63 protein-coding genes and 1 pseudogene (1 of these 64 running past the window's edge) are annotated in these 55,676 nt (G+C 44.5%); 41 read left to right on the top strand and 23 right to left on the bottom strand.

The genetic code is table 11. The annotated features are described in order from the left end of the window. On the top strand, positions 1-1,884 hold the 3' portion of the coding sequence (locus QUB35_RS17945) for a PAS domain S-box protein (RefSeq protein WP_333143140.1). 9 nt of this gene lie to the left of the window's left edge; 1,884 of the gene's 1,893 nt are visible here — the last part of the coding sequence; the start codon falls outside the window, past its left edge; its stop codon occupies positions 1,882-1,884. A 204-nt stretch (positions 1,885-2,088) separates the two neighbouring features. On the opposite strand, the gene glcD is transcribed toward QUB35_RS17945, so the two are convergent. The 3 genes from glcD to QUB35_RS17930 all read right to left on the bottom strand — a co-directional run bounded on the left by glcD (position 2,089) and on the right by QUB35_RS17930 (position 5,111). Continuing rightward, the gene (glcD, locus tag QUB35_RS17940) at positions 2,089-3,564 is read right to left on the bottom strand and encodes a glycolate oxidase subunit GlcD (protein ID WP_333143139.1); all 1,476 of its coding nucleotides are present in this window, start codon (positions 3,562-3,564) and stop codon (positions 2,089-2,091) included. 69 nt (positions 3,565-3,633) lie between these two features. Then, positions 3,634-4,518: a DUF6671 family protein gene (locus QUB35_RS17935; RefSeq protein WP_333143138.1), complete on the bottom strand. Its 885-nt coding sequence runs from the start codon at positions 4,516-4,518 to the stop codon at positions 3,634-3,636. Positions 4,519-4,718: 200 nt separating this feature from the next. Beyond that, complete coding sequence (locus QUB35_RS17930) at positions 4,719-5,111, bottom strand: transporter (RefSeq protein WP_333143137.1); 393 nt, start codon at positions 5,109-5,111, stop codon at positions 4,719-4,721. A gap of 122 nt (positions 5,112-5,233) precedes the next feature. Between QUB35_RS17930 and QUB35_RS17925 the strand changes: the two are divergent. The 3 genes and pseudogenes from QUB35_RS17925 to QUB35_RS17915 all read left to right on the top strand — a co-directional run bounded on the left by QUB35_RS17925 (position 5,234) and on the right by QUB35_RS17915 (position 7,271). After that, positions 5,234-6,445 (top strand): annotated as a pseudogene (locus QUB35_RS17925) (glycosyltransferase). 188 nt (positions 6,446-6,633) lie between these two features. Next, positions 6,634-6,864: a hypothetical protein gene (locus tag QUB35_RS17920; protein WP_333143136.1), complete on the top strand. Its 231-nt coding sequence runs from the start codon at positions 6,634-6,636 to the stop codon at positions 6,862-6,864. 239 nt (positions 6,865-7,103) lie between these two features. After that, positions 7,104-7,271, top strand: coding sequence for a type II toxin-antitoxin system RelE/ParE family toxin (locus QUB35_RS17915; RefSeq protein WP_333143135.1), 168 nt, complete (start codon positions 7,104-7,106; stop codon positions 7,269-7,271). 38 nt (positions 7,272-7,309) lie between these two features. Here QUB35_RS17915 and QUB35_RS17910 read toward each other — a convergent pair whose 3' ends face one another. Together QUB35_RS17910 and QUB35_RS17905 are read right to left on the bottom strand one after the other, a co-directional pair. Beyond that, the gene (locus QUB35_RS17910; RefSeq protein WP_333109585.1) at positions 7,310-7,567 is read right to left on the bottom strand and encodes a BrnA antitoxin family protein; all 258 of its coding nucleotides are present in this window, start codon (positions 7,565-7,567) and stop codon (positions 7,310-7,312) included. A 71-nt stretch (positions 7,568-7,638) separates the two neighbouring features. Continuing rightward, entirely contained in the window at positions 7,639-7,890 is a 252-nt protein-coding gene (locus QUB35_RS17905; RefSeq protein WP_333143134.1) for a helix-turn-helix transcriptional regulator, read from the bottom strand. Between the two features lie 148 nt (positions 7,891-8,038). Between QUB35_RS17905 and QUB35_RS17900 the strand changes: the two genes are divergently transcribed. From QUB35_RS17900 to QUB35_RS17825, 16 genes are all read left to right on the top strand, one after another. Then, on the top strand, positions 8,039-8,176 hold the full coding sequence (locus tag QUB35_RS17900) for a hypothetical protein (protein WP_333143133.1): 138 nt from the start codon (positions 8,039-8,041) through the stop codon (positions 8,174-8,176). Positions 8,177-8,339: 163 nt separating this feature from the next. Beyond that, complete coding sequence (locus QUB35_RS17895) at positions 8,340-8,582, top strand: hypothetical protein (RefSeq protein ID WP_333143132.1); 243 nt, start codon at positions 8,340-8,342, stop codon at positions 8,580-8,582. Next, entirely contained in the window at positions 8,579-8,830 is a 252-nt protein-coding gene (locus QUB35_RS17890) for a type II toxin-antitoxin system RelE/ParE family toxin (RefSeq protein ID WP_333143131.1), read from the top strand. The genes QUB35_RS17895 and QUB35_RS17890 overlap by 4 nt, the downstream gene beginning before the upstream one ends. Positions 8,831-8,931: 101 nt before the next feature. Then, positions 8,932-9,186, top strand: a complete 255-nt coding sequence (locus QUB35_RS17885) for a hypothetical protein (RefSeq protein ID WP_333143130.1) — start codon at positions 8,932-8,934, stop codon at positions 9,184-9,186. After that, positions 9,183-9,314 (top strand): hypothetical protein, encoded by a 132-nt coding sequence (locus QUB35_RS17880; RefSeq protein ID WP_333143129.1) that lies wholly within the window; start codon positions 9,183-9,185, stop codon positions 9,312-9,314. The genes QUB35_RS17885 and QUB35_RS17880 overlap by 4 nt, the downstream gene beginning before the upstream one ends. A 73-nt stretch (positions 9,315-9,387) precedes the next feature. Further along, positions 9,388-9,600 (top strand): hypothetical protein, encoded by a 213-nt coding sequence (locus tag QUB35_RS17875; protein WP_333143128.1) that lies wholly within the window; start codon positions 9,388-9,390, stop codon positions 9,598-9,600. Positions 9,601-9,602: 2 nt separating this feature from the next. Further along, positions 9,603-9,863, top strand: coding sequence for a type II toxin-antitoxin system RelE family toxin (locus QUB35_RS17870; protein WP_333054057.1), 261 nt, complete (start codon positions 9,603-9,605; stop codon positions 9,861-9,863). A 151-nt stretch (positions 9,864-10,014) separates the two neighbouring features. Beyond that, entirely contained in the window at positions 10,015-10,245 is a 231-nt protein-coding gene (locus tag QUB35_RS17865) for a hypothetical protein (protein WP_333109591.1), read from the top strand. Further along, positions 10,238-10,624: a type II toxin-antitoxin system VapC family toxin gene (locus tag QUB35_RS17860; RefSeq protein ID WP_333143127.1), complete on the top strand. Its 387-nt coding sequence runs from the start codon at positions 10,238-10,240 to the stop codon at positions 10,622-10,624. The genes QUB35_RS17865 and QUB35_RS17860 overlap by 8 nt, the downstream gene beginning before the upstream one ends. A gap of 126 nt (positions 10,625-10,750) precedes the next feature. Next, the gene (locus QUB35_RS17855; RefSeq protein WP_333143126.1) at positions 10,751-10,951 is read left to right on the top strand and encodes a hypothetical protein; all 201 of its coding nucleotides are present in this window, start codon (positions 10,751-10,753) and stop codon (positions 10,949-10,951) included. 42 nt (positions 10,952-10,993) lie between these two features. After that, entirely contained in the window at positions 10,994-11,206 is a 213-nt protein-coding gene (locus QUB35_RS17850; RefSeq protein WP_333143125.1) for a ParE family toxin-like protein, read from the top strand. A gap of 80 nt (positions 11,207-11,286) precedes the next feature. Further along, positions 11,287-11,511, top strand: coding sequence for a DUF433 domain-containing protein (locus QUB35_RS17845; RefSeq protein WP_333031785.1), 225 nt, complete (start codon positions 11,287-11,289; stop codon positions 11,509-11,511). A 3-nt stretch (positions 11,512-11,514) separates the two neighbouring features. Further along, on the top strand, positions 11,515-11,874 hold the full coding sequence (locus QUB35_RS17840) for a DUF5615 family PIN-like protein (protein WP_333102749.1): 360 nt from the start codon (positions 11,515-11,517) through the stop codon (positions 11,872-11,874). Beyond that, positions 11,843-11,980: a hypothetical protein gene (locus QUB35_RS17835; RefSeq protein ID WP_333143124.1), complete on the top strand. Its 138-nt coding sequence runs from the start codon at positions 11,843-11,845 to the stop codon at positions 11,978-11,980. The genes QUB35_RS17840 and QUB35_RS17835 overlap by 32 nt, the downstream gene beginning before the upstream one ends. 144 nt (positions 11,981-12,124) lie before the next feature. Continuing rightward, the gene (locus QUB35_RS17830) at positions 12,125-12,340 is read left to right on the top strand and encodes a hypothetical protein (protein ID WP_333102747.1); all 216 of its coding nucleotides are present in this window, start codon (positions 12,125-12,127) and stop codon (positions 12,338-12,340) included. Next, positions 12,328-12,771: a PIN domain-containing protein gene (locus tag QUB35_RS17825; protein ID WP_333102745.1), complete on the top strand. Its 444-nt coding sequence runs from the start codon at positions 12,328-12,330 to the stop codon at positions 12,769-12,771. The genes QUB35_RS17830 and QUB35_RS17825 overlap by 13 nt, the downstream gene beginning before the upstream one ends. Before the next feature lie 100 nt (positions 12,772-12,871). Here the strand turns inward: QUB35_RS17825 and QUB35_RS17820 are convergent, their stop codons facing one another. The 5 genes from QUB35_RS17820 to QUB35_RS17800 form a co-directional block, all read right to left on the bottom strand. Next, positions 12,872-13,780, bottom strand: a complete 909-nt coding sequence (locus tag QUB35_RS17820; protein WP_333143123.1) for a YqaE/Pmp3 family membrane protein — start codon at positions 13,778-13,780, stop codon at positions 12,872-12,874. 26 nt (positions 13,781-13,806) lie between these two features. After that, a complete protein-coding gene (locus tag QUB35_RS17815; protein WP_333143122.1) occupies positions 13,807-14,136 on the bottom strand; it encodes a CFI-box-CTERM domain-containing protein in 330 nt (109 codons plus the stop codon). A 252-nt stretch (positions 14,137-14,388) separates the two neighbouring features. Next, entirely contained in the window at positions 14,389-14,640 is a 252-nt protein-coding gene (locus tag QUB35_RS17810) for a hypothetical protein (protein ID WP_333143121.1), read from the bottom strand. A gap of 133 nt (positions 14,641-14,773) precedes the next feature. Beyond that, positions 14,774-15,088 carry a hypothetical protein gene (locus QUB35_RS17805; RefSeq protein WP_333143120.1) on the bottom strand — a complete coding sequence of 105 codons (315 nt, stop codon included), beginning with the start codon at positions 15,086-15,088 and terminating at the stop codon, positions 14,774-14,776. Positions 15,089-15,160: 72 nt separating this feature from the next. Continuing rightward, positions 15,161-15,340: a hypothetical protein gene (locus tag QUB35_RS17800; RefSeq protein ID WP_333143119.1), complete on the bottom strand. Its 180-nt coding sequence runs from the start codon at positions 15,338-15,340 to the stop codon at positions 15,161-15,163. Between the two features lie 306 nt (positions 15,341-15,646). On the opposite strand from QUB35_RS17800, the gene QUB35_RS17795 reads away from it, so the two are divergent. Next, positions 15,647-17,026 (top strand): ATP-binding protein, encoded by a 1,380-nt coding sequence (locus tag QUB35_RS17795; protein ID WP_333143118.1) that lies wholly within the window; start codon positions 15,647-15,649, stop codon positions 17,024-17,026. Between the two features lie 184 nt (positions 17,027-17,210). Here the strand turns inward: QUB35_RS17795 and QUB35_RS17790 are convergent, their stop codons facing one another. The 7 genes from QUB35_RS17790 to QUB35_RS17765 form a co-directional block, all read right to left on the bottom strand. Then, positions 17,211-17,858, bottom strand: coding sequence for a Uma2 family endonuclease (locus QUB35_RS17790; protein ID WP_333143117.1), 648 nt, complete (start codon positions 17,856-17,858; stop codon positions 17,211-17,213). Between the two features lie 93 nt (positions 17,859-17,951). Beyond that, positions 17,952-18,527 carry a Uma2 family endonuclease gene (locus QUB35_RS17785; RefSeq protein WP_333143116.1) on the bottom strand — a complete coding sequence of 192 codons (576 nt, stop codon included), beginning with the start codon at positions 18,525-18,527 and terminating at the stop codon, positions 17,952-17,954. 110 nt (positions 18,528-18,637) lie between these two features. Continuing rightward, a complete protein-coding gene (locus tag QUB35_RS17780) occupies positions 18,638-18,841 on the bottom strand; it encodes a DUF6887 family protein (protein ID WP_333143115.1) in 204 nt (67 codons plus the stop codon). After that, positions 18,838-19,023, bottom strand: coding sequence for a DUF6888 family protein (locus tag QUB35_RS39190; RefSeq protein ID WP_445252003.1), 186 nt, complete (start codon positions 19,021-19,023; stop codon positions 18,838-18,840). The genes QUB35_RS17780 and QUB35_RS39190 overlap by 4 nt, the downstream gene beginning before the upstream one ends. Positions 19,024-19,329: 306 nt before the next feature. Continuing rightward, positions 19,330-19,533 (bottom strand): type II toxin-antitoxin system HicB family antitoxin, encoded by a 204-nt coding sequence (locus tag QUB35_RS17775; protein ID WP_333143114.1) that lies wholly within the window; start codon positions 19,531-19,533, stop codon positions 19,330-19,332. 44 nt (positions 19,534-19,577) lie between these two features. Beyond that, positions 19,578-21,671 (bottom strand): DUF262 domain-containing HNH endonuclease family protein, encoded by a 2,094-nt coding sequence (locus QUB35_RS17770; protein ID WP_333143113.1) that lies wholly within the window; start codon positions 21,669-21,671, stop codon positions 19,578-19,580. A 122-nt stretch (positions 21,672-21,793) separates the two neighbouring features. Beyond that, positions 21,794-25,807 (bottom strand): magnesium chelatase subunit H, encoded by a 4,014-nt coding sequence (locus tag QUB35_RS17765; RefSeq protein ID WP_333143112.1) that lies wholly within the window; start codon positions 25,805-25,807, stop codon positions 21,794-21,796. A 534-nt stretch (positions 25,808-26,341) separates the two neighbouring features. On the opposite strand from QUB35_RS17765, the gene QUB35_RS17760 reads away from it, so the two are divergent. The 6 genes from QUB35_RS17760 (at position 26,342) to QUB35_RS17735 (ending at position 33,987) form a co-directional block, all read left to right on the top strand. Then, complete coding sequence (locus QUB35_RS17760; RefSeq protein ID WP_333143111.1) at positions 26,342-27,331, top strand: calcium-binding protein; 990 nt, start codon at positions 26,342-26,344, stop codon at positions 27,329-27,331. Positions 27,332-27,465: 134 nt separating this feature from the next. Next, positions 27,466-28,500 carry a calcium-binding protein gene (locus QUB35_RS17755; protein ID WP_333143110.1) on the top strand — a complete coding sequence of 345 codons (1,035 nt, stop codon included), beginning with the start codon at positions 27,466-27,468 and terminating at the stop codon, positions 28,498-28,500. A gap of 315 nt (positions 28,501-28,815) precedes the next feature. Further along, complete coding sequence (locus QUB35_RS17750; RefSeq protein ID WP_333143109.1) at positions 28,816-29,862, top strand: calcium-binding protein; 1,047 nt, start codon at positions 28,816-28,818, stop codon at positions 29,860-29,862. Between the two features lie 315 nt (positions 29,863-30,177). Next, positions 30,178-31,251, top strand: a complete 1,074-nt coding sequence (locus tag QUB35_RS17745) for a calcium-binding protein (RefSeq protein ID WP_333143108.1) — start codon at positions 30,178-30,180, stop codon at positions 31,249-31,251. A 210-nt stretch (positions 31,252-31,461) separates the two neighbouring features. Continuing rightward, positions 31,462-32,448, top strand: a complete 987-nt coding sequence (locus tag QUB35_RS17740; RefSeq protein WP_333143107.1) for a calcium-binding protein — start codon at positions 31,462-31,464, stop codon at positions 32,446-32,448. A gap of 507 nt (positions 32,449-32,955) precedes the next feature. Next, on the top strand, positions 32,956-33,987 hold the full coding sequence (locus QUB35_RS17735; protein WP_333143106.1) for a calcium-binding protein: 1,032 nt from the start codon (positions 32,956-32,958) through the stop codon (positions 33,985-33,987). 106 nt (positions 33,988-34,093) lie between these two features. On the opposite strand, the gene QUB35_RS17730 is transcribed toward QUB35_RS17735, so the two are convergent. After that, positions 34,094-34,570: an ankyrin repeat domain-containing protein gene (locus QUB35_RS17730; protein WP_333143105.1), complete on the bottom strand. Its 477-nt coding sequence runs from the start codon at positions 34,568-34,570 to the stop codon at positions 34,094-34,096. A gap of 36 nt (positions 34,571-34,606) precedes the next feature. Here QUB35_RS17730 and QUB35_RS17725 point away from each other — a divergent pair, with 36 nt between their 5' ends. Continuing rightward, the gene (locus QUB35_RS17725; RefSeq protein ID WP_333143104.1) at positions 34,607-35,869 is read left to right on the top strand and encodes a lipid-A-disaccharide synthase; all 1,263 of its coding nucleotides are present in this window, start codon (positions 34,607-34,609) and stop codon (positions 35,867-35,869) included. Positions 35,870-36,230: 361 nt separating this feature from the next. On the opposite strand, the gene QUB35_RS17720 is transcribed toward QUB35_RS17725, so the two are convergent. Both QUB35_RS17720 and QUB35_RS17715 read right to left on the bottom strand, forming a co-directional pair. Further along, positions 36,231-37,175 (bottom strand): fused MFS/spermidine synthase, encoded by a 945-nt coding sequence (locus QUB35_RS17720; protein WP_333143103.1) that lies wholly within the window; start codon positions 37,173-37,175, stop codon positions 36,231-36,233. After that, positions 37,165-37,398 carry a hypothetical protein gene (locus tag QUB35_RS17715; protein WP_333143102.1) on the bottom strand — a complete coding sequence of 78 codons (234 nt, stop codon included), beginning with the start codon at positions 37,396-37,398 and terminating at the stop codon, positions 37,165-37,167. Before QUB35_RS17715 ends, QUB35_RS17720 begins: the two co-directional genes overlap by 11 nt. 390 nt (positions 37,399-37,788) lie before the next feature. On the opposite strand from QUB35_RS17715, the gene QUB35_RS17710 reads away from it, so the two are divergent. The 3 genes from QUB35_RS17710 to QUB35_RS17700 all read left to right on the top strand — a co-directional run bounded on the left by QUB35_RS17710 (position 37,789) and on the right by QUB35_RS17700 (position 42,430). Then, the gene (locus QUB35_RS17710; protein WP_333143101.1) at positions 37,789-38,859 is read left to right on the top strand and encodes an ATP-binding protein; all 1,071 of its coding nucleotides are present in this window, start codon (positions 37,789-37,791) and stop codon (positions 38,857-38,859) included. Between the two features lie 79 nt (positions 38,860-38,938). Beyond that, entirely contained in the window at positions 38,939-41,500 is a 2,562-nt protein-coding gene (gene priA / locus QUB35_RS17705) for a primosomal protein N' (RefSeq protein WP_333143100.1), read from the top strand. A 321-nt stretch (positions 41,501-41,821) separates the two neighbouring features. Further along, positions 41,822-42,430, top strand: a complete 609-nt coding sequence (locus QUB35_RS17700) for a transposase (RefSeq protein ID WP_333143099.1) — start codon at positions 41,822-41,824, stop codon at positions 42,428-42,430. 734 nt (positions 42,431-43,164) lie between these two features. Here QUB35_RS17700 and gltD read toward each other — a convergent pair. Continuing rightward, positions 43,165-44,649, bottom strand: a complete 1,485-nt coding sequence (gene gltD, locus QUB35_RS17695; RefSeq protein WP_333143098.1) for a glutamate synthase small subunit — start codon at positions 44,647-44,649, stop codon at positions 43,165-43,167. A gap of 123 nt (positions 44,650-44,772) precedes the next feature. Here gltD and QUB35_RS17690 point away from each other — a divergent pair, with 123 nt between their 5' ends. The 7 genes from QUB35_RS17690 to QUB35_RS17660 all read left to right on the top strand — a co-directional run bounded on the left by QUB35_RS17690 (position 44,773) and on the right by QUB35_RS17660 (position 52,775). Next, complete coding sequence (locus QUB35_RS17690; protein ID WP_333143097.1) at positions 44,773-45,045, top strand: hypothetical protein; 273 nt, start codon at positions 44,773-44,775, stop codon at positions 45,043-45,045. 279 nt (positions 45,046-45,324) lie between these two features. Continuing rightward, positions 45,325-46,356 carry a sulfate ABC transporter ATP-binding protein gene (locus QUB35_RS17685; RefSeq protein WP_333143096.1) on the top strand — a complete coding sequence of 344 codons (1,032 nt, stop codon included), beginning with the start codon at positions 45,325-45,327 and terminating at the stop codon, positions 46,354-46,356. 215 nt (positions 46,357-46,571) lie between these two features. Next, complete coding sequence (locus QUB35_RS17680; RefSeq protein ID WP_333143095.1) at positions 46,572-48,515, top strand: ATP-binding protein; 1,944 nt, start codon at positions 46,572-46,574, stop codon at positions 48,513-48,515. A gap of 157 nt (positions 48,516-48,672) precedes the next feature. Next, on the top strand, positions 48,673-49,404 hold the full coding sequence (gene cysE, locus QUB35_RS17675; protein ID WP_445252004.1) for a serine O-acetyltransferase: 732 nt from the start codon (positions 48,673-48,675) through the stop codon (positions 49,402-49,404). Between the two features lie 87 nt (positions 49,405-49,491). Continuing rightward, the gene (locus QUB35_RS17670) at positions 49,492-50,076 is read left to right on the top strand and encodes a Crp/Fnr family transcriptional regulator (protein ID WP_333143093.1); all 585 of its coding nucleotides are present in this window, start codon (positions 49,492-49,494) and stop codon (positions 50,074-50,076) included. 249 nt (positions 50,077-50,325) lie between these two features. After that, positions 50,326-51,282 carry a sulfurtransferase gene (locus tag QUB35_RS17665; protein ID WP_333143092.1) on the top strand — a complete coding sequence of 319 codons (957 nt, stop codon included), beginning with the start codon at positions 50,326-50,328 and terminating at the stop codon, positions 51,280-51,282. 224 nt (positions 51,283-51,506) lie between these two features. Further along, the gene (locus QUB35_RS17660; RefSeq protein WP_333143091.1) at positions 51,507-52,775 is read left to right on the top strand and encodes a YeeE/YedE family protein; all 1,269 of its coding nucleotides are present in this window, start codon (positions 51,507-51,509) and stop codon (positions 52,773-52,775) included. On the opposite strand, the gene QUB35_RS17655 is transcribed toward QUB35_RS17660, so the two are convergent. Then, complete coding sequence (locus tag QUB35_RS17655) at positions 52,772-52,960, bottom strand: hypothetical protein (RefSeq protein WP_333143090.1); 189 nt, start codon at positions 52,958-52,960, stop codon at positions 52,772-52,774. The two genes, QUB35_RS17660 and QUB35_RS17655, sit on opposite strands and share 4 nt — an antisense overlap. A gap of 662 nt (positions 52,961-53,622) precedes the next feature. Between QUB35_RS17655 and QUB35_RS17650 the strand changes: the two genes are divergently transcribed. Beyond that, complete coding sequence (locus QUB35_RS17650) at positions 53,623-53,790, top strand: hypothetical protein (RefSeq protein ID WP_333143089.1); 168 nt, start codon at positions 53,623-53,625, stop codon at positions 53,788-53,790. Between the two features lie 8 nt (positions 53,791-53,798). Here the strand turns inward: QUB35_RS17650 and QUB35_RS17645 are convergent, their stop codons facing one another. Beyond that, entirely contained in the window at positions 53,799-54,032 is a 234-nt protein-coding gene (locus QUB35_RS17645; protein ID WP_333143088.1) for a hypothetical protein, read from the bottom strand. Between the two features lie 110 nt (positions 54,033-54,142). On the opposite strand from QUB35_RS17645, the gene QUB35_RS17640 reads away from it, so the two are divergent. Then, complete coding sequence (locus tag QUB35_RS17640) at positions 54,143-54,580, top strand: Rrf2 family transcriptional regulator (protein ID WP_333143087.1); 438 nt, start codon at positions 54,143-54,145, stop codon at positions 54,578-54,580. An 18-nt stretch (positions 54,581-54,598) separates the two neighbouring features. Then, positions 54,599-55,579 (top strand): cysteine synthase A, encoded by a 981-nt coding sequence (cysK, locus tag QUB35_RS17635; RefSeq protein ID WP_333143086.1) that lies wholly within the window; start codon positions 54,599-54,601, stop codon positions 55,577-55,579. Positions 55,580-55,676: the final 97 nt, after the last annotated feature.

The following is a 55,676-nucleotide window of genomic DNA, read 5'->3' as shown; positions in this document are numbered from 1 at the left end:
CAAGAAGCCGAGCCCGAAAATAAACTCAGTAATATTAGCAGGAATCATAAAAAAACTGCTGCCAATCTGGCCAATAGAACAGGCTACCAACAGATTTCCAAAAAAAGAGTCCAGAATTCGACCGAGGCCAACATTTCCGAAGCTTATAGTGTTAGTTTGTGCGAATTGCAGCAGATGGAGCGAGCAATGGAACAGCTAAAGCAGGATTTGAAAGCTAGCGAATCTCGGTTTCGGAATGTGATAGAAAAAAATGCCGACGGCATCGCAATCGTTAACAAGCGAGGACTTGTCTGTTTTGCCAACCCGTCAGCAGAAGCGCTGTTTAACTGCAAAGCAGAGGAACTTTTAGGTCAAGCATTTTTTGGCAATTTAGTAGTAGAAGTTTCAGCTTGCGACATTGAGATGGCGACGGATATTATTCCCCAAGTTGGAAAAACAGAAGCACCAGGAACTCGCGTCGTGCAAACAGAAGTTGAAGCTATTCGCAAGCAAAAAGCAAATGCTGTAGTAGAAATGCGGGTGGTGGAAACGGAATGGGATGGAGAAATGGCTTATTTAGCTACGCTGCGGGACATTACCGATCGCAAGCGCGCAGAAGAAATGCTTTGGTTGTACGATCGAGCTATAGCAGCTACTAGCACCGGAGTTACGATTTCTGACGCCACTGACCCCGAACATCCAATTATTTATTGCAATCCCGCATTTGAAAGCATGACAGGTTATCGGCGGCAGGAAATTATCGGAAAAAACGGCCGATTTTTGCACGGAAGCGATACAGATCCGGCGGCAGTAGAAATAATTCGCCAAGCCTTGCAAACAGAAAGCGAATGCAAGGTAATATTAAAGAATTACCGCAAAGACGGAACCGCTTTCTGGAATTGTTTCTCAATATCTCCCGTGCGCGATAGAATGGGAAAATTAACTCATTTTATAGGCGTACAGAGAGACATCACTGAGCGCAAACAAGCCGAAGAAGCCTTGCATAATTCCGAAGCACAAAGCAGAGAACAAGCCGCTCAACTAGCCGCCACACTTGAGCAACTCAAAGCCACTAATTCCCAATTAGTTCAAAGCGAAAAAATGTCTAGTTTGGGATTGCTACTTGCCGGGGTCGCTCACGAAATTAACAACCCAGTCAGCTTCATTTACGGCAATCTCGCTCATCTCACAAATTATACTCAAGACTTGTTTCACCACCTCGAACTTTATCAACAGCACTATCCTAATCCCGTCGCCGAAATTCAGCAGGCAAGAGAAAAAAATGATCTCGATTTTTTAGCTGAAGATTTACCTAAAATACTGTCTTCAATGAGCGTTGGTGTCGAGCGGATTTGCCAGATTGTGCAGTCGCTGCGGAACTTTTCGCGGCATGACGATTCACAGATGAAACCCGTTAACCTCCACGAAGGTATTGACAGCACGCTGTTAATTCTCAATCACCGTTTGAAAGGGAGCGGAGAAAAGCCGCCAATTCAAATTGTCAAACAATACGGAGAATTGCCAACTGTTGAGTGTTTTGCTGGGCCGATAAATCAAGTTTTTATGAATATTCTCAGCAATGCGATCGATGCTTTAGAAGATGCCAACAGTAGGCAAAATTGTCAAGAAATGCTAGAAACTCCCAGCCAGATTAGGATTGGTACGGAAGTTGTCGGCAATTTTGTAGAAATTAAAATTGCCGACAACGGGCCGGGAATACCTGAGCAAGTCAAACAGCAGATATTCGATACATTTTTTACTACCAAACCCATTGGCAAAGGCACGGGAATGGGTTTGTCAATTAGCTATCAAATTATTGTAGAAAGACACAAAGGCGAATTAAATTGTACTTCGGAATTGGGCAAGGGCACGGAATTTACTATCAGAATTCCGATCGCACCTTAGTGCAGAATGTGCAATCCGCGCCTTACCAACGTGATATATAGGCAAGCAAGCGAGCGGGACGCTCGCACTCCTAAAAAACGAGAAAAATCGTTTTTTCTCGTTCCCAGACTCTGGCTGGGAACGCATACTTAGAGGCTCTGCATCCCCATTCTAGAAACAATTTCAGGGTGTTTTTCGGCTCACATTACCCGCATAAAAAGCGAATTAAAAAACCTCTGCACCCTCCAACTTCTTAAAAGTTTCAACCTTAGCCCTCGCCGCTTCCCCGCAAGTCTTCGGCGTCGGAAACATCTTCCCAGGATTCGCCAAACCTTTCGGATTAAACACCTGGCGCACCCACTGCATCGTCTCCAAATCTACCTCCGAAAACATATCCGGCATAAAACACTTCTTGTCAGCGCCGATGCCGTGTTCCCCCGAAAGACTTCCCCCAACTTTCACGCAAAGCCTGAGAATTTCCCCGCCCAATTCTTCCACCTTTTCCAGCGCACCTTTTACCGAGTTATCGTACAGAATCAGCGGGTGCAAATTCCCGTCTCCCGCATGAAATACATTAGCAATTCGATAACCGTATTTCTCGCTCAAGCCCTCAATTTCTTTCAAAACATAAGCCATTTGCGTTCGTGGAATCACCCCGTCTTGCACGTAATAATCCGGGCTGAGATGACCCGCCGCCGCAAAAGCAGCTTTCCGCCCTTTCCAAATTTTTAGGCGCGTTTCCGGGTCGGTTGCCGTGGTGATATTTCGTGCTCCGTTATGCTTGCAAATATCAGCAATCCGCTGTTTGTTTGTGGCAACTTCCACTTCTAAACCGTCGATTTCTACGAGGAGAATTGCCGCCGCATCGCGGGGATAACATCCAGTTGCTACCACATCTTCCACAGCATTGATGCTGATGTTATCCATAATTTCCATGCCGCCGGGAATAATACCAGCGCTGATAATATCGGAAACTGATTCGCCCGCTGCTTCTATACTGGAAAAATCCGCTAGGAGAACGCAAATCGATTCCGGCGCTTTGAGAATTCGTAAAGTAACTTCTGTGGCGATTCCTAATGTGCCTTCGGAACCGACAAATACACCAGTTAAATCGTAACCGGGCATTTCGGAAATTTCGCCACCGACATCGACAATTGAACCGTCGGGAAGTACCAATTTTAATCCTAAAACGTGATTTGTTGTGACTCCGTATTTGAGGCAGTGAACGCCGCCAGAATTTTCGGCAACGTTGCCGCCAATCGAACAAATAATTTGACTGGAAGGATCGGGGGCGTAGTAGAAACCGGCGCCGCTAACTGCTTGCGTTACCCAGTTATTAATTACTCCCGGTTGCACGACTACTTGCTGATTTTCTAAGTCTACTTTCAGGATTTTTCGCATCAGGGCAGTAACAATCAGCACGCAGTTTTCTACAGGCAAAGCGCCGCCGGAAAGGCCGGTGCCTGCGCCTCTAGCCACCCAGGGAATTGAGTTGCGATCGCATATTTTGACCACTTGCGCCACTTCCTCGGTAGTTCGAGGCAATACCACCAGGGCGGGGCGCTGGCGGTAGCTGGCGAGTCCGTCGCACTCGTAGACAATCAATTCTTCGCGGCGCTGCACGACGCCATTTTTGCCAACTACAGCCTCGAATTCTTTAATAACGGGTTTCCAGTTGCGTTCTGTTTCTACGGCTATCATTAGTGATTTTTATTAGGGAACTATCAATAATATTGTTGCAAATTTTACTAAGTTTAGCCAATTATTTTTCTAAGGGTTGCAATATTGACACAGGGAAGGATCGGCAGTGTCTCGACCGTCGGGAAATAGTTTTTCTTTAGTATAACCGCAGTTTTTGCATTTATAGATTGCCGATCGCACTAGCTGAGTCGGAAAATAGCAAAGTCCGCAGGGCAATCCGATTTTCGTCTCAGCAATATCGAACCCCGGCCAACCGCACTCCGGGCAGAATTGCTTAAATTTTTTAACTAAATCGAGAGTTGCATTTTCGATGTTTTTCATCCGAGTTGGATTGTACATCGCCCGCATATCTGTTTCGATGTGAACTCGGCCGGTTGACGATTTTTTTAAGCCTGCTGTAACAGCGTCAAAAAGTTTTTTTTCTGTCCTAATTCCCTTGACAATTTCGCCGTTACCGAGGGCAGCGTCGCCAACTACAACCACCAGTCCATGTTCGGGAAATCCCGCTTTTTTCGCAAAATCATCTGCTTCTTGTATACTGGAAACTAACTGGTGACTGTAGTTAGTTTCCACGGAGAAAGAGTCACCGATTAGTTCTAGATTGTTGGTTCGATCTAATAAAATTACGATTTCTCTGTTAGCTGGCAGATACGGCATCATTGGGTGAGGGCCGAAAAAACCTTCGCTGGCAAAGGCAAGAGTTTCGCCCGCAATTTCTAGGGCTTTTTGTGCTTTATGGCGAGCCGCTTCTATTTGTGTTCCTAAGCGTTTAACTTCTCTGGTGAAGGTGCCGAATGCGTCAGTGTCAAGCGCCGCAGGTACTAGGATATTTACGCCCAATTCTCGTTCCAAAATGGGAGCCATTACCCGTTCTTTTTGGTGCATGGTAGCAATAACTGCGGTGCGATAGCTCAATAATTGATTGGGATTCACAGGCTCATAAATATTAGACATACAGCAGCATCATTTTAGGAAAAAAAACTCACATACACCCTTTCCACCGCCCCACAACCGATAGAAACCCTGACTTAACTTGCGAGTAAAAATTTTAGACCTCAGTTAAATATTCATGATATTCACCTGTGGACTTAATTTAAAATTCTTCAATCTAAAATCTAAAATCTAAAATCTAAAATCTAAAATCTAAAATCGTATTAGTTCCCTCCAGTCACTCCCCCAGCTTGACCTCTGAGTACAAAAATTACTCCTGTCATAATTAGCCCCACGCCTACCAACCGCAGCGGCGGCAAAGGCTCGTGAAATATCAGTTTGCCACCTAAAACAGTAAACAAGTAACTAATTGACAGTAAAGGTGAGACTATGCTAAGGTGTGCCCGCGACAAAACTACAATAAAGCCGATCGAAGAAATTGCATACAAAGAAAGACCACTTACTATCAAAGGCTCAGTAGCCATTGCTATAATTTTTTCTATTAAATTAGCAGCGCCAATGGGCCCTAATATTTTAGCTCCTGCCTTCAGACTGAATTGACCGGCGACGCCGCACAATATTGCAGCCAGCAATAACAAAAACACGCTTCTATTCATAAGTTTATTAACCTATAGTACAATCAAAAATTGCCGTTCCCAAAACCGGAAAAACTTTAATTAAGTTTTGCTAGGTTTTATTCACCACTAATATTTTTAGCAGAGATACAGGAAAATCAAGTATGGTCGATCGCGATCGAGAGTGGAACCCATATATGGCAGAGCCGACCAACCCAACCGGAGAATATACTCTAGAACTATCGATACTCATGCCTTGTCTGAACGAAGCAGAAACTTTAGAAATCTGCATCGAGAAGGCACAGAAGTTCCTGCGCGAACTTGATATGGCCGGCGAGATCATCATAGCAGACAACGGCAGCACTGACGGTTCTCAAGATATCGCTACCAGAATGGGAGCGAGAGTTCTGCCCGTAGCAGCTAAAGGCTAAGGCAGCGCTCTGATGGGAGGAATCATCGCAGCCCGCGGAGTTTATATTATCATGGGCGATGCTGACGACAGCTACAATTTTTCCAACCTCGGCGCTTTTGTCAACAAATTGCGAGAAGGTTTCGACTTAGTGATGGGAAACCGCTTTCAAGGGGGCATCAAACCGGGTGCAATGCCGCCGCTGCACAAATATTTAGGAAATCCGGTGCTGACATGGGTTGGGCGGCTATTTTTTGCAAGTCCCGTCGGCGATTTTCACTGCGGACTCAGGGGTTTTAGGAGAGACTCAATTTTGAAACTCGACTTGCAAACAACGGGGATGGAATTTGCTAGCGAAATGGTAGTCAAGGCCTCTGTATACAAGCTGCGGATAACTGAAATCTCAACCGTACTTTCTCCCGACGGGCGCAGCCGTCCGCCGCACTTGCGAACTTGGCGAGATGGCTGGCGGCACCTGCGATTTTTGCTGCTTTACAGTCCTCGGTGGCTGTTTTTGTATCCGGGTACTGCGCTGATGATTGGGGGCATAATTATCGTGGTTTGGCTGTTACCCGGTACTCAAAAGATTGGGAGTATCAGCTTTGATGTACACACGTTGCTTTATGGTGCGATCGCAATTATCATCGGTTTTCAAGCAGTAACTTTCGCTTTTTTCACCAAAATTTTCGCCATCAGCGAGAAATTCCTGCCGGAAGACCCCAAAGTCAACAAAATATTTCGCTATGTCACCCTAGAGACAGGATTGATTGTCGGAGTCACGCTGATATTAATCGGAATAGTTGGCTCGTTCTTGTCATTAACTATCTGGAGCGAAACGGCTTTTGGTACTCTCGACCCTTCTAAAACTCTGCGTTTGGTTATTCCCTCGCTCACTTGCCTGACTGTCGGTTTGCAGATGGTTTTGTCGAGCTTTTTTCTCAGCGTGCTGAGCTTGAAGCGTAGGTGATCACATTAAAGTTACTGGCAACCGTCCTCAAAACTAAATTTCCATGCAGAGGAAGTTCAGGGCGATCGCCATGCAGGCAACATCGGGGCGATCGCAATGCAGGCAAAATCAGGGCCGCAGGAGCCAAATTTCAGACTATCTGGTATAATAAAATAGCCAGCTCTAATAATTTTCAATAGCTATGAACTATGAAAACTCAAGAACTTCGCCAGAATCTTAAGCAATCCATAGATCGCTTATCTCCTGAACGGCTGATCGTTGTGGCTGATTTCTTAGCTTATTTAGCAGAACGTGAAAGCAATGAAGCTACGGTGGAATTATTAAAAATTCCCGGTTTTCTTGAAGTATTTAATAAAGCCCAAAAAGATGTAGCAGCAGGTAAGGTGACGACCGTTGAGCAACTCAAACGAAAATACTGATGAAAGTCTAAAGTTTTATTCAGTCGTTCTTAGCTTTGATGCTCAGGAGTTTTTTGAAGAAGCATCAGCTTCTTTACAACGCAAGCTAGATATAGCAACCCTAAATCATTCGCCTAATTATTGTAGGGGCAATCCCCCTGTGGTTGCCCCGATAGATAGGGGGTAGGCACGGGGAGTAGGGGTAGCACTACCCCTACAAATTTACATGAATGATTTAGGATTGCTATAGATGTTTTGAGATGTTGAAAACTGACCCTCGCAGTCATCCAAATATTAAGCAACTCAAAGGCGAATTAGCTGGATACTATCGCTATCGCGTTGGAGATTATCGGGTAGTTTATGAAATTGATGATGAGCAAAAGCGTGTGGTTGTGACTGTTATTGCTCATCGTCGTGAAGTGTATTAGGGCGCACTTTGGGAAGAAAAGGGCGATCGCACATTTATTTATTCACTGCTTTTTACGTGATGTTCAACATACGAGCGCAGCACAGCGTTCATTAAAGATTGATAGCCTTTTCCTTGGCTTTTAAACCAATCTAATACATCGCTATCAACTCTTAAAGAAATAGCTTGTTTTGTCAGTGGTGTTACGAGTTTTGCTTTTGCCCAAAAATTCGCATCTAATTCAGGAATATCAGAGGTATCGATCGCAGATTCTGGAATATTTTCTAATTTTTCAAGTCGTTTGCGCGAGATAGTCATATTCAAAGTACCTAAAAATGTATATACAAAGCGTATATACTTAGAGTATAGCATAAAGGGCGATCGGATACTCACTCAGGCGGGCCAAAGCGATCGGGCAAGTCATCAAGAGTTAACCGGCGCGATCGCAAAAAATTTGCCAAAGCTTTCATCTGGGCAATTGTGAATGTCGGCACGTTATCTCCGGCTTCCCAGCGACTCACAGTGCGTACCGATGTCCCAATTTGCCGAGCAAATTCTTCTTGGGACATTCCTAACTCATCTCTGAGTTTTTTCAGCGGTGATTCGCCAGCTTCTTCTTGAGGTTGTCTTCGCTTAATCATTACAAAATGTGACATAGTGTCTAGACTACTTGACAAAACAACTTTGTCCAGACACTATGTCTATATAGACAGCAAAAGGGCAGAGTACGGGAAATCAGCCCTGCCTTTCTAGTGTCTCATTTTGTCCGCAATCTATTGCAGAACTAGGATGAACTACAAACAACAACTTTACCCGTGGGTGATTTACCGCCACCTGCCCAACCTGCAACGCCTGACTGTGGCGCGTTTTCGCCGCCGAAACGACGCCGAGGAACACTTGCGGATTATCAAAAGATTGCTGCCGTAAGCGGAGTTTGCGAGATCCTTTGAGGTGAATTCGCAACAGCTAACAAATTGTGCAAGATAGTATAAGAGCGATCGAACTTTGGGAATAAAAGGGCGATCGCTTTTCCCATAATTTTAAATGGAGATATAATAGAGAGCAAGCAAAAACTCTTACAACCAAATCTATGTTTACTTATAGCAAGGTACTGAATCAAGTTAAAAGCCTCACGCTTGCAGACAAACTGCGGTTATTAGAAGAATTGAAAAAGATGATTCAGTTACGGGAAGAAGTTGCCGAAGATGATGAAGTAATTTCAGCAGAAGAAATAGCAGAGAGCGAGGCTGCTTGGCAAGATTACCAAGCTGGTCGCGATCGGGGGATATCCTCCCAAGAACTCAAAGTGAAGCTATTTGGAGAAAAAAATTGAGTGACTACATTCTCCTGAAAGCAGCAGAACGCTATTTATCGCGAATGCAACCGGATGACCAAGTACGAATTGTCAAGGCTTTAGATACTTTAGTAAGTGACGATAGAGGGCTTGACATTAAGCAACTTAAAGGTCGTCCTGAATTAAGGCTGCGAGTGGGTAAATATCGGATACTTTTTGTAGAAGACAGGGAAAATCAAGTATATGTTGTGACTGCGATTAATTCTAGGGGGGATGTTTACAAATAAGGGGGCTCGCACTTTCTTTGGGGAAGAAAAGGGCGATCGCACTTCCCTCGATCCTAAATTGCTATAATAACAATCAGCCAAAAAATCTCAACATAAAGCCTATGTCTACTTATAGCGAGGTACTGAGTCAGGCTCAAAATCTTACTCCTGACGAGCAACAGCAGCTTTTAGAAGTATTGTCAGCTTTGATGCGCGATCGGGTAACAACCCAAACTCAGGGTAAACGATCGGAAATTGATGCAGCACTAATTGAAATGGTAAAAGATCCAGAGTATCAAGCTCAAGTGCTACAGATCGAGGCTGAGTTTGCGGTAGCGAGTTGGGAAGCGCTGCAATTGGGAGAATCTCCTGTATGAACCGGGGAGAAGTCTATGATGCTAGACTTGAATTTGTTGAGGGTTCTGAACAAGGAGGAACCCGTCCTGTTATCATCAAAGTTAAGGAACTAGCAGGAGTTAGAGAAAATTACTCTAAAAATGGATAGCTAAGTTACAGATACAACCGTACTAAAGTTGCTATTATTTATTATTGATAATCCCACAGACTAGGAGATTAAGATGCAAGTCAAAGACATGACAGTTGACCAATTGCGGGACTTAATTCGGCATACCGTGGAACAGTGTTTAGAAGAATATTTGGGCGATCCTGATGCAGGTTTAGAAGTTAAGGAAGAAGTCAAGCAGAAATTGTTAGAGTCAACGAAGCGCAAACAAGCAGGAAAAAGTAGCGTCGAACCTGGGGAAGTTTATCAAAAACTCGGCATAAAATAGTAATGAGCTATTCGGTTGAGTTGACTGCAGAAGCTCTGGTTAACCAAGAAAGATTGACTCAGGCTGTGCAGGAGCGTATAGGTAATAAAATCAATTGGTTGGCGGAAAATTTTGAACAAATTACTCCTATGCCGTTGTCGGCTAATCTGGCAGGTTTCTTTAAGTTAAGAGTGGGTGATTATCGGGTAATTTATTCTTTTGATGATGATTTAAAGGTGATTACTATTCACCAGATTGGACACCGGAGAGAAATTTATGATTAACTGAAGTGCGATCGGACTTTGGGAAAATAAGGGCGATCGTACTTTAGGAAGAAAAGGGCGATCGTACTTTGGGAAAATCAGGGCTATCGCACTTCCCTCGATCCTAAATTGCTATAATGACAATCAGCCCAAAAATCTCAACATAAAGCCTATGTCTACTTATAGCGAGGTACTGAGTCAGGCTCAAAATCTTACTCCTGACGAGCAACAGCAGCTTTTAGAAGTATTGTCAGCTTTGATGCGCGATCGGGTAACAACCCAGACTCAGAGTAGCAGTGAAAGATTGCCCAGGAAAAATTTAAAGAGATGGCGAGGTTTTTTGCCGTATCGTGTGGATGCTTTGGAATTCCAGTTGCAACTTAGAGAAGAATGGGATGATTAATAAATATCTTCTCGATACCAACATTCTGATTTACTACTTCTATGACGAGCCGGAGGTTCAGCCTATATTTGATGAGATTGAAGCTGGAGATGCAGAGGCATTTTACTCTCCGATTAGTTGGGTGGAGTTACTTTGTTACCCGGCATTGACAGAAGAACAAGCGAATGAGATGCGAGAATTTTTGAGGCTTCTTAAGTGCGTATCATTGACAGAATCAGTGTTAGATAGTGCAGCCCATATTCGCCGAGATTATCGCTTAAAACTAGGTGATGGTGTAATTGCCGCCTGTGCTTTAGTTGAGGGATGTGTTTTGGTGACTCGCAATGCTAAGGATTTTAAGCGTGTTAATGGGTTAACTATATTGAATCCATTTGATTAGGTAAAAGAAGGGGCGATCGTACTTTGGGGAAGATAAGGGCGATCGCTTTTCCCCGAATCCCGAATTGAGATATAATAAATACCCCGCCAAAAAATCAACGAAATTTAGTGTAAGTTAAGATAGCCTATGTTGACTATTGAACAGATAGAAAATGCGATTCTCCAACTTCCGCCCAACAAGATTGGAGAGTTGTTAGAATGGTTTCTAAATTTGGATTACCAACGATGGGATGTTCAGTTAGAGAAAGATATTGCTGAGGGTAAACTGGATGCTTTAGCAGCAGAGGCGATCGCAGATTTTGAGAGTGGTAACTATCGAGAGATTTAATGCACTATACGAAGGAGAAAATTTTGGGATTGTTACAATGCTTTGCCATCAAATGTACAAGCTACAGCAGATCAGTGTTATGAGTTGCTGAAGGCAGATCCGTCTCATCCTTCTCTGCATTTTAAGAAGGTTGGTAATTATTGGTCTGTAAGGGCCGGACAGGCTTATCGGGCGTTGGGTGTTGAAATTGAAACAGGCATTTTGTGGTTTTGGATTGGTACTCACGCAGAGTACGATCGGCTGATAGGAAAATAATGCCGGTGGTGAAAAAATACAGGTTGCGATCGCCTACCTGATGACTTAAAATAGAAGAGACATAGAGCTGCGTGGTCAAAATGGACAGAATCTCCGTCAACCCTCAAATTCACTTCGGTAAGCCTTGCATAATGGGTACGCGCATTACTGTACAAAGCGTTCTCGAATTACTAAATGAAGGGCTTTCTTTTGGAGAAATTATCCGAGACTACTATCCCGATCTGGAAATGGATGATATTCGGGCGTGCTTGCGTTATGCGATCGCACTGGTGGCGGCTGAAGATGTGCATTTGGCATTAGCTTAAATTATGAAATTTCTGATTGATCAAGATGTGTATGCTGTCACCACAAAGTTTTTGATTGATGCAGGACATGATGTAATTGTGGTCGCTCAAATGGGTTTAGCGCAAGCAAGTGATGAAGAAATACTGAGAGTAGCGCAAGCAGAAAATCGTATCCTGGTTACGCGAGACAGAGATTACGGAAATCTTGTTTTTGTGAGGGCGATCGGAACAGGTGTGATTTACCTTCGAGTCTTACCTAAAATGGTGAATGAAGTTCATAAGGAACTAGCAGGAGTTATAGAAAATTACTCTGAAGTAGAACTAAAAGGGGCATTTGTGGTTGTAGAACCTGATGGATATCGGTTTAGAAAACCGCTTAGATAGGGTGTTAATTAGTTTGGTGTGGGAAAGCAAAGGGCGATCGCGCTTTGGGGAAATAAGGGCGATCGCGCTTTGGGGAAATAAGGGCGATCGTACTTGGGGAAGATAAGGGCGATCGCACTTGGGGGAATAAGGGCGATCGTACTTGGGGAAATAAGGGCGATCGTACTTGGGGAAGATAAGGGCGATCGTATTTGCCTAGCTCCTAAATTGCTATAATGACAATCAGCCCAAAAATCTTAATGAAGAGTCTATGTCTACTTACAGCACGGTACTGACTCAGGTTCTCAAACTTGCACCAGATGAGCAAATGCGACTCATCTCTGAATTGTTTGCACATATTCGTCAACGGGTGATTCCTAAGCCGAAGCGCAGTATTTTAGAATTATCAGGTTTGGGTAAGGAAATTTGGCATGGGATTGATGCTCAAGAATATGTCGATCGGGAAAGAGATTCATGGAATGGATAGCTCAGTTACAGGGACAAGTTGTCGGATTGGATACTGCGCCTCTGATTTACTTTATGGAGCAAAATCCAAAATATCTAGAGATGATGCTGCTTTTCTTTAAATCGTTTAATCGCGGTGATTTTAGGATAGTGACATCAACAGTAACGCTCGTAGAAGTGCTAGTTCATCCCCTGCGACAGAAAAATACTGCCTTGGCTCAAGAATATCGTGAAATATTGATGAATCAAGAAAGTTTAACTGTTGTTGAATTAACTCCAGATATTGCTGAAACAGCGGCACAACTGAGAGCAACTTACAATTTGCGATCGCCCGATTCCATTCAAATGGCTACAGCTATCCGTGAGGGTGCTTCGTTTTTCTTGACAAATGATGCGCGGTTGCCTTCTTTACCGGGGTTAACGGTTTTAGTGTTGGAGAATTTGAGAAGTTGAGGGAGTATTTTTGGATGGGAAGAGAGGGGCGATCGTACTTTGGGAAGATAAGGGCGATCGTACTTTGGGAAAGATAAGGGCGATCGTACTTCCCGACTGCTTAACTTCGATCGTGATTGTAAACCAGCCAAACAGCGTGGATCATGCCGGGAATCCACGTAAAAACAAATGTGAGCACCAGGCTGATCCAAAAATGAATGCCAAGCCCAACCGTCAAAAATACGCCCAGCGGGGGAAACAAAATCGCCGCGACTACGTGGCTCATCTGAACGGGGCTTTGCTTATTATCACTGATACTGCTGTCACTACTTCCTTCCGCATTCCTCAGTATGTTAGCCCACATCATAGCCTCCTGGGATGCCTTAGTATCTCCCTGAGCCTGGGATAATCTAGCTGCTGTATCGAAGTCTGAAGCGGCGCTTTTCATATCATCTAATGACATATAAGCTCCACCTCGTCCATAGTAAGCTCTATAGTAATTACGATCTCTGCGAATTACCTCTGTAAAGTCGATAATTGCTTCATGGTAATTTTCGAGGTCTTTGTGACAACAGCCTCTTCTTTGGTGGATTTTAATATCTTCTGGGTCTAAACGAATGCTTTGGTTAAAATCTTGAAGCGCTGCCTGATAGTTTTTTAACTTAATATAAATATCGCCTCTCAAAGTGTATGCTATCTCATTCACGTCACTATTATTAATAGATAAAGCTTGATTGCAATCATCTAGTGCCCTCTGTAAGTTACCTGTAATCTCAAATAAGGATGCACGAAATGAATAACCTTGAGCAGAATTAGGTTGAAGTTTCAAAAATTCATTGCAATCTTTAATAGCTTCTTGATTATTTCCCAACTTTTGCCATGCAATTTGTCTGTACCAGTAAACTTGCGAGTCATTGGGGGTTAGTTGCAATAATCGGTTGCAGTCTTCAATAGCTGCTTGGTAATTTTGACTTTGAATATGTAACTTTGCCCTGATCCGTAATTCTTCACTTTGATCCGAATTATTCATGTTAAATAGTTCCTTTTAAAACTGTACTAACTTTTAACTTCTCGGCTACGCATCCACTCAGCTAAACGCTCTAGCTGCTGTCTTAAAAAGCTCTTGATAACCGGCTGCCTTTTCACATAGTTAGCGACGCTAGGGCTAATCTTGTAGTATAAGCTGACTAACACTTGACCAACAGGATTGGTTAAAAGTTTTTTGTCCCGGAAATTGCGGAAGGTGTCGATGTCTGGGTGTGCGGAAGTGCAGTAAGCTGCTGTGGCAATGAAGCAAGAGCTACTAGAACTACTACTAATAATAACTCCTTTGGATGGCACAAGAAATGTTTCATAGGAACAACATTCTTCATAGTATGAAACCATTTCTCTAAATATGGGATCGTCTGAATTGTCAATAATAGCTTGATGGCTTTTTTCTAAAAAAGCTTTAGCTTCAGCAAATTCAATGTCATCAGCATCTAATTCTATTTCTTGTTTTAATTTCTGATAAAAAATAAGTTGTTCAGCACTTAATAATTTTTCATTTTCACCAATGGTCTTTACTATTTCTTCAAAGATTTTAAGGAATACTGATAATTTGTAAGGTTCCTTGAGTTTCGTATAACACTTTTTAATTTAGCCTACTATGTCAACAACAAATAAAAGTAAAAAGACTTGGGTTTTTGGAGATAATGCAGCACTATCTAACGCGCAAAAACCAAAAAAATTCTCGAAAGAGTATAAACTAAAATTGTATTTTTCAAGAGCCTTTTTATAGTATCCTAATTTTTGATATTTTTTAGCTTCCAAGCAAGAAGCTTTAGCATCCTCAAGCCTCTTGAAGGTAGTATCTTTATATATATAATCACCTTCATTTAGGTTAAACATTTTTCCACTCCAAATTGATATTTTCAACAACAAGCCAGTACATTTTTGTGATCGATCGCCCAACCTTTAACTTTTCCTGTAAATGTGGGCGATCGCAATTTTTCTCAATCAATCCTTCCATTTCTGAATGGAACTATAAGACAAGGTTTGCACCACCGCTAATTCTAGATTTAATATGTGACCACCACCCAGGATTGTCATTATGCCTTAAAACAACTTGTTTGACATCACTAGGTAATTCGTCAAAAAGCTTCTGAACAAGTGCTGTTCCACGACCTTGATTTTCATTGTTACGGTGTACATCTGTATTGATGATATCAACTGTATCTTCTGATATTCTTTTTGCGCTAATCGAGTCTCCCCAAGCATCTTCACAGCGTATAATTATCCAATTGCCAATCCTATTAAGATCCTCATATTGGTGGTTAGTATCAACGTAAGTTTCCATGCTAATTCCTATTTATTCTATTACCTATTTTCAGATTAAAACCTAGACACATGCTATTGGGTAAAGACACACTTATGAGTTCTTCAAAGCCTCTAATTGTGCATACAAATCTTGTAACGTGCTTTTCTGGCTTGATGTTAAATCAGCATTAGCAAGATAAGCAGCTATTTGAGCGATCAGAGCATCCCTAGTGCTGGTTGACGAAGAACCTTTTTTTACTTCGTATGTGACTTGTTCACGAAGGCTTCTCACTTTGGAATCCATATCCTCCATTGACATAAGATATTGCTCCTTATTTTACGAAATGTGTAAAAATACTCAGCATTTGCCGTCGGAACTGTAGGGACTTACCCCAGACACCCCGCAAATGCCAGAAATATTGACAAGCCCGGATGTAGCACGATCGCCCTCAGTGCAACCAACCTCTACTCCAAAAATCATACAACGACCCCATTTCGCCATCGCCCACCCACTCGCGTTATAAAATGTTATGTAATGTTATCTAAAAAGTTATAAAAAATAAGTTATAATAACTAAAAATTACCCCAGACGCGATCTATGGAGCTTCAGGAAGTCTTAAGATTTGCCGATGAAAAAGTTTTTTCTAAAACAGGGAAGCACTTAGACGACCTGCAAGAAGCTATTTTAAAAGAAACGCTCCAAGGTCGAAAATATGCAACAAAAATAGCGCAAGACCGTGATTGTAGTGAAGGTTATGTTAGGGTTGCTGCTTCTGAATTATGGAAGATATTATCAGATGTATTCGGCCAAGACGTTACTAAAGTAAATGTTAGAGCGATACTGGAAAGGGCAAAATTTTACACTAATTTTTCACCAACTATTGGAAGCGAGAATGTAACAGTTAATAACAACCTCAATATTTGTCAAGAAAGGGCGAGAAGTCCAACAGAACCCCAAAACCCTCAACAAACTTCTAAACAACTCCACATAGACTTAGGCGACGCACCGGAAATATTCACCTTTTTCGATCGCACTTCTGAACTCTCCACCCTCGAAAACTGGATAACACAGGAACACACTCGCCTCATCGCACTCCTCGGAATCAGCGGAATCGGCAAAACAACCCTATCCCTAAGCCTGATCGATCGCATCAAAACCCAATTCGATTACGTCATCTATCGCAGCCTCCGCTTTTCCCCAACCCTCGATGCAACCCTCACCAACCTGCTGCAAATCTTTTCCCAACCATCCGAAATTCCCCAAAACATCGAAACCAAAATTGCCCAAATCCTCGATTACCTGCGAAAAAACCGATGTCTGATTGTCCTCGATGACGTACAGATGCTTTTGGGCAGCGGGCAAGTAGCGGGACAATATAAAACTGGATATGAAGATTATCAGTTGTTTTTTAAACTAATTGCCGAAGTTTGTCATCAAAGCTGTTTGATATTGAATAGTTGGGAAAAACCCAGAGAAATTGCCAGATTATCAAAAGATCATCATCCCGTGCGATCTTTTGTATTGGGAAGTTTAGGAGAAGCAGCTAAAGAAATTTTGAACTCACAAAAGTTATCCGATGAGGAAACATGGTCAACTTTGATTCATATTTATCAAGGCAATCCTCTGTGGTTGGAGTTCACTGCCACGCTGATTCAAGAGTTGTTTGGGGGGAGAGTTTCTGAGTTTTTGCACTGCGAGATGCCGATTTTAGATGAAGGGTTGCAATCTCAGTTATCTCAACCTTTTGGGCGTTTGACTGCGGCAGAGTTAGCAGTGATGGTTCACCTGGCTAATCAACCTGAACCCCTTGCTGTGTCGCAAATTTTCAACAAAATACCATTTTCTGCGTCAGAAATAGTCAATGCGGTGCGATCTCTTGGAAATCGGTTTTTATTGGATACGCAGGAACAGGAAAAGATAACTTTGTTTAGTTTAAATCCTGTGCTGAAACAGTATGTAAAAACTCAGTCTTCTTAGTCCGCGTAGGCGGACTTTGTTTGTGTAGACGCGGTTTCAACCGCCGTCTTTATTTTACCAGACAGGGTTATTCGTGGGGGAGGGCGGGTTTATTTAATCTGTCTGCAAGCTTTCAGGCTATTGGCGAACCCGCCCCTACAGGTTATTAAAAATGGTGCAAGATGTCGAGGTAACAAACCCAGATTTAATTTAAGTGCGATCGCACCCACTCTCTAAACTCTCTAATTCTCGCATTCTCTCCCTTTTCTGAGTCTAGGTGCATAAACTGTGCCAGTTCTTTGACAGGAAACGAGGCAAATGCCAAACTGGTTTCCGACTCGACATAACCCGTATCATTTAAAATGTTAATTATTAGTTTCCCCTTCTTCCAAATCCAAACCTCCGGCACTTTAAGTTCCGCATAAACCGCCATTTTATTGATAGATGAGCTAGTCCAATCAATTTCCACAGCTAAGTCTGGCGGCGGGTCATTTTTGAGATCAATTGTTAATTTTTCCCGCATTAAAGCTTCATTTTGAATATAGAAACATTCATCAGCTTCTTTACCCGCTTTTTTGGGTTTTGAACGCCAAGTAGATGATTTTAAACCGCGAATTTCAATCCCAATTTCCTCGGACAGCGCTACAATTAGTCGTCCGAGAGTCCAGCTATAGGTTTCATGTTCTGGTAAAGGTACCATAAGTTCTAAAGTTCCTTGGTAGTAAGTCATGCGCGGCGTTGAACGTTCGGCAAATATTTCTAACAAGTGTTCGTAGGTTTCCCAACTGATATCATGTAAAACCAGGTGAGAACCTGCAAGCTCTTCTTTACTGTACGCCTGGGTTTGAACCATTGCAAATACTCCACGAGAACTTTAACTCTATTTTACTCTATTGAACATTGGACAGGTGCGATTCCCTGCGGGATAGCTTCGCACGCGCGTACATTACCAGATTGATTCAAGATTCAAAATAAATCCGGGGAGAACATCTTCACCTGATACAGTGGCTGGAGATTCTAGCACTTCAACTTCTTGATTCAGACGGTAAATTTCTACTTGCCGTGATTTGCGATTAATCAACCAACCTAAAACAGCACCATTATCTCGGTACTCTTTCATCTTATCCTGAGTTTCTTTCAAACTATCGCTGGGAGACATTAACTCAACGACAAAATCAGGACAAAGGGGGGGAAATTTCTTTTGTTGTTCGGGGGTTAGTGCATTCCAGCGTTCTAATTTTACCCAAGAAGCATCAGGAGAGCGATCGGCCCCATTAGGAAGTTTGAATCCGGTTGAGGAATCAAAAACTTTACCCAGTCTATTTTGCTGATTCCAAATCCAAATCTGTGCAGTTAATCCTGCATTGCTGCTGCTAGTTTCTCCTCCTGCTGGTGACATGATAATTAATTCTCCTTTGGCTGTGCGTTCCAGTCTAATATTTTCATTCTCCTGACAGAGTTGAAAAAACTGCTCGTCTGTCAGCTTAATAATTGGATTGAGGTTGAGGGTGAGGGTAGTCATAGCGGTATTTTATCGTAGCTAAACGACCTTTATTGGGGATTGTAGCATATTGAGTGAGTTGCGAGGGCGATCGCTGGTAGGTTTAAGGGCAATGTAAACCATTGTCTGCATTAATTAGCAGACTTTAACTGCACCCCAATAGCTGATATTATTTTCTCTTGCCAAGCTGGATCGTCAAGTTTTATAGTAACTTTGCGAGGACGGGAATGCCGCCGATCCATGTAGGCATAGAAAGCTTCGCGATCGTCTCGATGGGTGAGAATGTATCGCTTTAGATCGCGATCGCTCATTGCAGCATAATTGACATTACTCATGGCTCAATACTCCCATCAGGTTGAATTTCAAGCTCAATTTCTTCGTTTTGTCCTGCTAAGATAAATAGATTAAGAGTCCGTTCATCTAAACGCACTATGTGAATTGGGTGGAACATAACGTTCGTAAGTAGATGACAAAGCCGATATAAACTCCGTAACTGTTCTGCCGTTGGTTCCCTCATACACTTATCATAATCTACTCCAAGTAGTTGCAAACAGTCATTTTGCCTGCCCTATTAAATTATAACCCTTCAATCAACTACGCAAACATCGATCGACCCTTCGGTTGAGGAATAGGACGACCCAGTGCGTTAGCCGTTTCTATCCACTCCTGCATAATAATCTCTAAATTTTGCAGTGCTTCTTGATAAGTTTCGCCATCCGCAGCGCATCCCGGCTATTCAGGTACTTCTGCAATAAATGCCTGGTCTTCCTCATTCCAGTCAATGATGATTTCATATTTCATTAAGGAATTTTAATTAACTCACTCAAAAAGGTCGATCGGGTTCCTGTCCTAATTCTTTGCAAAACTCTAGATAATCATCGATCGAGTTTTGAAATTCTTGGCGTGCTTCTTCAATAGTTTGTGCTTTAAAAGTCACTACGTCATTAATGTCAAGCACTCGCCCGAAAAGAATTTCCGCTTCTAAATCTACTTCAATGCTAGCACTGTAACCCTTGTAAGTCATCATGGCTGTAAGACTCTTCCTTTTAGCAAAACTCTAAATAATCATTCCTAATCACTGACATATTCGATATTCCAATCGTCTTCAGAGATCCCAACTGCTTCTAGAAAACGATGACAAAATGTTCTATGCCCCTTCGCCGATTTGTTTATAGCAACCCAACATCCATTGGATAACTGATGCCATTTTCCCTCACTTCCATCCGTGCGATTATCTTGGAAATTAGATTTAAGTAAAATTCTAGCTTTTTCAAAGTGCTCAGAGCGATTTTGAATCACCCACTCGCAGCATTGAATTGTAACTTGTCGCGAAGTTTGTTTAGAAAGTGGAATTTTATCACCACAGATTTGCATCAACTTTGGTTTAGTGAATATGGGAGTAGGGAACGCTTCATGTTCTCCAAGAGATGGCCAAATTTCGATAAACTTAATGCTGAGAAAATTAGCTCGTTCGAGAATAGCTTTTTCATCCCATCGGTTAATACTTTGAGAAAAATAGTCACTATTAATTCGCAAAGCGTGTTCAGCCAGTTTTTGCTTTTTCACCAGAAATGATGAATTAGAAAGTTGTGAATTCCACTCAGAAGTAACTAAAGTTAAATTTCCCAAGGTATGTAAATAATCTCCGTAGATTTGTTTGAATTTATCTCCCAGTTCATCTTCCCAATCTCTGCTTAGCTTTTGCGGCAAAATATGCTCAATAGTTGGACTTTGATCGAGGACAGTATACCCACCTGTTCCCTTGGACAAGTGCCGATTAATTGTGTCTATCACAAGAACCATTTTTTTTGTATTGTTTTTATCATAAAGATCATCGCTATGAATTGATTGCCTGACATCATTATTGTTAGGATATTTCTTAGTAATCAAGACGTTCTTCAAAGCTTCGGGTAAAGTAACTGATTCATCTTCATCTTGAATTGCTGTTACCTCTTTCCAAATGGATGTAAACATTCTAGTAATATAGTTAGTTGGTTCTCCACAAATGTGGCGCCGAACTAAATAATTTTCTAGTATTTTTAAGCATTCTATAAACTCCTCAAATTTATTTTTTTGAGAGTTGTACTCATTATAGAGCGTTAATAAAAACGGATAAGCAGTAGAAAGGTCGAAAGTATTGAGGCGAATTAATGCTGTTTTAATATCTTGGTTTACTTCATTTTCTGGTCGCAGTAGTTTGTTATAATATTCAGCAAATTTTAGGAGATTAGCAATTGCCAGGACAAATTCTTTGTCATCTAATTTTTTACAATAATCACGAAATCGTGCATAAATATGGGATTCGGCACAAAGATTTCTCGTTTCCATTGCTAAATAATGTCGAATAAAAGCTGTTAATTCCCCCATACCAGATTTACCAACTTTTCGTTCCTCTTGCAATAATTTTTCAATCTTTTCCCATTTAGTAAAAGCAATTTCCTGCTGAGATGTTGGCAGCATCATCGCCATATAGTTGCGTACTAAATCTGGCTGAGTTAACGGTTTACCTTTAGCATTCAGACTTTCAAAAATATGATAAGGACTTTCATTTTTATTGAGTTCTATGAAAACAACTTGAAAGGAGTTCTGTAAAACTGTAAAAAACCTACCAATATCTAGTTCACCTTCTTTAACTTTAGATTTAATCTCATGATAAAAATAATCATAAGCTTTCGGGATACCTGATTCAGTTTGAGGAATATTTTCTTGTAAAATAATCCTTTGATAAGCTTGGCGATCGCCATATTTATTGGTTGGCAAAAGTTTAAAATAAACCTCATCCTCCTTTTTCTCATCTGAATTGATTACAAATTTGTTAATCTTCTTAAAAAGCCTTTCCCTTTCATCAGTTGTTTCGACTGTTTCGACAAGATTCCGCAAAACAAGAAATAGTAAGGATAGGGTGGTCAAACGTTGCTGACCATCAACCAACTTAAAAGCTGTTATTGTGCCACGTGTTCCATCATTAATGACTACCAAAGACCCTATAAAATGTTCGGTTTCTTTTTCTGGATCGTATTCCTCATAAATTGCGATCGCATCATTTAATAACACTTCCCATTCAGGTTTACCCCAGCTATATTGGCGTTGAAAGTGGGGCATAACATAATGAATCTCACCACCGGAACTGAAAACTTTGGAAATTTTCCAACTATCTGCTTTCATTGCCTATCACTCCAAATATATCTAAAACTTGTTCGTCACTTACCCAGCCGCAGGTATCGGTAGTAAGTCGAATATTCCAATTATAGTGAAGAGGCAGGCTCCAAAGCCTGCCCCACACTATTTTATTCTACCCCCTCAATCCGGTCTTCCACCTCCTGATACAACTCACGCAAGCGATCCAAATTGTTCTCCGAAGTCTCCCAATAACCCCGGCCATTCACCTCAAGCAAAGTGCTGACAATCTTGCGGAACGAATGAGGATTCAGATTCAGCAAACGCTTCTGCATCTCCTCATCTTGGATAAACGTAGTGTTGACATCCTCATACACCCAATTATCCACAGCGCCCGCCGTCGCACTCCATCCAGTCGTATTCACCAGACGCTTAGAAATCTCCCGCACGCCTTCATAACCGTGCGACAACATCCCTTCGTACCACTTCGGATTCAGCAGCTTCGTCCGCGAATCTAAACGCACGGTTTCTGATAGCGTCCGCACCTGCGCGTTCGCTGTGGTTGTATCAGCAACAAAGGATGTCGGTTTCTTCCCATCTGCGCGCAAACTGCCGATCAATTTAGTCGGATCGGAGTCGAAATAGTGCGACACGTCGGTTAGGGAAATCTCCGCAGAATCCAAGTTCTGGAAAGTGACTTCCGCAGTTTTCAAGGATGATTCAAAAATCTTCCGATCTTGTTCCATTGTTCCGGGATTGTCCGAAGAAAAGGCGAAGGATTTGCGAGTTAAGTACATTTCCTGCAACTCGGCTTCGCTTTCCCAAGTGCTGTTTTCCACCGCCAAGTTGATGTTAGATGAATAGGAACCAGAAGCATTGGAAAATACCCGGGTTGCTGCTTGTCGCAGGTTGATTCCCATTTCTTCCGCTTGCTTCAGGGCGTGTTTGCGGACGAAGTTCATCTCTAAGGGTTCGTCGGCTTCCGCTGCCATTTTCACGGCTTTATCTAACAAATTCATTTGGTTGATGAACAAGTCGCGGAATACGCCGGAACAGTTAATTACTACGTCAATCCGAGGGCGTCCCAACTCTTCTAAAGAAAGCAATTCGAGTTTGTTTACCCGGCCCAATGCGTCGGGTACTGGCTTCACTCCCACCATCCACATTACTTGGGCGAGGGATTCGCCGTAAGTCTTGATGTTGTCGGTTCCCCACAACACAACGGCGATGGTTTCTGGGTAATTTCCGCCGTTATCAACGCGCTGTCTTTCTAACAGCCGATCGACTACAAGCTTAGCAGACTTAACCGCCCCCGTTGTAGGGATTGACTGCGGGTCTAAAGCGTGCATATTCTTGCCAGTCGGCAAAACATCCGGGTTGCGAATCGGATCGCCACCGGGGCCAGGCAGAATATACTCGCCTTCTAACGCGCGCAACAAAGCGCCTAATTCGTTGTCGGCACAAACTTGCTGCAAGCAGAATTCCAGATACTCAAACAGCGGTTTAATCGGTTCTGGATCGATTTTTTTGTAACCTGCAGCGTGCAAGGCTTCAACCCAAGGTGTTTTCTTGCCCATGTTGAAGAAATTCAACTTAGAAACAAGGGAAACTCGGCCCTCAGCATCGGTTTGTTCCTTCACCAAAGCGCCAACAGCATCCCGACAAGCTAAGGTGATGTTTTGCAGCAATTCGACATCAGTTAAAATGCCTTTGTCGCTGTTAGTGTAAATTTCGCCGATGTCGCGTCCGAGACTGTTAGCAATAATCCGTGGCAAGCTGATCAGCCCGTCTTCTTCGCGGTCTAAATTGGCGATATTCACCAAAGTTGCGATCGCCTCTTCCGCAGTCGGCGGCTTACCGATAACGTGCAAACCGCAAGGTAACAACCGCGACTCAATCTCCATCAACTTGCGGTAAACCAAGCCAACTAAATTGTCCCGTTCCTCCGAAGTCATTCCTGCAGCAACCCCTCTTTCTTGTTCGGGAGGTAGCGCAATATCTTTGTCCAAATTTACCAAACGGCATTTTTCGACGATCGCATCAACAATCGGCACACCGCGCCCAGTCTCTTTCAAAGTTTGATAAGAAGCAATTAACTCGCTTAGTTCCTGCAAACCTTTGTACAAACCAGCATTTTCAGCCGGAGGAGTCAGGTAGCTGATTGTTTCAGCATAACTGCGGCGCTTGGCAATTGTTGCTTCGCTGGGATTGTTGGCGGCGTAATAATAGAGGTTAGGAATTTTGCCGATCAAACTGTCGGGATAACAATCCCCAGACATTCCCATCTGCTTACCCGGCATGAATTCTAGCGAACCGTGAGTGCCAAAGTGCAGCACCGCATCCGCACCCCAAATGCGCTCCAAATATGTATAGTAAGCAGCAAAACCGTGGTGCGGGCTGGCAGAACGAGAGAATAACAACCGCATCGGATCGCCTTCGTATCCAAAAGTAGGTTGCACGCCGATAAACACATTGCCAAAATGTTTGCCGAAAATCAGCAAATTTTGTCCGTCGCTGTTCAAATGTCCTGGAGGCGGGCCCCAATTTTCTTGCAAGCGTTCCGAGTAAGGAGTGAATTCTTCGTATTCAGCTACCGACATCCGGTAAGCAACATTTAATTCGGGACTTTGGTATTGGGCTGTTGCGTCGTGGATGACTTCTTGCATCAGTTTTTCGGCGGAATCCGGCAATTCTGGCAAGTCGTAACCGTTGCCTTTTAAGGCTTTCAATACTTGGTAAATCGAGCCAAAAACGTCCAAATAAGCGGCTGTTCCGACGTTGCCTTTGTCGGGCGGGAAACTGAAAACTGTGATCGCAACTTTTTTATCTAATTTTGGTTTGCGGCGCAGCATTGCCCATTTCATGGCGCGCTGGGAAATTGCTTCGATTCTATCTTGCAGGGCGATCGCCTTGCCAGTTGCGCCATCACGTCCCGACAATATAATCGGTTCGATCGCGCCATCCAACTCGGGAATGGCAATTTGCAAAGCAACTTGAATCGGGTGCAAGCCTAAATCGCTATTTTCCCACTCTTCCGTCGTTTGGAAAACCAGCGGCAAAGCCACCATGTAAGGGCAGTTTAATTTTTTCAAAGTCTCGATCGCCTTCGGGTGATCTTGTTTCGCCGGGCCGCCCACCAGCGCAAAACCAGTCAGAGAAACCACCGCATCAACGATCGGCAGCCCTGCAACACCTTTGGTCCCAACTTCCAAGAAAAAAGTTTCGACTGGTTTCGAGAAGTCCAAACCGCCGGCAAAAATCGGCACCACCCGCGCCCCCATTGCCTCCAATTCCTGCACCATTGCTACATAGTGCGCGTCATCTCCCGTGACTAAGTGAGTCCGCTGCAACACCAAGCCGATGCAAGGTGCGAGGGGGTCTTTGAGGTCTGCGGAAATATCTTTGCGGGCGTTGTACCAGGTGAGATATCCTTTTACATCCTCAAACATCGACGATGCCAAAGGATGCCAAATTCCCATATCCGGGTAGACAACGGGCTCTTGGTATTGTAGGGGCAATCCCCCCGTGGTTGCCCCCTGGCCTTTGAATACATATTTATGTGACAGCATCAGCAAGAAGTTTTCCAAGTTTTCTTGGGAACCGCCCAGCCAATACTGGAAACTCAGCATGAAGTTGCGGGCATCTTGGGCTTTGTCGATGGGCAAATATTTCAGCACTTTCGGCAAAGTTTGCAGCAGTTTCAGCATTCCGTCTTGGAAGGAACTCCCGGATTTTTCCTTCCGTTTTTTCATGAATTCGCCGATCGCACTTTTGCTTTGTCCCAACTGTGCCATCGAGAAACTGCCCATTTTATTGAGTCGCATCACCCCGGGCATCGACGGGAAGACGACGGCGACATCCAAGCTGTCGCGCAGCGGTTCAACTGCCGCTACCACTTTTTCGGCCAAATCTTCGATGAAAATTAGAGAAGCAATAAATACATTGGCATCCGCCACATCCCGCTTGAAGGCCTCGTAATTTTCCGGGCTGCGGAGTTCCTCGATCAGGTAGCCGCTGATTTCTATTGCCAAATTCGGATTTTTCTTGTTTATCGATCGAACCGCTGCCGACAGGGCGCTTTGATACTGCGGTTCCAGTACGACATAGACCACCTTCATGAGCGATCGCCCCTGCAAGTTTTCCGGCACGACGTGGCGAATGGTGGGCTTGACGTGAGTGAACATCCGGTTAGGCTCCTTTAAGATGCTGTTTTCGGGAATCGGGAATTTTTTTATCCCATAAGCATTTTTACCAGAAAACGCTTGCCATTAGGCGATTTGAGCCTGCACATGACACAATTCGACAAATTTAGGTCAAATTTTCGTTACATTTTTTTATAAATTCCTTGAGCAAATACTCCAGTTTTTGTTTACAAAAATTTACTTGACATAAAGCTATTTGTATGTAAGTAAGTAATAACAGGGAGAAAAATAATTAAAAATTAACCAACGATTGAGAAAGAAATCCTGAAAAAAGTTCCAAGTTTTGTAGAAGTGATCAAACTTGCGATCGCTCAATTAACTGACGAAAAAAAGGCAGAAATTCTGAAGGCAGAATCGAGCCTTCGATAATTGCTGAGTTACCAAAATAGATATGTTCCTAGGAACTTAAAAATATTTCATAACGTCTGTTTTGTGTAAGTTCCTGATTGGCGATCGAGTTCATGGAAAGCTAATTGCTATAAACTATCAAGCTCATCAAAACATTAGGGGGAAAACATGGCTAACTACGCAGTTTTCGACGAACAATTTTACCTTGCCTCATATCCTTGGATCAAACCAGCCATTGATGCAGGAGTCATCAAATCAGGACTAGAACACTTTCAAAAATTCGGTCAAGCCAGCGGTCTAACCAAAGTATCGCGTTATTTTGACGAAAATGCTTACCTTACTGTCAACACAGACCTCAGACCGTTCGTCCGCACTGTCAATCCAAACGCGCCGTTTGCGAGTGGGCTCGATCACTTGATTCAGTTCGGTTACGAAGAAGGACAGCGCCGTAGCGCAGTATCGCCAGAGTACAGCGAAGATTTTTATTTAGCAAATAACTCGGATTTGCGACCGTTTGTCGGCCCCAATGCACCTTTCAAATCGGGATACCAGCATTTCATTCAATTCGGCTCAAAAGAAGGTCGTTTTGGAACTTCATTTTTTGAACCGGAATACTTAAGAGAAAACCCCGACATTGTGCCGTTTATAAACTCTGGAGCCCTGAGAACTGGTCGGGATCACTACTTCAATTTCGGGAAAAACGAGCCAAGCCGCGACGCAACTTTTGTTGGTAGCCGCAGCACCGATATTCTCACTGGTGTTGGTGTGGGGAATACCGAACTGATTGGAGTGGAAGTAGGTATCGATCCCAGGGGCAACCGGCAGTATGAAAGCTTTGGCACCAATGAATTCGATGTCCTGATTGGCAGTCCGGGAGCTGATACATTCGTACTCGGAGTTCCTCCTACAGCGGGGAATGTCACCCCGACCCCGCTGTATTTGGGTAACGGTCAAGCTACGATTCGCAACTTCAACGTAGCAGACGATTTGATCCAACTGCAAGGAAATTCTTTAAACGACGGCTACAGCCTGACTCCCGTTGGCAACAATTTGTCAATCCAACGTTTTGGAGATGTGATCGGCGTGATTGAAGGAGGAGCAAATTTTAATTTGACCTTCCTAGAATCTAACGGGAACGGTACTTTCTCGATTGGATAATCATTGGTCATTAGTCATCAGTCATCAGTCATCAGTCATTAGTTAATACTGAGGATTGATGACTTTTTTATTTGTTGTGGGCTAATGTGCTATGAAAAAGTACGATCGCATTTTACGTTCTTAAAGGAGCAACAATGAATTACGATATCTTCGACGAACAATACTATCTTTCGCAATATCCCTGGCTGAAACCAGCCATTGATGCAGGAATCATCAAATCTGGAAGAGAACACTTTGAAAAATTTGGTCAAGCCGCCGGCCTCACAAAAATATCGCGGTATTTTGACGAAGATACATATCTAGCTCAAAATCAAGATATTGCACCATTTGTTCGCACCGCCAACAACCCAAACGCGCCTTTTGCGACCGGATTAGACCACTTTATCCAATATGGTTACGAAGAAGGTCGCACTCGCGTATCGCCTGAGTATGACGAAGCGTTTTATCTCGCAAATAATCAGCAGTTGCAGCCGTTTCTCCAGAATGGAACTTTTAAAAATGGCTACCAGCATTTCGTTCAATTCCGCCTCAAAGAGGATCAGTTTGGGACTTCATTTTTGGAACCACGATACTTAGAGAGCAACCCCGATGTTCGGCGGGTTGTCGAATCGGGAGCCTTGAAAACTGGTCGCGAACACTACTTCAATTTCGGGAAAAACGAGCCAAACAGGTCCGCTACTTTTGTCGGAACTCCCGGCAATGACATCCTCACTGGTGTAGGGGTGGGGGATACCGTATTAATAGGAGTTGAACTAAATGATGTTACAAGAATTAATGGCTTTCCCGACCCCAGGCCATCTTATGGAAGTGACGGCAGCAATGAATTCGATACTCTAACTGGCGGTAGCGGCCGCGATACATTCCTGTTGAGCCGTACATTTTCCAGTATAGGAAGTGGTAGACGGACGTTTACCACGTACCCGTCCTACATCGGGCCGGGTTTTGCTACAATTCGGAACTTTACCCCAGGTCAGGATATCATCAATATAGGGCTTTCCTCAGATGAATTATTGGTATTTCCCATCAACAATAATCGAGATTTAGCTATTCAAAAGAAGGACTTCATCGCCGTTAACAATGGAGTTGCCTTCACCACTCCCCCTGACACGATCGCTGTTATTGAAGGTGGCGGAAATCTCACTTATAATCAACTAATTACAAGGATATAGTGTTATTAGCTCTTTACTTGGGTAGAAATCTCGAAGCTATTCAGGGTTTGCCTTAGTCCATCATGGGGAGACTTATTAATTTAAAAATCGGGAGATACACTTGCCAGAATTCAGGGGGGAGCTAATCTAAATCTGCAATTGATTGGAATTATAAATCTATTTAATCCTCCCGATTTTACCGCTTTTTTTGGTTATAAAGCATAGAGATTAAGTGAGATTTTACAGTGGGGTAAAATCACCCGATCAGGTAATTGTCTCAGTTCTGGATTATTGATAAATTGCATAAATACCTCATTAAAGCCGCAGTAGGAAAACATGGCTAGTTACGCAATTTTTGACGAACAATACTACCTTTCGCAATATCCGTGGCTGAAACCAGCCATTGATGCAGGAGTTATCCAATCTGGAAGAGAACACTTTGAAAAATTTGGTCAAGCCGCGGGCCTAACAAAAATATCGCGGTATTTTGACGAAGATACTTACCTTGAGGGAAATCCAGACCTTAAACCCTTTGTCCGCACCCCCAACAACCCTAACGCGCCTTTTGCGACCGGACTAGACCACTTTATCCAATACGGTTACGAAGAGGGTCGCAGCCAAGTATCGCCTGAGTATGACGAAGCGTTTTATCTCGCAACTAACCGAGTTTTGCTGCCGTTTATTCAGAATGGAACGTTTAAAAACGGCTACCAGCATTTCATTGAATTCGGCCTCAAAGAGGAGCAGTTTGGGACTTCATTTTTTGAACCGGGATATTTACAATTCAACCCCGATGTTCGGCTGCTTGTCGAATCGGGAGCCTTGAAAACTGGTCGCGAACACTACTTCAATTTCGGGAAAAATGAGCCAAACCGATCTGCTACTTTTGTCGGAACTTCCGGCCATGACCTCCTCACTGGTGTAGGGGTGGGGAATACCCGATTAATAGGATTTGAAGTAGGTTACACTACAGAAAGTAACGCATTTTTAGCCTCCCCCAGGGAATATTATGAAAGTGACGGCAGCAATGAATTCGATACTCTAACTGGCGGTAGCGGCCGCGATATATTCGTGTTGACCCGTAGAACTCGCACTCTAGCGGGTGGTAGATCGGCGGTTTACACTGACCTGTCCTACATCGGGCCGGGTTTTGCTACAATTCGGAACTTTACGCAAGATCAGGATACGCTCGATATAGGGGTTTTCTCAAATCAATTATTGGTATTTCCCATCAACAATAATCGAGATTTAGCTATTCAAAAGAGGGGCTTATTCGTCGTTAACAATGGAGTTACCGAAACCACTCCCGGTGACACTATCGCTGTTATTGAAGGTGGCGGAAATCTCAGTTTGAATCTACCAGTAGCCTATGGTGGGTTCTAGTGTTATTAGCGCTGTATTTGGCTATAAATCTCGCACCTATGCAGGGTTTGCCTTAGTCCATCATCGGGAGAGTTATTAATTAAACAATCGGCAGATACAATTGCCATAATTCATAGCGTAGCCAATCTAAATCTGCAATTGATTGTGATGATAAATCCATTTAATCCTCCAGTAGGTCTCACTTTTATGGGCGATAAAGCATAGAGCTTAAGTGAGATTTGACTGTTGGGTAAAATCACCCGATCAGGTAATTGTCTCTGTTCTGGATTATTGATAAATTGCATAAACAGCTCATTAAAGCCGCAGTAGGAAAACATGGCTAGTTACGCAATTTTTGACGAAAAATACTACCTTGCTCAATATCCTTGGGTCAAGCCAGCCATTGATGCAGGAGTTATCCAATCAGGAAGAGAACACTTTGAAAAATTCGGTCAAGCCGTCGGCTTAACTAAAGTATCGCGGTATTTTGACGAAGCTACTTACCTTGCTGGCAACCCAGACATCGCTGCCTTAGTCCGCACTCCCAACAACCCAAGTGCGGCTTTTGCTACAGGACTAGACCACTTTATCCAGTTCGGTTACGAAGAGGGTCGCACTCGCGTATCGCCTGAGTATGACGAAGCTTTTTATCTCGCAAATAACCGACAGTTGCAGCCGTTTATTCAGAATGGAACTTTTAAAAATGGCTACCAGCATTTCATTGAATTCGGCATCAAAGACGGTCAGTTTGGGACTTCATTTTTTGAAACAGAATACTTACTAAAAAACCCCGACATCGTGCCTTTTGTCAACTCTGGAGCCTTGAAAACAGGTCGCGAACACTACTTCAATTTCGGGAAAAACGAGCCTAACCGCTCTGCGACTTTTATCGGAACTTCCGGGAATGACATTATCACCGGTGCTGGGGTGGGAAATACCGAATTAATTGGAGTTGAAGTAGGTTATGTTACAAACAGTGATGGCTTTTCCATCCCCGGCCGAAATTATGAAAGTGAGGGCAGTAATGAATTCGATACTCTCACTGGCGGTAGCGGCCGCGATAAATTCATGCTCGGAGACCTTTTAGTAGGCAGTGGTGGTAAGGGATTCAGTTTCCCAACAAACTTATATATCGGGCCGGGTTTTGCTACAATTCGGAACTTTACCCAAGGGCAGGATAGTATTCAACTAGCAACAAGAGATATCCAACCTTCCTTAGATAAATTCTTGCTATTTCCCATCAACAACAATCGAGATTTAGCTATCCAAACGAACGGCTTGTTCGTCTCCCTTGCAGATGGAAGTTCGGGAATTAGTAGATTTGACACGATCGCTGTTATTGAAGGCGGCGGAAATCTCAAGTTGAATCTATTACCAGAATCTAGAGGTTCTCTACCTTTACTTGGCTAGAAATCTCGAAGCTATTGGGGATTTGGCTGATTGCGGCTGGGGAGTGCGATCGCACATTCGCAAAAAATGTGCGATCGCACTGTTGTGTTTGCCCTAAAAATAATAAAACAGGCTTAATAATAATTAACTTGACATAGTGAGTTCGTAGAGTTATTTATAGTGGGTCAAGTTTAATCGACAAGTAAGCAGACTAAGCTTAGAGTACAACTTATGACTAATTATGAAATTTTTGACGAACCATACTACCTGGCGCAATATCCTTGGGTGAAACCTGCTATTGATGCAGGAATTATAAAATCCGGCAGAGAACACTTTGAAAACTTCGGTCAAGCCGGCGGCATGACCAAAGTATCGCGTTACTTTGACGAACAAACCTATCTAGCTCAAAATCCAGATATTGCTCCCCTGGTTCGCAGCCCAAACAATCCAAACGCGCCTTTTGCGTCTGGTTTAGACCAATTTATTCAGTTTGGCTACGAAGAAGGCCGCACCCGCGTATCGCCTGAATATAACGAAGATTTTTATTTAGCAAATAACTCAGAGTTGCGATCGTTCGTTCAGAACGGAACTTTCAAATCAGGCTACCAGCATTTCATTCGATTCGGACTCAAAGACGGTCGTTTTGGGACTTCATTTTTTGAACCGGAATACTTAAAAGAAAACCCCGACATTGTGCCGTTTGTCAACTCGGGAGCCTTGAGAACCGGTCGAGAACATTATTTCAAATTTGGGCAATTTGAGCCTAGTCGCTCCGCTACTTTTGTCGGAAGCCGCGGCGATGATACCCTCACTGGTGTAGGGGTAGGGAATGCCGAATTAATTGGAGTTGAAGTAGGTATTGATCCCCAAGGCAATCGGCAGTATGAAAGCTTTGGAAATGAGGAATCTGATGTCCTGATCGGTGGCCCTGGGAGGGATACATTCGTACTCGGAGTTCCTGCTACCTCGGGTAATCCCACATCCCGTCAACTCTATGCGACTACCCCCGGTATAGTTAGAATTCGGAACTTTGATCAAGACAATGACAAGATCCAGTTGGCAGGAAGTCCCGATATCTACACAACAATGGAGGATGCTAACGAGTTCATAATCCTCAGCCCAAGATATGAAACAATTGGTATTATTGAGGGAAAAAATTTATCTTTTTCTACAACTCAGCCACAGGGGGACGGCACTTTCTACCTATTCCTTAAATAACCGGAACCTCGGTTATCTCTTTCTCGGTTAACATGGTAGGTGCGTTAATAACGCACGCTACTTAACTTTACCCAAAGTCAGGATAGCATCCAGCTTGCAGGGACTTTCTGAGAGTTCTTCTTGGTGTTTCCCATTAACAATAATCGACATTTAGCTATCCAAGCTAATGGCTTCTCTGTTGTTAAAAATGGAGGGGTCGAAACCAACCGCGGTGACACGCTCGCTGTTATTGAAGGCGACCGCAATCTCAGTTTTAATTTATTACTAAAATCTCTTTCTTTTACATCTTTCCTTCGATAGAAATCTCGAAGCAGTTAAGGATTTACCTTTGGCTGCTGGGGAGTACGATCGCACATTCGCAAAATGGGCGATCGCACTTTTGTGTTTGCCCTAAAAATAATAAAACAGGCTTAACAATAATTAACTTGACATAGTGAGTTAGTAGAGTTAGTTATAGTGGGTCAAGTTTAATCGACAAGTAAGCAGACTAAGCTTGGAGAAATAATTATGACTAATTATGAGATTTTTGACGAACCATACTACCTTTCCCAATATCCTTGGGTGAAACCGGCTATTGATGCAGGAATTATAAAATCCGGCAGAGAACACTTTGAAAAGTTCGGTCAAGCCGGTGGCCTCACAAAAATATCGCGGTACTTTGACGAAGCTACTTACCTTGCCGGCAATCCAGACATCACACCCTTTGTCCGCACTCCCAACAACCCAAACGTGCCTTTTGCGACGGGCTTAGACCACTTTATCCAATACGGTTACGAAGAGGGTCGATCGCGCGTATCGCCAAATTATGACGAAGCATTTTATGTAGCAACTAACCGAGATTCGCGGTCGTTTATTGAGAATAACTTTAAAAGTGGCTACCAGCACTTCATTCAATTCGGCGGCTTCAGCAATGGTACTTCTTTCTATGAAACAGTATACTTAAATAGAAACCGTGATATTGGACCTCTTGTCTACTCTGGAGCTTTGACAACTGGTCGGGAACACTACTTCAATTTCGGAAAAAACGAGCCAAACAGGACTGCTACTTTTATCGGAACTTCCGGCAATGACACCCTCACTGGTATAGGAGTGGGGAATGTCGAATTAGTTGGAGTAACAAGCTCTGCAGGCTTTGGCGCCGGAGTGTCTGGAAGTGACGGCAGCAACGAATTCGATACTCTCATTGGCGGACCCGGCGCCGATACATTCGTGTTAGCGCAGCCTGTATATACCAGTAGAGTGTTTGTGATTGGATATAAATCTTTCTACCTTGGACCGGGTTTTGCTACAATTCAAAACTTTACCCAAGGTCAGGATACGATCCAGCTCGGCTCTACATCATTCGATAAATACATTGTGTTTCCCATCAACAATAATCGAGATTTAGCAATCCAAACAAACGGCTTGCCGTTCTTTACACCAAATGGAGGCGACCAACTTAGTTATGGTGATACGATCGCAGTTATTGAAGGTGGCGGAAATCTAAAGTTGAATTTATTACCTTCAGAATATAGTTGGTCAACTTCTTTAATTGGGTAGAAATCTCGCAGCTATTCAGGATTTGCTTGATCGCTGCTGGGGAGTACGATAATTAATTGTACCATCCAGAAACCGGGTTTCTCGAATAAACCCGGTTTCTAAGTCTTTAATGCCGATCGCGCGCTAGCTTCAAAACCTCAACCGCATCTTTGTGGCCCTCCGAAGACGCCCAAATTAACGCAGTCCAAGTATTATTATCATACGCTTTGATATCAGCTCCTTTATCAATTAAAAATTCCACAACTTGAGTGCGCCCGCTACCTGCAGCACTCATCAAAGCCGTCAAACCAAAATTAGTTTTAGCATTCACATCCGCTCCCGCCTCCAGCAAAAGCTGTACAATCTCGGTATGTCCGGCAGCAGCGGCACTCATTAACGGCGTCCACCCGTCATTATCTTGACTGTTGGGCCCGGCACCTGCAGCCAGCAATTTTTTGACGATCGCCGAATTGCCAGCCTCAGCCGCAGCCGTCAAAGCCGTCCCGCCTTCCTCATCTTTAGCATTGATATCTGCACACTGTTCGATCGCACTTTCTACAGCCGCAACATCACCCGTCTTGACGGCATCAATTAAATCTGTCATAAATTCTCCCTTGTATCCTCTCAAATATTAAATCCTATGACAGTCGATATTTTAATCCTCTCCAACGGCCCCGGAGAATTGGCAACTTGGGTGCGTCCCGTCGTGCAAGCTTTGCGCCAGCAATTGGCAAACGCGGGTACTCAAGCGCGGATCTCTGTGGTGCTGTCCCCCTGTCCGCACGCCACCGGGAAAGAAGCGCAAATCGCATCTTCCTACCCAGAAGTTGACCGAGTGCAAGCACCGGAGCATTTTTTTCCATTCTTATTGTCGGGCAAAACGGCTGAAAATTGGGATTGGTATGAAACGGGAGTTGTTTTGTTTTTAGGCGGCGATCAATTTTTTACGGTTGTTATTGGCAAAAGGCTAAAATATCGCACTGTTATTTATGCTGAATGGGACGCGCGGTGGTATCGCTGGATTGATAAATTTGCGGCGATGAAACCAGAAGTTTTTGCTAAAATTCCCCAAAAATATGCTAAGAAATTTACAGTTGTCGGAGATTTGATCGCGGAAGTAGGGAACGGGAAATCGGGCAGGGCGGGCACGGGGGCACCGCCCCTACGGAAAATAGAATTAATTGGATTGTTGCCCGGTTCTAAAGCGGCCAAATTAGCTTTAGGTGTACCGTTATGTTTGTCGATCGCCCAATCTATCCATCGCCTCCGCCCTGAAACTCGCTTTGTAATTCCCGTTGCTCCTACCTTAGATGTGCAAACTCTAGCACGTTTTGCCGACCCAAAACACAATCCTTGCCTGCATTTATTTGAGAACGCCAGCGCCGAACTTCATTTAACAGAAACGCCGTTTTTGCAGACAGCAAATAAGTTGCAAGTAGAACTTTGGACGCAGACGCCAGCTTACGATTTGCTATCAGAATGCAGCCTGTGTTTAACTACTGTGGGAGCGAATACTGCCGAATTGGGTTCGTTAGCTGTACCCATGATTGTTTTGATTCCGACGCAGCAATTGGATGCGATGAAAGCTTGGGATGGTTTGCCGGGATTGCTGGCAAATTTGCCGTTAGTCGGTTCAGTTTTTGCGACGGTGATTAATTGGCTTATCTGGCAATTGGGAAAGGGAAAGCTTTATGCTTGGCCGAATATTTGGGCACAGGAGGAGATTGTGCCGGAGTTGATTGGGAAGCTGGAACCAGAAGTAATTGCTCAATTGGCGATCGACTATTTGAGCCATCCTGATAAATTAGCACAAATGGGCGATCGTTTGCGTGCGGTTCGAGGAGAATCGGGGGCGGCGAAAAAAATTGCTGAATTGGTTTGTGAAGAAATTGAGGTGCAATAATCAATAAAACCTCGTAGGGGCGGGTTCACCAACAATCTCTGACTGTAATTCATAATCTAAATAAACCCGCCCCCGCCCAACAGTAAATATCAATCTGCATTATTCCCGTATTTTATAAATAAAATAGGAAATAATTTGATTTGTATCGTAGGGGCGGGTTCACCACAAATCTCTGACGGTAATTCACGATCTAAATAAACCCGCCCCCCCAACTCAATCTGCATTATTCCCGTATTTTATAAATAAAGGTTGATACAGGCTATTAGTTGGGTGGGGGCGGGTTTTTGAGATTGTCGGTTTTTGGCAATTATTGTTGGTGAACCCGCCCCTACAGGAACTTAACCTCGATTTCAATTTAACTTCACTGACTGACAGAGCCTTTCCCGAAAAACTTAGGCGGTGCTGCCATAGTGTAAACTTCGGTTTCAGCGGCAATTACCTGCCGCAAGTGACCGGGAACTTGCATCAATCCCAACAGCGTAATCCCATCCAACATCCGCAACCCGCCAGTTGTTTTCTCGGCGAGTAATTTGTCAGTAACTTCGGGTTCGGGGCGCGTATTTATTTCTTGATTAGAAGCTATGGCGAAACCCCAAGGAGCTCCATAAGTAGAAATAAAGCTGGTGCAGGATTGAACATTGGGGAAAACAGATTTCAGGGTATTTACAATGCGAGCGTGCATTTTCATTTCTGCCGGAGAAACTGGACCCGCTTGCACTACGAAATATCCGTTAGGTGACATTACCTTGCGAACTTTCTCAAAATACTCTTTGGTAAACAACTGGAAAGATGGGCCTTCTTCAATGGGATCGGACAAGTCAGAAATGACAATATCCCAATCATTGTCAGTGTTATCTAAATAGTCCAAAGCATCGCCGATTACTACTTCGCAGCGGGGGTCGTCAAAGGCATTTTGGTGCATTTCGGGCAGGTGTTCGCGGCAAGCTTCTACTACTTCGCCGTCAATGTCGATCATCACGACTTTTTCAACTGTTTTCCAGCGCAGCACTTCTCTAATTGTAGCTCCTTCTCCGCCGCCGAGAACGAGGACTTTTTTGGGTGAACCGTGACAAATCATCGCTGGGTGCACCAGGGGTTCGTGGTACAGAAACTCGTCGCCTGTACAAGATTGCCACTTACCGTCTAAAACTAAGCCTTTCCCGTAGGTACCGGTTTGAACTACGTACATTTCTTGATAGGCAGTTTTTTTGTAAGCGAGCACGGCGATGACGCCGTGAACGTAAATATCCCAAGGGGTAATGTACTCGCTCATCCAAAAGTCTGCACGAACTTCGCTACCTGACATCAATTACTCTCCAAATATAAACTGCTGTGTCGATGTTGTCACAAGTAGTAGTTATTAGCACAAAATGGTGCGGGTGTGTGAGTACGATCGACACATTAAAGTGAGATTTCTCAGCAATGGTATAGTGTGATTGCGTTCTGGGATAGAGCAAGTGGCTTGGTACTTGAGATTGCTTGTGGGCGATCGCGCGTCCCGTCGAGATCACTTTTCCCGTAGCCCCCACTCGATCGCACTCACATTTAATATTTTCGCTTTGCCTTGCCGGCGGGTTTTGTACAAATGTTGTCTGAATCGGGCAATTTTTCGCGCTGGGCCCGCCTTTATAAGTTGGCGATCGACCTGCTTATTTATCAACAATCGGATGAAAACCCCGCAAATGCGAGAGGGGGAATAAAAGTAGCGATCGGTTTTAACCAGACTTGTTATTAATATCTTGACATTGAGAATCTATATTAGATAAGATTTTTAGACCTAGCAAAATAAAGGAAGTGTTAAATTCTTCTGACCAAATTGCCGAGGCGATGTGCGACGAAATTATCACTAGGTAAAGGGTGCAACTAAATTTCCTAATAAAACTGTTATGACACTATTTTTAGGTTCAAAATAATAGCCGATGGAACCAACAGACTGGGAAAACAGAATCAAAGAGCTGGAAAAGGAAAATCGAATCCTGCGGGAAAAACTTGAAACTTCGGAAACCGAACGCAGCCAATTACAAGCCCTTAATCAAAAAAAAGAATCTTTGCTAAAAAAGCTCACGCAGGAATTTAGAGATTCCGAAAATATTTTAAAAGCCAAAATGTCTACACTAGAAAAAGCTCTGGAAAACCAGCAAACAATGCAGCTCAAATTGATCGAAGCCGAAAAAATGTCGGCTTTGGGCATTTTGGTAGCTGGTATTGCCCACGAAATCAACAATCCCGTCAACTTCATCTACGGCAATATTACCTATGTCAATGACTACGCTGGCGACATTTTAACATTGCTAGCAATGTACCAGGATAGGTATCCCGAAACAGATGCAGAGATTGAAGCTTTTCTGGAAAAAATTGACATCGACTTTTTGCGCGAAGATTTGTTGAAAACTCTTTCGTCAATGAAAGTGGGTTCCGAGCGCATCCGCGAAATAGTGCTGACTTTACGCAACTTTGCGCGGGTAGATGAAGGTGAAAAAAAACCAGTTAACATTCACGAAGGAATTGACAGCACATTGTTAATTTTGCAGCATTTAACTAAAGAAAAGCCCGGTCATGCCGCTATTAGTGTTATTAAAGATTATGGAGATTTGCCCAAGGTCGAGTGTTATGCTGGGCAATTAAATCAGGTGTTTATGAACATCATTAATAATGCTGTTGATGCCCTGCGAGAGCGAGAGCAAAAGTCTTCACAGGAGGAGATAGAATCCAACCCTATCCAGATGAGCATTACTACTTCTATTATTTCCGGAAAATGGGCAAGAATTAGCATCAAAGATAATGGTATGGGAATGAATGAATCTGTAAAAGCGAAAATTTTCGATCCGTTTTTCACCACCAAACAAGTTGGTCACGGGACGGGTTTGGGATTGTCAATTAGCTATCAGATTGTTGTGGACAAACACGGCGGGAGGTTGGAGTGCATATCCGCAATTGGAGAAGGGACTGAATTCGCGATCGAGATTCCGATCGCCAATTCCCGCAGCTAAGAGCGATCGATCGAGCTAAACTGAGGGATAATGAAAACTCCCTTTGACCGCGGCTCCTCCTAGTTTGATGTGCAACCCTATGTCTACTGTCACTTTTGGTTTGTCAACCCCTATAGCGGCAGAGGCCGGGGCATCCTACGGCAGCAGCGAACCGCCACAGCGCCCCACCGTGCAAGCAGAGTGGATCGAGGTATTGGTGGACTCTCCTTTCAGGGTGGCGGGGGACTCCGCAGGGGAGGAAAACAAGTTATTTACCTATCGTTTACCTGCGGAACTTACCGTGCAACCAGGAGATATCTTGAGTGTACCCTTTGGCAGTCAACAGGTAGGGGCGATCGCAATTCGGTTCATTTCTCAACTGCCGCCCGACTTAGATCCGGCGCGGGTTAAAGATGTCGAAGATGTTGTCAGTGCGGGCTTTTTCCCGCCTAATTACTGGGAATTGCTCGATCGCACTGCCACCTATTATTGCACACCTTTAATTCAAGTAATTAGAGCCTCACTGCCGCCCGGTTTGTTAAGCCGTTCCGTGCGCCGAATTCGCTTAATTAAGGACGCAATTTCTCCGAATGCCGAAACATTTCTCAATCCGGCAGCGAGTCAAATTTTGCAATTGCTGCAAGCTCAAAAAAACGGCGATTACACTTGGCAATACCTCCAGCGACAAGTCAAGGGAAGTTATCGGGGATTGAAAGATTTATTGAAACGCGGTTGGGTAGAAAGTTATTTAGAACCTCCCAATCCTCCCAAACCACAACTCAAACCTGCAGTGACATTAATTGCTAGTGCATTTGTCACAGATTTAACCAAGCGGCAACAAGAAGTATTGGAAGTTTTGCGACGTGGCGGCGGTGAAATGTGGATGAACGATTTGCTGAGAATTTGCAGCGCGAGTTCTTCTGTTGTCAAAAATTTGGAACAAAAAGGTAGCGTTGTCATCGATCAAAGGGAAGTTCTCAGGGGCGATCGCGGAATTTCTCAATTGCCCGATGCACCGAAAACTTTAACTCATTTTCAAGCTCAAGCCTTAGCGTTTATTAACTCTTTTTCGGGATTTCGTCAAGTGCTGCTGCACGGCGTTACAGGTTCCGGGAAAACCGAAGTGTATTTGCAGGCGATCGCCCCAATCTTAGCCAGCGGCAAATCCGCCCTCGTACTCGTTCCCGAAATCGGTTTGACACCGCAACTTACAGACAGATTCCGAGCCCGTTTTGGCGAGCAAATTTGCGTGTACCACAGCGCCCTATCCGACGGCGAACGTTACGATACATGGCGTCAGATGCTGACTGGAACCCCGCAAATTGTCATCGGCACGCGATCGGCCATTTTTGCGCCTTTACCTCACCTCGGCTTAATTATCCTCGATGAAGAACACGACAGCAGCTTCAAACAAGACCAACCAGCCCCCTGCTACCATGCCCGCACCGTTGCCAAATGGCGCGCCGAATTAGAAAATTGTCCCTTAATTTTAGGTTCCGCAACGCCAGCTTTAGAGACTTTTGTCGGGACGCGCCGAGATTATTACTCGTTACCAAATATCCATTATTTATCATTGCCCGATCGCATTTATTCCCGCCCGATGCCGCCTGTGGAAATAGTCGATATGCGCCAAGAATTGCGGCAAGGAAACCGCTCCATTTTCAGCGTCTCCCTGCAAAACGCGCTGGAACAATTGCAGGCAAGACAACAGCAAGGTATCCTGTTTATTCACAGAAGAGGACACAGTACCTTTGTGTCTTGTCGGAGTTGCGGCTATGTGATGGAATGCCCGAATTGCGATGTTTCCCTGTCTTATCACCACGTCGGCGAAGGAACAGCAGAAATATTGCGGTGTCACTACTGCAACCACACGGAACGACACCCCCAAAACTGCCCGGATTGCAGTTCTCCTTACTTCAAAAACTTTGGTAGTGGCACTCAGCGAGTCGAACAGGAATTAACGAGATTGTTTCCAGAATTGCGGGCTATTCGGTTTGACAGCGATACGACTAGAAATAAGGGCGACCACCGCAGATTGTTAACGCAATTTGCTAATGGGGAAGCTGACATTTTGTTGGGTACGCAAATGCTGACGAAAGGGTTAGATTTAGCTGGAGTAACATTGGTGGGAGTTGTGTCTGCTGATGGGTTGCTAAACTTATCCGATTATCGGGCAAGCGAACGAGCTTTTCAAACATTAACTCAAGTCGCGGGCCGTGCAGGCAGAGGTGATGATCCGGGGCGGGTAATTATTCAAACTTACACTCCAGAACATCGGGTTATTCAAGCAGTTAGGCGGCACGAATATGCGGATTTTGTGGAAACAGAATTAGCAGAAAGAGCAGCGCTGAATTATCCACCTTCGGGGCGGCTGGTATTGTTGCGATTGAGCAGTGTAGATGCGGCGGAAGTGGCGGTGACGGCGGTACAATTAGCGTCTGTTTGTCAGGAGTATATTGAGCGATTGTCTGTACCGGGGTGTGAGTTGTTGGGGCCTGCACCTGCGGCGATTATGCGGGTGGCAAATCGCTATCGGTGGCAGATTTTGCTGAAGTTGCCTTTGGATGAGTCGGTGGATTTGTCGGATTTGATCGGATTGCGCGATCGCACGCCGCGTTCTGTTAGTTTAACTATTGATGTCGATCCGTTGAATTTTGGTTGATTGGTGGGGCTACAGGCCGTTGTAGGGGCGGGTTTCACCAACAATCTATGTCGGAAACCAACAATATAATAAACCCGCCCCCACGAACACGACAAATCCGAATCTACATTTTTTGAATTCGATCGAACATCAGGTTAATCTGGGTTATGGGTTGGTGGGGGCGGGTTTTTATAGATTGTTTGTCAGCTTCAAATATTGTTGGTAAAACCCGCCCCTACAGCCCATCGTAGGGGCGGGTTTTACCAACCATTTATGTCATAAATCAACAATATAATAAACCCGCCCCCACCGAACGAACAACTGTTTTATGGAAACAAAATTATGAAATACGATCGTAACAAACACCACCGCCGCTCAATTCGCCTGCCAGGATATGATTATAGGACTCCCGGTGCGTATTTTATCACTATTTGCAGTTGGCAGCGCGAATGTTTATTCGGCGACGTTATTAATGATCAAATGCAATTGAGTCCCTATGGGAAAACTGTTTTATTCAATAGGAGCATTCTTCCCAAACGTTACCCAAACGTAGCATTAGACAATTTTATTGTGATGCCAAATCACGTTCATGGAATTATTGTTTTGAAAGGCAGCCCCGAAATAAATTCTACAGAATCCGATAAATTTGGCCTGATAAAATCAAAAATCCATCCTTTGTCGGAAATTGTGCGGGGTTTAAAAACATCTTCGGCGCGGCGAATTAACCAAATGCGATATTTGACAAGCATATCGGTGTGGCAGCGGGGTTATTACGAACATATCATCCGCAATGAAGAATCATTAGTTGCCATTCGTGAATATATTGTTAATAATCCTTTATTGTGGGGAAAAGATGAATTGTATCCTCATAATTCAGTCAAAATTAATGAATCTAGTCCGCTGGCGATCGAATGGAATGGCAAATCTTATATACAGTCGATCGTCCTCTAATATTAGGTCGATCGATTCGTAGGGGCGGGTTTCACCAACCATCTCTGCCATAAACCAACAATATAAAAAACCCGCCCCCCCCCAACGACAAATCCAAATGTACCAATGCGTAGGGGCGGGTTTCACCAACCATCTCTGCCATAAACCCACAATATAATAAACCCGCCCCCCCAACGAGAAATCCAAATGTACCGATTCGTAGGGGCGGGTTTCACCAACCATCTCTGCCATAAACCAACAATATAACAAACCCGCCCCCCCCAACGAGAAATCCAAATGAACCGATTCGTAGGGGCGGGTTTCACCAACCATCTCTGTCATAAACCCACAATATAATAAACCCGCCCCCTACCTTTTTGGGCTGCTCTCAAACATCACGTTAATCTGGGTTATTTGTTGGGTGGGGGCGGGTTTTTATAGATTGTTTGTGAGCCTCAAATATTGTTGGTAAAACCCGCCCCTACAGGCATAATAAATTATCGGAATTTATTCACGAAAATCATCCCAAATCGAGAGATTTGTAGGGGCGGGTTTCACCAATAATAATTGCCTAAAATCCATAATCTCGTAAACCCGCCCCCACCCAAAGGTAAATCGCAATCTACCTCTTTCAAGGTACAAAGGGCGGGTTTACAATATTTTTGGTTTTTAAATCAAAATCTTGGCGAACCCGCCCTTACGGGCCTAATAAATTATCGGAAATCAAACAATCTCGATCGACTCACACCTACCAACTAAGGCAAATCAGTGCTCCCCATCAGATAAAGGTCGCACTCCCGGGCCACGCCGCGCCCTTCATTAATCGCCCAAACCACCAAACTTTGTCCCCGGCGACAGTCCCCAGCCGCAAAAACTCCCGGAATGCTGGTTGTATATTTTTCGTGCTCGGCTTTCACGTTGCTGCGCGCGTCGCGTTCCAATCCCAGCGCATCCAGCAAGGGCTGTTCCGGGCCGAGGAAGCCCATCGCTAGCAAGACAAGCTGTGCGGGCAACACTTTTTCCGTGCCCGGGATGTGGTTCGGAATGAACTGCCCTTTCTCGTTTTTCGCCCACTCCACCTCAACGGTGTGCACAGCTTTGACATTGCCGTTTTCGTCGCCCTCGAACTTTGTCGCCGTGGTGAGATAGCCGCGGGGGTCGTCGCCGAATTTGGCTGCGGCTTCTTCTTGGCCGTAGTCGAGACGGTAGACTTTTGGCCATTCCGGCCAGGGATTGTTGGCCGCCCGTTCCGACGGCGGTTTGGGCAGGATTTCTAGCTGTACCAGGCTTTTGCAGCCGTGGCGGATGGAGGTGCCCACGCAGTCGGTGCCGGTGTCGCCGCCGCCGATGATCACGATATCTTTGCCTTCGGCGGAGATGAAGTTATCGTTGGTGCTCTTGTCTAAAACTGCTTTGGTGTTTGCTGTCAGGAAGTCCATTGCGAAGTGGATGCCTTTTAATTCCCGGCCGGGGATGCCTAAGTCGCGGGGTTTGGTGGCGCCGGTACAGAGCACAACGGAGTCGTATTCTTTTAGCAGTTGTTCGGCTGGTAAGTCTTTGCCGACTTCGGTGTTGCAGACGAATGTCACGCCTTCGTCTTCGAGGACTTTGAGGCGGCGCATTACGACTTGTTCTTTGTCTAGCTTCATGTTGGGGATGCCATACATTAGCAGGCCGCCTGGTCGATCGGCTCTTTCGTATACTGTTACCCAATGACCGGCTTTATTTAGTTGCGCGGCGGCGGACAAACCTGCGGGCCCGGAACCGATGACGGCGATTTTTTTGCCGGTGCGTTTGGCGGGTGGTTCGGCAGTAACCCAGCCTTCATCCCAGCCTTTGTCGATAATTGCGGCTTCGATGTTTTTAATCGTCACCGGCGGGTTGTTGATGCCGAGCACGCAAGCGCCTTCGCAGGGTGCGGGACAGACGCGGCCGGTGAATTCGGGGAAGTTGTTAGTTTTGTGGAGTCTGTCGAGGGCTTCTTTCCAGAGTCCGCGATATACTAGGTCGTTCCATTCGGGGATGAGGTTGTTAATCGGGCAACCGCTGGCCATGCCACTGATAATTGTCCCCGTGTGGCAAAACGGAATGCCGCAATCCATGCAGCGCGCGCCTTGGGTGCGGAGTTTGTCCTCATCCATCGGTAGGTGAAATTCGTCCCAGTTGTGGACTCTCTCGACTGGTGAGAGTTCGGAGGGCAATTCGCGCAAGAATTCGATAAAGCCTGTTGGTTTTCCCATAGTGGTGTTCTGGTTAGAATTTACTATTCTGGTAGTTTGTCAAAGCTGAAGCCTGTATGCTTATGAACTAACTATTGTCATATAAATTGTGGGCGATCGCACCTCAGATTGAGCAATTTGTACATGAAATCTTTAATATCGCCGGGAGTCGGGGAATTGTTGGCTGCGGTAAAATATAGATACATCGACAGCAAAGAAACCGGGTTTTTTACGGAGATTAAAGGTTTTAAAGGTGATGATGCAGTATTTTCGTCCATCGGGAGCATCTCACCTTTGCAGCCCTCCGCTAGAAATTGGAGTTTTGAGGCAGGAGGCAGAAGGAAAGAGGCAGAAGGAAAGAGGCAGAAGGAAGGAGCCAGAAGGAAGGAGCCAGAAGAAGTATTTTTACAAATATGAGATGCTCCCCGTCCATCAAACCCGGTTTCTACGTAATTTCCGCATGGCTTATTCTCCGACGATCGCATTTACCGATAATCCCACATCTGGAAACCCTCGCGGGTTAACTCGGACGGCCCGCCAGCGTCAACTTTCAAGCGCCGTTCCCATCAGGAGGGCTCGAAATACAATACAAAAAGTTACAGGCCTTGCCAAATATTAATTTCAGGATATACTACTGTAAATCGGTCAGATATATGGAGTTAATACCGTCAACTCCTAAAATAGGTACACAAAGTCATGAGCATTACAATTGAGAACGTATCGAAACACTTCGGCTCCTTCCACGCCATTGACAACGTGAATTTGGAAATTAAAAGGGGCTCTTTAGTGGCGCTGTTGGGGCCTTCCGGTTCCGGGAAATCGACTCTGCTGAGGATGATCGCGGGGCTAGAACCGCCGGACAGCGGTCAGATTTACCTGACCGGTGAAAATGCTACTCATCAGTCGGTGCAGGAACGGCATATAGGTTTTGTGTTTCAGCACTACGCTTTGTTCAAACACATGAGTATTCGGAAAAATATTGCTTTTGCGATGGAAATTCGCAAAGTTCCTAAAGACTCTATTCGCAGGCGGGTTGATGAACTTTTGGATTTAGTGCAGTTGACAGGTTTGGGCGATCGCTATCCTTCGCAACTTTCCGGCGGCCAGCGGCAGCGGGTTGCTTTGGCCAGAGCTCTAGCAGTTCAACCAAAAGTGCTGCTGCTAGACGAACCTTTTGGAGCATTAGATGCTAAAGTCCGCAAAGAATTGCGATCGTGGCTGCACAACCTTCACAAAGAAGTTAACATCACCACAGTTTTTGTGACTCACGACCAAGAAGAAGCTATGGAAGTAGCCGATGAAATTGTGGTAATGAACAAAGGTAGAGTCGAACAAGTTGGCACTCCTGCTGAAATTTACGACAAACCGGCATCAGCTTTTGTGATGAGTTTTATTGGGCCGGTCAATGTGCTCTCAAATGCTGCAGGTTTGTTCGCCAGTAACGGCACAACGGCTCGCAATAATGGAGCCGCTCATTCGGACGTAGTGTTTTTGCGCCCCCACGACGTGGAAATTAAAACTAAGCCGGAGTCTGGTTTTTCATTAGCAAAAGTCAGTCGCATCATTCATTTAGGGCGGGAAATACAAACCGAGTTAGTGTTAGAATCCGAGCAGGTAGTAACAGCTTACGTGAGTCGCGAGCGCTTCGATTCTCTACAGTTAAAGCGAGATCAGCAGGTTTACGTCAAGCCCAAACACGCAATGACTTTCCCTGCTTATTCAATTTAAATCAGCGGCTGCATCTTACGCAAAATACTATCGGGGAGCTTCTACAAAACACTGCTGCCACATCGTTACCAGGCTCGTGCCTGGTAATGCTGTCTCGTGGCTCTCCATCGGAGGCAGAGCCTCCTGAAATTCATTCCCAGGCAGAGCCTGGGAACGAGAAAAAGCTTCCCCCTGAAATTTTGAGTGGGAACGATAAAAAAAGGTCAGCGAAGAATATGAATGCTAACAAATTGTTGAATTTAGCAACTAGCACTTTACTTAGTTATCGCCGTTACATCCAGGCAGGATTAACACTTTGTGCAGGATTAGGGCTGTCTGCGATCGCTTCTTCAGTCGCGTACAATTGGGAATATAAATCCATGCAAGCCGAACTGCAAGACCGCCTGGACAAAATAGCTACAGACATTCAGAAAGATGTTAGCGGTAATTTAGAAATCATTCGGGCTGCGGGAGCATTTTACAGCGTATTTGACGGCGTTAAAAAACCCGAAATGAAGACATTTGTTGGTTCTGCCCTCTACCGCCATCCGAGCCTGAAGGCGATCGCTTGGCTGCCCCGTTTTTCAGGCTCTCCGCAATTTATGACAGAGGAAATAGCTTTAAGCTTAGATTTAACTGCCAATCGGCTAGCGTTAGAAAACGCCACAAAAAGACAAGAAATTATCGCGACCGATCGCCAAAAATTGCCATCACAAAATCCCCCCAGCGTCTTCGTCTTCCTGCCAATTTTTAGTCAAAATTCTCCAGGCGATCCCGCAGCCTGGTCGCAAAATTTAGCTGCTACAGAACCCAAAGATTTGAAAGGTTTTGCTTTCGGAATTTTGCTCATTGATGCTATTGTTAAATCCGCTTTGCAGGAAAATCAACTCAACTTTGTCAACGTATATCTTCAAGATGCTATGGCTCCTGAATCAGAAAGATTTCTTGCCTTTTACGAAGCGAAGACAAAAAGGATAATTACCGACGAAAATATCAAAAATCAACTCCAGCTTGGAGAAAGAGCTTACTGCCCAGACGGCAGCAGTTGCACCCGCATTATCAATATTGAAAATCGCAGGTGGTTGCTGCAACTACGGCTAACGCCAGAGTACATTAATCCTCTAAATTTTTGGCGTTCTTTGACTGTTTTAATTTTTGGGATAGTCTTGACTTTGGCGGCGACAATTTATCTAATGTGCTTGTTAGATTATACCGAAAAAATTGAAAAAGTAGCCGGAGAACGCACGGCTAAATCTCAAGAGCTAGAGCAAACTTTGCAAGAGTTGCAGCAAACTCAAGCTCAACTGATTCAGCAGGAAAAAATGTCTAGTTTGGGTTTATTAGTTGCTGGTGTAGCCCACGAAGTTAACAATCCTATTAATTTTATTTACGGCAATATCCACCACGCCCGCGAATATACTAGGGATTTGTTGGAGTTAATAGAACTCTACCAAAAACACTATTTATACCCTCCCTCGGAAATTTCACAGCATTTACGAAATATTGAGTTTGACTTTCTGTGCGATGATTTGCCGGAAGTGCTGTCCTCGATGAAAATAGGAGCTGAGCGCATTGTTCAAATCGTCCAATCTTTGCGGAATTTCTCTCGCTTAGACGAAAGCGAAATGAAACCTGTCAACATCCATGAAGGCATTGACAGCACTCTGCTAATTCTGCAAAGTCGCCTGAAAGCTACAGCCGATCGCCCGCCGATCGAGATTGTTAAAAACTACAGCAATTTACCTTTAGTAGAGTGCTATGCCGGACAATTAAATCAGGTGTTTATGAATATTCTGGCTAATGCGATCGACGCCCTGGAGAGTTACAACCTCGATCGCGGGCCCAAAGCAGCGAAAGCTAATCCGATCGCGATCGCCATAACCACAGAATATTCAAGTCCCGATAAAATAATTGTGCGGATATCTGACAACGGCCCCGGTATGGCAGAAAATGTCAAAAAACGGCTGTTTGACCCGTTCTTTACGACTAAACCTGTGGGAAAAGGGACAGGATTGGGACTGTCAATCAGCTATAAAATTGTCGTAGAAAAGCACAAGGGTATGCTGCGCTGCGATTCGACACCGGGATTGGGGACGGAATTCTCGATCGAGATTCCGCTGCGGCAAGAAGTCAGACAAGCTGTACCGTTTGTTTCGCGGAAAATATCCGAGGCAGCTTAGAAAGGGCTGGGGAAAGAAAAATTTTTTTCTCATTAACTACTGTAATTCGGTCGGATTATAGTATTATAAGTAAGAATGCCACAACCAATACTGCTTTATGCAGCTTAAACCGTCGGCACTGCCGATACTGTATAACCGAAACACGGCGGGACTAAATATGTTCAGTGACTTGCAAATTATTTACGAACGTGACCCCGCGGCGCGCAACTGGCTGGAAGTATTATTTTGCTATCCCGGACTGCAAGCACTTTTTTTGCACCGGATAGCACACTGGCTTTATTCCGCTGGCCTGCCGTTTGTACCGCGCTTGATTTCCCAACTGAGTCGCTTTTTAACAGGTATTGAGATCCACCCAGGAGCGACAATTGGTAGGGGGGTGTTTATCGACCACGGCATGGGGGTGGTAATTGGCGAAACTGCGATCGTTGGAGATTATGCTGTAATTTATCAAGGAGCGACCATTGGCGGCACGGGTAAAGAAATAGGAAAACGGCATCCGACGCTGGGAGAAAATGTAATCGTGGGAGCCGGTGCTAAAGTTTTAGGCAATATTCAAATTGGCAATAATGTTCGGATTGGTGCGGGTTCGGTAGTGCTGCGGGATGTCCCTAGCGATTGCACAGTTGTGGGAATTCCCGGCCGCATCATCTCTCGGAAAAAGCAGGTGGAAGATGCTCAAAATTCTCAAGGTCTACCGGATTTGGAAGCTCAAGCGATTCGAGCTTTGTTCGATAGAATTAAGGATTTAGAAGAGCAAGTTAATTTCTTAAAATCTCAATTATCTCCGATCAAAACACATCAATCAGAGCAAGCAGAGGTCGAAAAACATGAATTATTTCAGTCTTCGGATTTATTCATTACACAGTTTTTAGACGGTGCAGGAATCTAGTAAAGCTTTAATTTATCTAGAGTTTTGCCAGCCACACTATCCTGCTGCCATTGGACAAGCTAACTTTTATTCTTTCAGTAACTGGCTATGACTATTGCTTCTCTTTCCACTAAAACTTTTGATGAAACGAGCCGCCATATATTTCCTCGCCGCTCGCACTTGCCCAACAGAAGCAATGCTCTGTGGCGGATTGAAACTGGAGTAGTGCGAACTGTAACGTGGCTTGAAGATGGCACAATTATTACCTTGGGATTGTGGGGGCCTGGTGATACGATCGGCAAACCAATCTCAAAATGCGATCCTTTTCAAATTGAATGCCTTACTAAAGTCGAGGCAATTTTACTATCGGGCGATCGCTGGCTAAATAGAGATATTTTGCTCAGTCACATTCAGCAGGCTGAAGACTTTATGGTAATGCGAGGTTACAAAAGAGTTGATTTTATGCTCTATCAACTATTAACTTGGCTGGCTAAGAGGTTTGGTTCTGAGGTAGAGCAAGGACATCTAATCGATATGATTTTAACGCATCAGGACATTGCAGAAATCATCGGTACAAGTCGCGTAACTGTCACTCGCACCCTCGGTCATTTTGAGCAGCAAGGCTTGATCGATCGTCTGCCACTCCACCGGATTATTCTGCAACCTTCTGAGGTGTGGCACTACGAAATCTAAGGGTAGAATCAATGTCTCGCACGCGCGTGCGAAGCTATCCCGGAGGGAATCGCCCCAAAAATTCTGTATCCTTCGCTACTAAAAAAAACTATTGACTTTCTGAGACTGTCTGTGCAACAATCAACAGCTATACCTATAATATACGGTAACTCGATCAAGTTTACGATGATTACTATAGAGAGCGATCGGCTCTCTAGCAGCGAGGAGCTTTTTGTGCTTTTCGACAGAGACAATGCAAGAGGAAAGAAAATGAAAACTAAATGGCTGAAAGCTCGATTCAAAAGAAACAAAATAGGGGCATTAATTGCCGTCCTAGCGGTGCTGGCGATCGCAATTCCTCTGTTCCCATTTTTCCCAACCCAAGCAGCGGAATCAAAAACTAAAATTCAATTCGTTTCCCCCGCGTGGGTTGCCCAAAACGCCAGCGACAAAAACCTGCGAATTCTCGATGTCCGCACCAATCCAATGGACTACTTTATCGGGCATCTTCCCAACGCAGTCAACATCGCCGACAACACCTTGCGCGGGCCGGACAGCGGTTTGCCAGTACAGTATCTAACGCCGGATAAACTGGGGCAATTACTATCGCGGGCAGGAGTAACAGACAACAGCCGCGTCGCAGTTTATTCCGACGGCAGAGACATTCTCGGCGCGACAATGGTTGCTTACGTATTGGAGCGATTGGGACACTCGGACATAGCAGTTATCGACGGAGGTTATGCGGGTTACAAAGCAGCTCAAACTGTGACGAAAGAGTTTCCCAAATACGCGGCAGGTACACTGACTGTGCGAGACAACAAATCAATTCGTGTCACCCTGGATGAAGTCAAAAATTTAATTGGCAAAGCAGGCGTCACATTCATCGATCCCAGACCGGAAAAACTATTTCAAGGGGAAGAAAAAATCTGGACGCGCAACGGACACATTCCCGGCGCTCGCAACATTCCCTGGCCGACTTTTACCGATGCTGAAAACCCGCACAAGTTGAAGTCTCTCGACGAAATCAAGCAGATTTTGGCAGCTAAAAAGATCGATCGCAACAGCGACATCATCGTTACTTGCAGTACGGGGCGGGAAGCAACGCTGCAATATGTAGTTTTGAAACACTTGCTGAACTATCCGAAAGTCAGAATCTACGAAGGTTCTTGGACTGAATACAGTCAGACTAATTTACCTGTAGAAACTGGTCCGGAACAAGCAGTGTAGAAAACAAATCTGTAGTTAACAGCAATTTTGGCTAAAAATTGACCGAAGAGGTAGAATGAAAACAGTAATTATCTCGATATCAATGCTCGGAATAATCAGCTCGATTGGCTTTGGTTTATCAACAATAGCTGAGCACCGACAAGCAGATAATTCCGTTGCTTGCACTCCTAGCGAACAACCCGAGGAAAAATCGGAGACTTCCCCGCGAAAAACTTAGCGCTAAAATGGAGGCTCTGCCTCGCTTTACAGTTGTTTCTGGAGTCAAGTATTTTATTGTGAATAACACCGCAGAAATTGCTTTTTCACCGCTGACAAAAACTTCGCCGCCCCGATCGCAGCGTCCGATTTTAGCTCTGATACTGACGCTATTTGCTGCTGGTGCGGCCGGTTTGAGCGCCTACGGCTGGCGGCAGAGCGTTTTATTTCTGATTGGAGGCTTGCTGGGCGCGAGTTTGTATCATGCAAGTTTTGGCTTTGCTTCTGCTTACCGCAAATTATTTGCCGATCGCGATATTACAGGTGTTTTAGCGCACTTGTTGATGTTAGGAATTGCTACTGTACTTTTTGCTCCCGTACTTGCATCAGGAGAGGCATTCGGACACAAAATAGCCGGGGCTGTTGCGCCTGTGGGCTGGCAAAATGCGATCGGCGCTTTTATATTCGGAATTGGAATGCAATTGGGCAGCGGCTGCGCTTGTGGCACGCTTTGGACAATTGGCGGCGGCAGCGCGTCAATGCTATTAACGCTGCTGACTTTTTGCATCGGTTCTTTTGCAGGAAGTTTGACCAGACATTTGTGGCATTTGCCCTCGCTGCCACCGATATCTTTAGGAAAAACTTTGGGATGGATGCCCGCAGTCATCTTGCAGCTAAGCGTATTTCTGTTAATTGCGATCGCCCTCTGGCAGTGGAATCGCACCAACGGCAAGCAACCCGTAACTGCAGATTCTCTCCTCAAAAATCCCCAATCCCACATCAAAAATCGATGGCTTTACGGCCCTTGGCCTCTGGCTGCCGGAGCTTTTGCCCTTGCCTTTCTCAACTGGGTAAAACTGTTAATTGACGGCCGGCCTTGGGGAGTGACTTGGGGGTTTACTTTGTGGGCGGCAGAACTTGCTACCGCTTTCGGTTGGAATCCCACAACTAACCCGTTTTGGAATACTCCAGACAAATTGGAATCCCTGCAAAAAGGCATCTTTGCTGATGTTACTTCCGTGATGAATTTTGGCATTGTTTTGGGTGCAATTTTAGCAGCGGCCTTGGCTGGCAAGTTCGCCGTCAAAACAAACCTGTCGTTACCCAAAGTTGCAGCCGTTTTGAGCGGCGGTTTCCTGATGGGTTACGGAGCGTTGCTGGCTTTTGGCTGCAATGTCGGCGCTTTTTTTAGCGGTATTGCTTCTACCAGTTTGCACGGTTGGCTGTGGATTGCGACTGCTTTGTTGGGCAGCGTTGCGGGAATTAAATTGCGATCGCTCTTGCGACTTGAGAATTAATTTCCAACATGAATAGGCGATCGCCCTGCGGGTAGGGACAAAGGCTTTGCCTTTGTCCCTACAGAGGTCGCGTTTGGGAGCATCTCATATTTGCAAAAACACTTCTTTCTTCTTCCTTCTGACTCTTTTCTCCTGGCTCCTGACTCCTGACTCCTAATTCCAATTTCGAGCTTTGCTGCTTTCATTGAGATGCTCCGTCGCGTTTTCCCGCCAAGCGCGCCTAAAACAACAAACTACTGTCTACATATAGACATTAAGTATTTAATAGTATAATGTATTAGATTAAGTAGAGAGATGTGGCGATCGCACTCAAAGATCGATCGCCAAACTGCTAGCAAAACAGTCTCTCACTCTTGCCACTGTTGCCATTCATAAGAATTGCCACATCAGCGAAATCTTATAGATTATCCGGGCAAATCTCATCAGGCTGCATTTGCCCGATATCAAGCGCATTAAACTTAATTATGCGCTCAATCTATCTGAGAAAAACAAGAGGAACTAAGAAGCATCAATGCGGAATCATCATCTCGCAGATAGTGTCTTGCAGCCATTTAAGAAAAAAACTGGTTTGCCAGTATTTTCTCTTAAATCAGCCGCTCTGTTAAAATCGTCCCTGTTCAAAGGTGACGGTGCAATCTTCGATCAAATTCAGAATGGTCTGGGCAACAGATAATTTGTATCGAATTTGCGTTAATTAAATTAAATCATCGACTCGTCAATAAGTTCAAAAGCAAGGGCAACAATCGCACTTGTTTTTTTCTTTGTGTTGATTTCTTTCTTCTCACTGCCAACAGATGCGATATCTCGCACCTGTTGACTACCCTTAAGAAGGTGAGTATGAACTCATATGTTGCACCATTCTCAATTAGCCTTTTATGAACAGGCTTTCCGGCCTGTTCCACAACAGATAAATTTTCTTGTGGAACAGGCATCTTGCCTGTTGCTGACAATGGTGCAATATCTCAGTATCAATCAACTTAAGGATGAGACAGCATATATCCGCCTACCTACTTAGTAGTTACTTTAAGGCGGCGGTATTGCCTGTAAAATACTCGCTCCCTGCAACATTTGAGACTCTCCTGCTCTACCCGCTTCGGGGTATTCCCAAGACGGTGCAAAGGGCCGAACCAAGAAGGGGCAAGCTTTCCACCCACCCTGTACCCCCACCCCCAGCATCAGGCAGTTTCCGCCCCTGTGCCCGTGCTGCTCGTAATACCGACAGTGCCGACAGCTTAAACCTACATTTACGTTGCTCACGGGATTTCTCCAACCGTTTTTGTAATAAAGATATATTAACACCTGTAGACCTACCGGAATTGTGTACTATGATATAATGTACAATTTAAACTCGATCGCCAGTGGGGAATGTGGAACTATCTTCTAGAGTACAATATGCCCTGTTAGCGCTCTTGGAACTGGCGAGCCACCACCCGAAGGATTCGCCCCTAACAGTAAGCGAACTTACTGCTTCTCAAGAGATACCCGAACGCTATCTAGACCAAATTCTTGCCGTGCTGCGGCGTGCAAGTATTGTCCAGAGTTTGCGGGGTGCTAAAGGCGGTTATTTGCTGGCGAAAGAGCCTTGGCAGATTACCTTGCTAGAGGTGTTTTCGACACTCGAAGGATCCGGCAGTGGCCCGACCCAAAAAGTTTCGGAATCTGTAACAATAGAAAAAACTGCGGTGCTAGAAATCTGGCAGGAAGCTCAACAGGCATCTTGGGCTGTTTTGGGCAAATACACATTACAAGATTTGTGCGAACAGCGGGATGTTCGCAAACAAGCACATCCCATGTACTACATTTAAAGGGAGAGAAATTAAGCCATGAGAATTGCTAAGGATGTTACAGGAATAATTGGTAGAACTCCATTAGTTCAGCTCAATAAAATTCCCCAAGCCGAAGGAGTAGTTGCTCGAATTGTGGCAAAATTGGAAGGGATGAATCCGGCTGCTTCGGTGAAAGATCGGATTGCGGCAAGCATGATTCAGGCGGCAGAAGATGCGGGGTTAATTCAACCGGGAAAAACTATTTTAGTTGAACCGACTTCAGGCAATACTGGAATTGCTTTGGCAATGATTGCGGCGGCGAAAGGCTACAGTCTGATTTTAACGATGCCGGATACGATGAGCACGGAACGCCGATCGATGCTGAAAGCTTACGGAGCTCAGTTGGAATTAACTCCGGGACATGAAGGGATGTTAAGCGCGATCGCCCGTGCGGAAGAAATTGTAGAAGAAACGCCCGATGCTTTCATGCTGCAACAGTTTCGCAACCCCGCTAATCCAAAAATTCACCGTGAAACAACGGCCGAGGAAATTTGGGAAGATACAGAGGGTAAAGTAGATTTTTTAGTTGCTGGAGTTGGCACCGGCGGTACGATTACTGGAGTTGCTGAAGTAATTAAACCGCGAAAGTCTAGTTTTAGGGTAATTGCAGTTGAACCAGCCAGCAGCCCTGTACTTTCTGGAGGCAAATCAGGTGCTCACAAAATTCAAGGGATTGGTGCAGGATTCATCCCGGAAGTTTTGAAACCAGAGTTAATTGATGAAACGATCGCAGTTAGCGACGCAGATGCGATCGCCTACAGTCGTCGGCTGGCCAGAGAAGAAGGATTGTTGTCAGGAATTTCTGCCGGCGCCGCTTTGTATGCCGCAATTCAAGTCGGCAAGCGTCCCGAAAATGCTGGAAAATTGATAGTTTTTGTCCAGCCTTCTTATGGCGAACGCTACCTCAGTACAGCGCTGTTCAAAGATTTAGAATTGCCGACCGTCAGCGAACTCGAAGCATTAGTCAGCAAGTATTAAATTGTAGTAGGGCATTGGTAACAACTTAACGTCAAACCGACCGTCTCTCTTGTTATATCGAAGTCTAGATCCCCCCTAACCCCCCTTAATAAGGGGG

It is taken from the genome of Microcoleus sp. B13-B6 (genome assembly GCF_036705405.1).
Classification (GTDB): Bacteria; Cyanobacteriota; Cyanobacteriia; order Cyanobacteriales; family Microcoleaceae; genus Microcoleus.
The sequence above is the reverse complement of the archived record's forward strand: the minus strand, read 5'-3'. Positions and strand labels throughout refer to the sequence as shown.

What these genes read in the sequence shown, in the direction of transcription:
- QUB35_RS17865 (WP_333109591.1), top strand. Translation starts at nt 10,015, where the DNA reads ATGTCTACTTATAGCGAGGTACTGAGTCAGGCTCAAAATCTTACTCCT.
- QUB35_RS17765 (WP_333143112.1), bottom strand. Translation starts at nt 25,807, where the DNA reads ATGTTCACTCACGTCAAGCCCACCATTCGCCACGTCGTGCCGGAAAAC.
- QUB35_RS17875 (WP_333143128.1), top strand. Translation starts at nt 9,388, where the DNA reads ATGCAAGTCAAAGACATGACAGTTGACCAATTGCGGGACTTAATTCGG.
- QUB35_RS17755 (WP_333143110.1), top strand. Translation starts at nt 27,466, where the DNA reads ATGAATTACGATATCTTCGACGAACAATACTATCTTTCGCAATATCCC.
- priA (WP_333143100.1), top strand. Translation starts at nt 38,939, where the DNA reads ATGTCTACTGTCACTTTTGGTTTGTCAACCCCTATAGCGGCAGAGGCC.
- QUB35_RS17830 (WP_333102747.1), top strand. Translation starts at nt 12,125, where the DNA reads ATGTCTACTTACAGCACGGTACTGACTCAGGTTCTCAAACTTGCACCA.
- QUB35_RS17845 (WP_333031785.1), top strand. Translation starts at nt 11,287, where the DNA reads ATGGACAGAATCTCCGTCAACCCTCAAATTCACTTCGGTAAGCCTTGC.
- QUB35_RS17885 (WP_333143130.1), top strand. Translation starts at nt 8,932, where the DNA reads ATGTCTACTTATAGCGAGGTACTGAGTCAGGCTCAAAATCTTACTCCT.
- QUB35_RS17810 (WP_333143121.1), bottom strand. Translation starts at nt 14,640, where the DNA reads ATGTTTAACCTAAATGAAGGTGATTATATATATAAAGATACTACCTTC.
- QUB35_RS17720 (WP_333143103.1), bottom strand. Translation starts at nt 37,175, where the DNA reads ATGTCAGGTAGCGAAGTTCGTGCAGACTTTTGGATGAGCGAGTACATT.
- QUB35_RS17750 (WP_333143109.1), top strand. Translation starts at nt 28,816, where the DNA reads ATGGCTAGTTACGCAATTTTTGACGAACAATACTACCTTTCGCAATAT.
- QUB35_RS39190 (WP_445252003.1), bottom strand. Translation starts at nt 19,023, where the DNA reads ATGAGGGAACCAACGGCAGAACAGTTACGGAGTTTATATCGGCTTTGT.
- QUB35_RS17855 (WP_333143126.1), top strand. Translation starts at nt 10,751, where the DNA reads ATGTTGACTATTGAACAGATAGAAAATGCGATTCTCCAACTTCCGCCC.
- cysE (WP_445252004.1), top strand. Translation starts at nt 48,673, where the DNA reads ATGTTCAGTGACTTGCAAATTATTTACGAACGTGACCCCGCGGCGCGC.
- QUB35_RS17915 (WP_333143135.1), top strand. Translation starts at nt 7,104, where the DNA reads ATGTTGAAAACTGACCCTCGCAGTCATCCAAATATTAAGCAACTCAAA.
- gltD (WP_333143098.1), bottom strand. Translation starts at nt 44,649, where the DNA reads ATGGGAAAACCAACAGGCTTTATCGAATTCTTGCGCGAATTGCCCTCC.
- QUB35_RS17775 (WP_333143114.1), bottom strand. Translation starts at nt 19,533, where the DNA reads ATGATGACTTACAAGGGTTACAGTGCTAGCATTGAAGTAGATTTAGAA.
- QUB35_RS17920 (WP_333143136.1), top strand. Translation starts at nt 6,634, where the DNA reads ATGAAAACTCAAGAACTTCGCCAGAATCTTAAGCAATCCATAGATCGC.
- glcD (WP_333143139.1), bottom strand. Translation starts at nt 3,564, where the DNA reads ATGATAGCCGTAGAAACAGAACGCAACTGGAAACCCGTTATTAAAGAA.
- QUB35_RS17905 (WP_333143134.1), bottom strand. Translation starts at nt 7,890, where the DNA reads ATGATTAAGCGAAGACAACCTCAAGAAGAAGCTGGCGAATCACCGCTG.
- QUB35_RS17895 (WP_333143132.1), top strand. Translation starts at nt 8,340, where the DNA reads ATGTTTACTTATAGCAAGGTACTGAATCAAGTTAAAAGCCTCACGCTT.
- QUB35_RS17835 (WP_333143124.1), top strand. Translation starts at nt 11,843, where the DNA reads ATGGATATCGGTTTAGAAAACCGCTTAGATAGGGTGTTAATTAGTTTG.
- QUB35_RS17870 (WP_333054057.1), top strand. Translation starts at nt 9,603, where the DNA reads ATGAGCTATTCGGTTGAGTTGACTGCAGAAGCTCTGGTTAACCAAGAA.
- cysK (WP_333143086.1), top strand. Translation starts at nt 54,599, where the DNA reads ATGAGAATTGCTAAGGATGTTACAGGAATAATTGGTAGAACTCCATTA.
- QUB35_RS17660 (WP_333143091.1), top strand. Translation starts at nt 51,507, where the DNA reads ATGGAGGCTCTGCCTCGCTTTACAGTTGTTTCTGGAGTCAAGTATTTT.
- QUB35_RS17790 (WP_333143117.1), bottom strand. Translation starts at nt 17,858, where the DNA reads ATGGTTCAAACCCAGGCGTACAGTAAAGAAGAGCTTGCAGGTTCTCAC.
- QUB35_RS17935 (WP_333143138.1), bottom strand. Translation starts at nt 4,518, where the DNA reads ATGTCTAATATTTATGAGCCTGTGAATCCCAATCAATTATTGAGCTAT.
- QUB35_RS17740 (WP_333143107.1), top strand. Translation starts at nt 31,462, where the DNA reads ATGACTAATTATGAAATTTTTGACGAACCATACTACCTGGCGCAATAT.
- QUB35_RS17690 (WP_333143097.1), top strand. Translation starts at nt 44,773, where the DNA reads ATGAAATCTTTAATATCGCCGGGAGTCGGGGAATTGTTGGCTGCGGTA.
- QUB35_RS17655 (WP_333143090.1), bottom strand. Translation starts at nt 52,960, where the DNA reads ATGAAAGCAGCAAAGCTCGAAATTGGAATTAGGAGTCAGGAGTCAGGA.
- QUB35_RS17820 (WP_333143123.1), bottom strand. Translation starts at nt 13,780, where the DNA reads ATGAATAATTCGGATCAAAGTGAAGAATTACGGATCAGGGCAAAGTTA.
- QUB35_RS17795 (WP_333143118.1), top strand. Translation starts at nt 15,647, where the DNA reads ATGGAGCTTCAGGAAGTCTTAAGATTTGCCGATGAAAAAGTTTTTTCT.
- QUB35_RS17910 (WP_333109585.1), bottom strand. Translation starts at nt 7,567, where the DNA reads ATGACTATCTCGCGCAAACGACTTGAAAAATTAGAAAATATTCCAGAA.
- QUB35_RS17725 (WP_333143104.1), top strand. Translation starts at nt 34,607, where the DNA reads ATGACAGTCGATATTTTAATCCTCTCCAACGGCCCCGGAGAATTGGCA.
- QUB35_RS17860 (WP_333143127.1), top strand. Translation starts at nt 10,238, where the DNA reads ATGATTAATAAATATCTTCTCGATACCAACATTCTGATTTACTACTTC.
- QUB35_RS17710 (WP_333143101.1), top strand. Translation starts at nt 37,789, where the DNA reads ATGGAACCAACAGACTGGGAAAACAGAATCAAAGAGCTGGAAAAGGAA.
- QUB35_RS17730 (WP_333143105.1), bottom strand. Translation starts at nt 34,570, where the DNA reads ATGACAGATTTAATTGATGCCGTCAAGACGGGTGATGTTGCGGCTGTA.
- QUB35_RS17930 (WP_333143137.1), bottom strand. Translation starts at nt 5,111, where the DNA reads ATGAATAGAAGCGTGTTTTTGTTATTGCTGGCTGCAATATTGTGCGGC.
- QUB35_RS17780 (WP_333143115.1), bottom strand. Translation starts at nt 18,841, where the DNA reads ATGAGTAATGTCAATTATGCTGCAATGAGCGATCGCGATCTAAAGCGA.
- QUB35_RS17815 (WP_333143122.1), bottom strand. Translation starts at nt 14,136, where the DNA reads ATGGTTTCATACTATGAAGAATGTTGTTCCTATGAAACATTTCTTGTG.
- QUB35_RS17700 (WP_333143099.1), top strand. Translation starts at nt 41,822, where the DNA reads ATGAAATACGATCGTAACAAACACCACCGCCGCTCAATTCGCCTGCCA.
- QUB35_RS17685 (WP_333143096.1), top strand. Translation starts at nt 45,325, where the DNA reads ATGAGCATTACAATTGAGAACGTATCGAAACACTTCGGCTCCTTCCAC.
- QUB35_RS17665 (WP_333143092.1), top strand. Translation starts at nt 50,326, where the DNA reads ATGAAAACTAAATGGCTGAAAGCTCGATTCAAAAGAAACAAAATAGGG.
- QUB35_RS17650 (WP_333143089.1), top strand. Translation starts at nt 53,623, where the DNA reads ATGTTGCACCATTCTCAATTAGCCTTTTATGAACAGGCTTTCCGGCCT.
- QUB35_RS17680 (WP_333143095.1), top strand. Translation starts at nt 46,572, where the DNA reads ATGAATGCTAACAAATTGTTGAATTTAGCAACTAGCACTTTACTTAGT.
- QUB35_RS17785 (WP_333143116.1), bottom strand. Translation starts at nt 18,527, where the DNA reads ATGACTACCCTCACCCTCAACCTCAATCCAATTATTAAGCTGACAGAC.
- QUB35_RS17735 (WP_333143106.1), top strand. Translation starts at nt 32,956, where the DNA reads ATGACTAATTATGAGATTTTTGACGAACCATACTACCTTTCCCAATAT.
- QUB35_RS17805 (WP_333143120.1), bottom strand. Translation starts at nt 15,088, where the DNA reads ATGGAAACTTACGTTGATACTAACCACCAATATGAGGATCTTAATAGG.
- QUB35_RS17880 (WP_333143129.1), top strand. Translation starts at nt 9,183, where the DNA reads ATGAACCGGGGAGAAGTCTATGATGCTAGACTTGAATTTGTTGAGGGT.
- QUB35_RS17745 (WP_333143108.1), top strand. Translation starts at nt 30,178, where the DNA reads ATGGCTAGTTACGCAATTTTTGACGAAAAATACTACCTTGCTCAATAT.
- QUB35_RS17670 (WP_333143093.1), top strand. Translation starts at nt 49,492, where the DNA reads ATGACTATTGCTTCTCTTTCCACTAAAACTTTTGATGAAACGAGCCGC.
- QUB35_RS17825 (WP_333102745.1), top strand. Translation starts at nt 12,328, where the DNA reads ATGGAATGGATAGCTCAGTTACAGGGACAAGTTGTCGGATTGGATACT.
- QUB35_RS17840 (WP_333102749.1), top strand. Translation starts at nt 11,515, where the DNA reads ATGAAATTTCTGATTGATCAAGATGTGTATGCTGTCACCACAAAGTTT.
- QUB35_RS17770 (WP_333143113.1), bottom strand. Translation starts at nt 21,671, where the DNA reads ATGAAAGCAGATAGTTGGAAAATTTCCAAAGTTTTCAGTTCCGGTGGT.
- QUB35_RS17760 (WP_333143111.1), top strand. Translation starts at nt 26,342, where the DNA reads ATGGCTAACTACGCAGTTTTCGACGAACAATTTTACCTTGCCTCATAT.
- QUB35_RS17900 (WP_333143133.1), top strand. Translation starts at nt 8,039, where the DNA reads ATGAACTACAAACAACAACTTTACCCGTGGGTGATTTACCGCCACCTG.